This is a genomic window from Candidatus Hydrogenedentota bacterium, assembly GCA_016791475.1.
Classification (GTDB): domain Bacteria; phylum Hydrogenedentota; class Hydrogenedentia; order Hydrogenedentales; family JAEUWI01; genus JAEUWI01.
The window spans coordinates 1-57,671 of the sequence record JAEUWI010000030.1; the positions used below are offsets into that span (position 1 = coordinate 1).

Genomic DNA, 57,671 nt, shown 5'->3' on the forward strand with positions numbered 1-57,671 from the left:
TCTTATGGGTCTTATGGGTCTTATGGGTCTTATGGGTCTTATGGGTCTTATGGGTCTTTTGGGTCTTTTGGGTCTTTTGGGTCTTTTGGGTCTTTTGGGTCTTTTGGGTCTTTTGGGTCTTACAGGGCTCTGGCGTCTTGGCTCATATGACCCATACGACTCATAAGACCCATTCTTCGCAAGTCGCTTTCCACCTAATCCACAAACATAAACTCGTTCGACATCAACAGCACCTGGGCGTATTTTCCCCAGGGTTCGATAGGCGGCGGGGGTGGTCCCTGGAAGCCCAGGCGAGAACGCCATTCGGTCTCCCGTCCCGCGCTGGTCTTTCCATCGGCGGGAGCGAGCACGTGAATACGGGGGTGCCAGGTGAACGAATCAAAACTCTGATTGGCCCCGCAGTCAACGACCAGGTCAATCGTGTCGCCAGCCTTTACCGACAACCCGTCAAAGGTACTTGCCGTACTGCTGTTGTGTGCGCTGCCGCGCCAAAGCACCTGGCCGCTTGAAGTTACTGCGGAGGCAAAAACGCCATCGCCCTCTGCGGAGCCGTGTTTCAGGTCGCCGTCCATGGCGATCGTTGCATCGTAGGGCGCGGTCCAGCGCCGCACCACCGCGAAACCCGCCGGACCGGGGTGACCGCCGTGGGAATTCAACGAGGCCCAGTCCGTTGCAGGATCGGGTAGCGTGGGGCCGCCCTGCCAGGCGGTGCCCGTGAAGTGGGGCATGGCCGTGAAGGATTCCAGTGCGCCGGTGGCCGGGTTTACCGCGCCATAGCCATACTGCCAGCGAGGATGGGAGAACGCGTCGGGGGAAGCCGTCTCCTGGTGCTCAACGAAGCGTTTGCCCAGCGCGATTTCGTCGGGCGCGGGATCGCGTTGGAAGACGGCTTGATAGAGCGCGGCGATGCGATCTTCGGCGCTCGTCTTTTGCGCGACCGAGTCGCGTGCGGCAAGCTTCTCGGCCTGTTCCACGAGGAAGGGGCTGTTCATCAGGAAGAGGGCCTGCTGGGGCACGGTCGTGTTCACGCGCATGGGCGTGTGAATGTCCGGGCTCGCAAAGTCGAAGGTGCGGAAGACCGCCGGAAGATTCTGGCGTTCCACCTGACCATAGATTGTGCGGCGCGTGGAGAAGGGGGGTTCCACGATGGATACCCCTTCGCCGCCCATGGTCGTGTCCAGTCGGCCCGCGGCCAGGAGCACCCCATCGCGCATGGACTCGAAGTCGAGGCGCTGCCGATTCTGCCGCCAGAGCAGCCGGTTCTCCGGATCGGCGGCCGCACCGTCGGGCCGGGCGAGGCTCTGCTGCTGGTACACCGCCGAGCGCATGATCATCCGGTGCAGGTTTTTCACGGACCAGTTGCCGGCCATGAATTCGCTAGCGAGATAGTCGAGGAGTTCGGGATGGGTGGGCAGATCGCTGCGCGCGCCGAAATCACTCGGCGTACCCACCAGCGGGCGGCCGAAGTGGTGCATCCAGACCCGGTTCACCATCACCCGCGCGGTGAGCGGGTTTTCGTGGGTTGCAATCGCGTTGGCCAGTTCGAGACGGCCACTGCCGTTGGTGTAGGGCTGCGACGCGGGGGTTGAGAGTACGTCGAGGAATTTCCTCGGCACATCATCGCCCTTGCTGCCGGGTTGGCCACGGCGAAACACATAGGGGTTGAACAACTCGCCGTCCACCAGCGCCATGGCCCGGTTCGGCCGGCCGGGGTGAGTATTCTTTACCCGCGTGATGGCATTGTCTTTGTCGCGCATCTGCCCCTGGATAGGCACTTCACTCAAATTCCAGACGTCGCCCCGGGGAATGTTGGCGGGGCTGTCCTTGCCAAAAAGAACTTGCCGCACCGCTTCCTGGTTCACATCGGGAAGCGCCTGGGGCATATCGCCGGCACGTTCCGGGTTATTCAGGGCTATTTGTTGACGGGAAGCCAGCAGGTCCGCCCAGTCCTTCGATGCGTCGCGGAGCGCATCCACGTAGCGCTGGGTCACCTCGTCCATCGACTTCGGCGCATCGCCTTCAAAGCGTTTGGCGATGCGCGGGTTCACCTCGGTGCCGTTCAGCGACTTGCCCGCTATCTGCGCGGCCAGTTCGGTGCTTCTTGCCGCAAATTCGGCCTCGGGCAGCGCGCGGTAGGCGAACCAGGGGCCGAGTATGGGATGGGGTTGCGCCGAGAGGGCCTTCAGATGATCACGCCAGCGCGTCACAAGTTGCCACTTCACTTTGAGGTCGGCGGCCAGCACCCGCAGTGTCGGGTCATCCATGTCCCAGGCCTTGTGTGCCGCCGTGAGGTAGGTGCCGATTTGATCGCGGCAATGCGTCAGCAGGTCGCCCTGGATCTGATCCACCAGCGCCTCCTTTTCCGCCTGCTTGCGGTTGAACTCGGCGAGAAACTCCTGATACTTCGGGTCGTCCGGATTGGGCTCTTCAATGAGTGGCAGCTCTGCGGGCTCCGTGGAACTGCGGAAGATGCCGTAGAGACCGTAATAGTCCGCCGCGGAAATGGCGTCGTACTTGTGGTCGTGGCACCGCGCGCAGGAAACCGTTAGGCCCTGCATGCCCCGCATGACCACGTCGATGCGGTCATCGGTGATGTCGTGAATATTGCCGACGAAGCGGCGCCCGAGCGAGAGATAGCCCAGCGCGGCCAGGGGGCGCTTGTCGTCACCCAGGTCCATCAGGTCCGCCGCGAGTTGCTGCTTGAGGAAGGTGTTGTAGGGCAGGTCTTCATTGAAGGCCCGAACGACATAGTCGCGGTAGGTGTGGGAAAAGCCGAAACTCCGCTCTTCCTGAAATACATAGCCCTTCGAGTCGGCGTAGCGCGCCACGTCCAGCCAGTGTCGGCCCCAGCGTTCGCCATAGCGCGGCGACGCAAGCAATTGCTCGATTACCTTGTCGAAGGCCTCGGGACTTTCATCGGCTTCGAAGGCCCGTACTTCGTCCATGGTGGGGGCCAGGCCCGTCAGGTCCATGTAGGCCCGTCGGATCAGCGTGCGCTTGTCCGCTCGGGCCGATGGGGTGATCTGCTTCCCCTCGATTTGTGCCAGGATGAACTGGTCAATGGGGGTCTTCGCCCATTCTTTCGTGGTTACTTCCGGCGCGGCGGGCAGTGCAACCGGCTGGAAGGACCAGTGGGACGCCTTCGCGGCCGCGACCCGATCCGCCCAGGCGGTCTCCTTGTTTGCCGCCACAATTTCTTCGCCGCCGGGCCAGGGACTGCCCATGCTGACCCATTCCGTGATGGCGTCGATCTGTTCCTGGGGCAGCTTCGCGTCCGGGGGCATTTTCAACTGGGTATCATACTTGATGACCTGAAGGATGCGGCTGTTCGGGGCCTGATCCCCCTCAAGCAGCACCGGACCGCCCTCGCCACCCGCCAGCATGGCCGAGCGCGCGTCGAGGCGCACCCCCGCCTTTTGTGTCTCGGGGCCGTGGCACTTAAAACAACGGTCCGCCAACACGGGGCGGACCTTGGTCTCAAAGAACTCGATGGCCTCGGGCGATGGTTCCGCCGCGCGCGTACTCAGGGAGCACGTGAGGGTGGCCACCGCAGCCACGAATCGGGCAAATTGTGTGGAATGGATAGTCGTCGGGCGGTACTTCAAGATGCTGCTCCTGCGTTATCCCATATATCATCCCCGATTGTTGGGAAAAGTTTCAATGCTAAACAACGATCTCGGGCGAAAAATTCGCAAAAATACCAATAAAAGTGCGCAAGACACCGGTGTCAGGGGGGGTTGCTGCGATTGGGGGGCTTTGGGTGACCGAAGCCCCGGGCAGGAGCTCCGGGTGGGGAATGGGTCTTATGGGTCTTATGGGTCTTATGAGTCCTTTGGGTCCTTTGGGTCCTTTGGGTCTTATGAGTCCTTTGAGTCCTTTGGGTCCTTTGGGTCCTTTGGGTCCTTGGGGTCCTTGGGATCCTTCGGGTCCATAATGCAGTCACTCTTCCCATCTCCAGCCTCCATTTGCCTTCCGGCACGGCCATCCGTATAGTGGCAGGGCCCTTTGGCGGGTGGCGATTACGCACGCCGGGCATTTCTCAAACACGCGGGCGCTCCGATGAGGGATGCGCTGACAGAAGGAGAGTTACCCATGAAAGTCGGGATGAATCTGTTGCTCTGGACCGGCGGCGCCGATGAGAGTCATCTGCCCCTGCTTGAACAGATTAAAGGCTGGGGCTTCGATGGCGTGGAGTTTCCCATGTTTTCGGCCGATGGATCCCCCTGGGCTAAACTGGCCGCCAAGTGCGACGAACTGGGTCTGGGCCGTACGGCGGTGACCGTTCTACCCGGCGGCACGAACCTCATCGGTGAAGACGAGGCCGAGCGCAAAGCGGCCGTCGCCCATCTCAAGTCCTGCATTGACGCCTGCGTGGTGCTCGGTGCGGAAGCCCTCTGCGGCCCGCTGTATAGCCCGGTGGGCCGGCTGATCGGCCGTGGTCCGGTGCCGGACGAGATGGACAGGGCGATTCAGGGCTTCCGCGAAGTGGGCGCGTATGCCACCGAAAAGGGTATCAAGCTGGCCATCGAGCCCTTGAACCGCTTTGAGACCTATTTCCTCAACACCCAGTCGGATTCCGCCAATCTTGTGCGCGCCGTGGGCATTGAAGCGGTGGGCGAAATGTTCGACACCTTCCACGCGAACATCGAAGAGAAGGATTTTGCCGAGGCGATTCGCGCGGGCGGCAACTGCATCAATCACGTGCATATCTCCGCCAATGACCGCGCAACGCCGGGCGACGACCACATTGATTACGACACCTGCTTCGCCGCCCTGAAGGAAATCGGGTACGACGGCTGGATGGTGATCGAGGCCTTCGGTTCCTGGATCCCGGATCTTGCCGGCGCCACCTGCATATGGCGTGTCATGGCGCCGAGCGAAGAATACCTGGCCACAAACGGTCTCAAGATGATCCGCGAGAAGTGGGGGGCGTAACGGCACGGACTCGCGCCCGTCCCTTGAATAGAAATCGCCGCGCTCCAGCCATCTGGAGCGCGGCGATTAAGTTTTACAGTGTTTCGCACCCTGGGTCAGCCGCCCGGGGCACGGGGAAACTACCCGACCCGAGTTACGGATTGGTACCGTATTCGGGCCGTCCGACGCACCGCTGTGGAATCAGCGGTTACTCGTGCCCGTTCGCGCTCGTCGCGAGTTCGAACGCTTCGGCACGAAAGGACTTCAGGGAGACAGCAATCTCAGGCGCTCTAAAGCGCTCGCCGGGTGTATGGAACCGTTCGCAATGCTGCACGGTAATATCACCCAGATCGAGCATCTCCTGCATATACGCCAATACATCCCGGGGGTCGGTATTGCCGCAGGTAAAGATATCCAAGGCGAGGAGGCCTTCGTCCGAATACGCATGCGCGGAACAATGGCTCTCGTCCAACAGGACCATGGCGGTGAAGCCAGGTGCGGAATTGTGCCCAAAATGGTAGCGAACCTGGGAGATGACGGTCGCACCGGCGCGTTCCGCGGCCGTTGCCATCGCCTTCAGTACAGCTTTGTCGTCGCCACAGACTTCCCGGGGCACATTCACGCAATCGATGAGAAGGTGTCTTCCTTTAGCCAACGTATAAATCCTCCTTTCGAATACCGCAACACTGCGGTAAATCGCAAGAGTTAGCCGGGTTTCTAGTCACGGCAACCTAGGGTAAAAAATGGCAAGAACACACTTACGGCCTTGTCATTTAATAAGCGTGGTGCAGGACCCAAGCCTGCGGGACGAAATCGACGGCTGGCGCGGCGCCCGGAAGGGACCGGCCTGCCCGGAGCGGTACAGGAGGAAGTTCCGCCTGCAAAAAGTCCGGGGAACCATCCATTATATTCAATTGGTCACCCCCCTGGCAACCTTGTGGGGGCTGATTTTTCACCAGCGGAATTTCAGGGATCTCATTACACACCGGGGGCCGAGAATATTCACCCCGTCCCACCACGACCTTCTCCCACGCCATTGCCCCATATGCGGAAAGGCCGTCAGCGGTGGGAAGGCGGGCTTCCCGAAACGACGGCCCGTTCGGACCCCGGTATCCGGCACGGTGTGCCGGCGCGGCCCCAGCGGGGCAACCGGGAGTGATATCGAGGCTATAAGAAGCTAGGCGTTCCATTCAGGGTTCCGTAGACGTTGCTTTTTCGGCTGAAGCGCACCGCGCAGGCACAGCGCTATAGAGAGCGTGCGGCGCTGGTGGGGAGAGGGCAAGCAGCCAGACGTATGACGGTCCAGCAGGCTTAGCAGCACTTCCCGCGTCAGCCGGGACGTGCGATTGGTAATTCGTCGTCCTTCAGCGTTCATCTTCGGTCTCCTGAATGATCGGTTGTGATCGCGCATACATTACATGGAGAGGAAAAGCAATAACAAGTTTCAAGATATGTTTTTTTTGGGGACTCCCCCGGCCCTCCCCACCCCTCGAAATCGGGCGGAACGGCGTGAATCGCACCGCTGTGGGGGCTGGCCGCACCACGCGATCGAAAACCTGTTATAGTTAGGACAAATGGCGAAAAATTCCACGGTTGACCGTACCTGTCGCGCCGGGTTGGAAGGTGAAACGCGTCTTGGAAGCTCTCTATCTCAAACTGTACGCCTGGGGCGAAAGTCCTTGGATTTCCGTCGCGCCCCTTTCGTGGATCGCGCTGTTCGCCTGCCTCATTTCGGGGGCCATCATCGGGCTGGAGCGACAGTGGCAGGGAAAGCCTATCGGCATTCGTACGAGCGTGCTCATTGTTCTGGGCACCTATGTTTTCGTCGATATCGGCTTTGTCACCAATAACCCCAACACCGATCCCACCCGTATCATCGGGCAGGTGATCACCGGGATCGGCTTTCTCGGCGCCGGGGTCATGCTTACCCGCGATGGTATGGTGGTGGGGGCCACTTCCGCCGCGAGTATCTGGGTGCTCGCCGCTATCGGCGTGGTCATTGCCGCGGGCTCCCCCTTCCTCGGGGTGAAACTCGCCATGATCGCCGTGGCCATCCTGGTGGGGATTAACGCCCTGGAAGTGCGCTGCGAATGGCTGCAACGGGGTATGCACCGACGAACCGCTTCCCCGCCAGCCGAAGGCGGGACGGAGTCCAGGCCGGATCCCGAGCGCAGAACTGGGAATTAACCGGGATAACAGGCGGTAATCATTACCGTTGCGCGAACAAATTGGTTCCTCCGTGTGATGAAAATCCATCGTATCCTGTATAATCCTGTAGACTGACGATAAAACACTACCGCAAGTGGCGTCTATACTGGCTGGGCTCAGCAGGGAAACTCGTAATGCACGTGCACACTTATTTTCGACGGTTTTCATTTTTTCTTACTTTGGCCGTGGTGGCATCCATCGCCCTCACCAGTTGCCCGCCCCCGACCCCCGAGGAGGAAAGTCTCAAGGTTCTCCTCGCCACAGGAATGCCCGTTGCCGGAAAATCACTTCCCAAGGGCCTTGTCCCTGTGGATGACGCGGCCATCCTGAGTCTCGAAGCCCGGATTCAGGCCATTCGCATCCTTTCGCTGGATGGTACGGAAACCGAGTCCACCAGCGTGCTCTCCAGCGCGAAGACGGTGGATCTCCTCGACTTGACCGACGTGGCGGCGTTGCTCTCCGATACGACCGTGCCCGCCGGGTCCTATAGCGGTGTGGAACTCGTGATTTCGGAAGCGAGCATGGTGCTGGTGAACAATCCGCTGGAGACCATCGCGCTGGCGCTTGCCGATGGCGGAACCTACACCCTGGATTTTGATTTTGAGATTGCGCCGGAGAGTGCGGGCCTGCTCTTCCTCGAGCTGGGCGGCCTGAATGTGCTTGAGGGCGAGGGGGGCAACTTTACACTTTCACCGGCATTGTCCGCCGGCCTGGCAACGGCTGTGTTAAACGCACAAATCGCCGGTTCAATTGAAAGTATCGACAACGCGGCGGAGACTTTTGTGCTCGCGGCGGGCGCGGCCCGATATACGGTCGATTATACAGAGGCCGATATCTTCGTGCCGGGTGACTATGGAACGCCGAGTGGAACCCCCGCCGTATTGTCGGCGGGCACCGACGTGGCGGTCGTGGGAACAGCGGGAGCAAATAGTTCCATCGCCCCTCACACGATTGTGGTGGTTGATCTACCCGGGACGCCGGAAGACGATGAAGGTGATCTGATTACGGTATGCCTCTTAGCCGACGACCCAACGCCCACCGCCCAGACCATCCAAGTCAGCCGCAACCGGCTGGACCAGATTATCGCACTCGGTGGCTTTGAAGGCCCTTGCGACGGGGGCGATCCCTTTACCCTGACTTATGCGGCGGGTCCCGGCGGTACGGTTGAAGGGCTCAGTCCCCAGAGTGTGGCGCCCGGCGCCGATGGTTCCGCCGTGACGGCCGTGCCGCTGGATGGTTTCGCCTTCGTCAACTGGAGCGATGGCAGTACCCTCAATCCCCGCCGCGACCGGGCTGTGGGCGCGGATATTACGGTGACCGCCAACTTTGCCGAGCTCTTCGCGCTGAGCTATACGGCGGGCGCGGGCGGCACGATTGCGGGCAACGCCAGCCAGCTCGTGCCCGAAGGGGGCAGCGGCTCGCCGGTGACGGCGGTTCGCGACGACAGCTTTGTGTTTGACGGTTGGAGCGACGGGCGCACGGACAATCCGCGCACCGATATCAACATAGCGGCGGACCTGGCGGTTACGGCCAACTTCCTGGAAGTTTTCCAGCTCACCTACACCGCCGGTACCGGTGGAACCGTGGAAGGCGTGACCCAGCAGTCGGTTATTGACGGTAATGATGGAACGGCGGTTACGGCGATCCCCGGCGAGGGCTTCATCTTCATCGGCTGGAGCGACGGCGTCGAGGAGAATACCCGCACCGACCTCAATGTGGATGGCGATGTGACGGTAACGGCAAATTTCCTGGCCCAGTACACCCTGACCTACGTGGCCGGAGCCAACGGAACGATCACGGGCGCGACCTCCCAGATTGTGAACGACGGTGAGGACGGCACGGCGGTGACGGCGGTGCCGAACGCAACCTTCGGCTTCGCGGGCTGGAGCGACGGTCGGGCGGACAATCCCAGGACGGATGTCGATGTGGACGGGGACGTCACCGTGACCGCGAACTTCGCCACGGCGATCACGCTGAGTTATGCGGCGGATACCCACGGCACCTTGACGGGCGCCACGGAGCAAGTCATCGGCAGCGGCGGTACGGGTACGGCGGTTACCGCAGTGCCCAATGAAGGCTATGGTTTCGACCAGTGGAGCGACGGCCGAACGGACAATCCCCGCGTGGATACCGGCGCGACGAGCGATCTGAGTGTGACGGCGGAGTTTGTGCCCGCCTTCACCCTGACGTATCTGGCAAGCGAGGGCGGCACCCTTACCGGCGCGACGACCCAGATAGTGAATACGGGCGGGTCGGGTACGGCCGTGACGGCGGCGCCGAACGCCAGTTTTGTTTTTGATAAGTGGAGCGACAATACGAAGCAGAATCCCCGGACCGACGTCAATGTGGTCAGTGATGTGACGGTGACCGCCCAGTTTGTGGAGTTGTTCACGTTGACCTATACGGCGGGCAGCAACGGGAGCCTGACCGGCCCCGCGAGCCAGACCATCCGCGACGGTGCGGACGGGCGCACGGTTACGGCGGTGCCCGCCAACGGCTTCGGATTTGACGGCTGGAGCGACGGCGTCCTGGACAATCCCCGGACCGATCTGGATGTCAGTGGCGACATTTCCGTGACGGCCAACTTCTCCGCGACCTTGACGGTGACCTATGAAGCGGGCGAGAACGGGGATATTTCCGGTGTGTCCATTCAAGATGTCGAGGTGGGCGCGAGCACCACGGCGGTTACGGCGGTGCCGAATGAGGGCTACCTGTTCTCGCAATGGAGCGACGGCAGCACCGACAATCCGCGCACCGACACCGACGTTATCGCCACGAAGTCCTTCACCGCGTCCTTCTTCGAGGATGTGGTCATGCTCCCCGTGCCCGCGGGCACCTTCACGATGGGTCCCCGGGAAGACGGGGATGACGCGCTCTTCGATCTGCAGGACGAACTGCCGCGCCGGGAGGTGACGCTCGACGCGTATGAGATAGGCAAGTTTGAGGTGAACAATGCCCAGTTCGCCGAGTTCATGAACTTTATGCACCATCCCTCGCGCGATCTGCTCAAGCGGCCCAACGGCTCATCGTGGCAAGGTTTTCCGGAGAACGTGTGGTTTTTCGACAGCGCCCTGCCCCGGGTGGTTTTTGCCTTCGCCCTTACCGAAGATGGCATCGACTACGACCAGAACACCAATTCCTTCGTGACCAAAGTGCTGGAGGGTGTCCCGGCCGGTACCTTCTACGACAAGGCGACCCATCCGGTGACGGAACCGACCTGGTACGGGGCGGTACTGTTTGCCAACTGGCTTTCCGAGCGTTCCGGCCTCGAACCGGTCTACGACACGGACACGTGGACCGGCGACTTCACGAAAAACGGCTACCGCCTCCCGTCGGAGGCGGAGTGGGAGCGCGCGGCCGCGTGGGACGGGGAGAAGCACTGGATCTACCCGATTACGAGCGACGAACTGACCACGCGCGATCGGGTGAATTTCCATGTGGACAGCTTCCGGCCGAATCCCGACTACGGCAGCACAAGCTTCATCAATCCGCTGGGCATTATCCAGGACGCGAAAGAGTCCTATACTTCGCCGGTGGGCTGGTTCAACGGCATCAATATCAGCCCCAACGGCAACATCCAGACGGTGGACAGCCCCAGCCCCGTCGGGGCCTACGATATGGCCGGCAATGTGGTTGAGTGGTGCGACGACTGGTATTCCGCGACCTACTACAGTGAAAACGTCACGGACAATCCCCGGGGCCCGGAAGTGGGCACCGACAAAGTAGCCCGCGGCGGCGCCTGGGCCCGACTGGTGAAAAAAGAGAACCAGCGCTCGGCGCGTCGCTTCCGATACGACCCGAATCACTCCGACGGCATCAACGGCTTCCGCCTGGCGCGCTAACGCCCGTGCGGCTTTCCCGAATCTTCGCAACGCCCCGCCCGGCAGTCGCCGCGGCGGGGCCCTTAACAGCCGTGGCGCGGGGCGGTTTCGTACTCGGGTTGACTCACGCGGCGATCCGCGCCGCTGGTGTTTTGAAATCGTATACCGAAACCTTTACAATCCCGCCCACTGTGCAGATGCGGTGATACCTGTCGGAATCTGGAGTTTTCGGGATCCTCTTGCGGTCCACGCCCAGTCGGGGTTTGAGTCTGATTGCGTGCCGGAATTCCGGGGAACAGCGTTGGTTATGGGAGACCTTTCCCCGAGGCGGCCGTTATCCGCGTCCATGGTATTACACAGGGTCCCCCGGGGCCGTTGAATTCGATAGCGTCCATTACGCGACCCTTGTAGTCGGGTCAACCTTTATGGGAGATCCGGTACAGCCCCCGACGGATCTGAATATGCGAACAACTACGAGCCACACGGAAAAAGCGGAAAACCTGGGACCATGCTGTTTAACTCGATAGATTTTCTGCTGTTTCTTCCGCTCGTCGTCGGAGCGTATTATCTCATTCCCCACCGTTTCCGGTGGATTCTTCTCCTCGTTGCCAGCTATTACTTCTACATGTGCTGGAAGGCGGAGTTTATTATTCTCATTGTGCTTTCCACGCTGGTGGATTATGTTGCGGCCCTGGGCATGGAGAAAACCGCCAGCAGTCGGCTGCGCAAGATGTGGCTGGGATTCAGCCTCACCTCCAATCTGGGTATGCTCTTTACCTTCAAGTACCTGAATTTCTTCAGCGCGAGCTTTCAGGAGGTATTCAATACCTTCAACATCGCCTATCATTTCCCCACCTACAATCTGCTCTTGCCGGCGGGTATATCCTTCTATACCTTTCAAACCCTGAGCTACACCATCGACGTCTACAGAGGGCACAAGAAAGCGGAGCACCACTTCGGAATCTTTGCGCTGTATGTCTGCTTCTTTCCCCAGTTGGTGGCCGGCCCCATTGAGCGCGCGGTCAGCTTTCTACCCCAGTTTCACGAGAAGCACGCGCTCGACATCCAGCGGATCGTGGACGGATTGCGCATGGTCCTTTGGGGGCTTTTCAAGAAGATCGTCATTGCGGACCGCCTGTCCATCTATGTGAATACGGTCTACAACAATCCCCACCATTTCGATTCCGCGCCCACGTTTATCATGGCGACCTATTTCTTCGCCTTCCAGATTTACTGCGACTTCTCGGCCTATTCTGACATCGCCATTGGTTCCGCGCGCATGCTCGGTTTTGACCTGATGGAAAACTTCCGAAAGCCCTACGAGTCCAAGTCCATCTCCGAATTCTGGTCGCGCTGGCACATATCCCTTTCCACCTGGTTTCGCGACTACCTGTACATTCCCCTCGGCGGGAACCGGGTCGGAAAAATCTACTACTACCGGAATCTGTTCGTTATCTTCCTGGTGAGCGGACTCTGGCACGGGGCCAACTGGACCTTTGTGATCTGGGGCGCGCTTCACGGTTTCTTCCTCGTCTTCGCACTGATGAGCAAGTCCTTGCGCGAGTCTATTGCCGAGAAGACGGGACTGAAAAAGCACAAGGGCCTGCACGGCGCGCTCCAGGTATTCATTTGCTTCCACCTCGTCTGCCTGGGCTGGATCTTCTTTCGCGCGAACAATGTCTCCGACGCCTTCCATGTGGTCGGCGCCATTCTGAGCCCCAATTGGTTCTCCCTGGATATTTCCAACGCCAGCCATTTCTTCTATGGCATCTGGGGCATTGCTTCGCTTCTGGCCGTGGAACGGCTCCAGGGCAATCGGACCCTGGTCGAAAGTTTCAACCGGTGGCCCACCTGGTTCCGCTGGAGTATTTACTCGTACTGCATCCTACTCATTTTGACGATCGGCGTGATTGATGGCGGACAATTCATCTACTTCCAATTCTAGCGTCAAGCGCTTCGCCCTGCGCGCGCTGCTTGCCGTCCTCCTGGTCGCCCTCATCGATCAGGGGCTCGGCCTTGTCCTGGGAACGCTCTACGACAGAACCCGGGAAGGCGATTTTGGCGGGTGCATCAATCTGACGCTGGAGCAGCGCAATGATGTGGTCGTCTTTGGCTCTTCCCGCGCCAAGCACCACTACATTCCCGACGTGCTGGAAAAATCCACCGGCCGGAGCTTTTTCAACGCCGGCATCGACGCGCAGAATCTCCTGTGCCACTACGGAATCGCCCAGCTTGTGTTGAGTGAATACACGCCGAAGGCCTTCATCCTGGATTTGAACCCGGAGGACCTGCGGGAAGCCGGCGGAACGGCCAGTCTGGACAAGCTCTCGGTGCTGCTGCCTTACTACAAGCGCGGAAATCCCGCGCTCAACGCGCTGTTGCTGGAGCGCAGCAAGTTCGAGCGCGTGCGGCTCCTCTCCGCAGCCTACCCTTATAATTCCATGCTGATGCCGCTCCTCAAGTACACCCTCAAGCCTGATTCCGCCGGCACCATCAAGAGCCGGGGCTTCCTGCCCTACTTCGGATCCGATGTGCTGGAGATTGTGCGGATCGAAGAGGAGAACGCACCGGCGGCCGCCGCGACCACGGCGCCGGCCATCGATCCCTTCCAGGTGCAGACGCTGCGCAAGTTCGCCGAGTCGGCCCGCGAGAAAGGCGTCAAATTTATCGTGTGCCTGGGTCCGCTGTGGGAGAAAAAGGGGCAGGACTTGGCCGACCACACCGCCCTGCTGGAGGCCTACCTGGCGCTGCTGGAGGAGTTGGAGGTGCCCGTGGTTCGCGTGGACAGCGGCACGAACGACATCTTCCTGAAGCCGGAACTGTACAAGGACCGGATCCATATCAACAAGGAGGGTGCGAGCGCCTTTTCCGAGATTCTCGGCGAACAGTTGCGGCCTCACCTCGCCGATTGATTCGGGGCGAAGGGGCCCCCGCTCCTTTAGCAAAGAGCGTATTGAATGACGTTGAAGCCCCGCCCCCGGCACATGCCCGGGGCGGGGCTTCGGTTGTTCCACAGGAAGGAGAAATCGTTTCCCTGTCAGGCGTGGCCTCGTTGGACCACGCTATCTATATGAATCAGGAGCCAGTCTCCTGAGTGAAGACCTCAACTTACTTTCACCTCGATCTGGCGGGGCTTGGTTTCTTCGGGTTTCGGCAGTTTCACGGTCAGTACGCCGTTCTCGAACGTAGCCTCTACTCTGGCACCGTCCACGCCGCCATTGATTCGGAAGCTCCGCTCGAAAGTGCCCTCGGCGCGCTCGTAGCGGCGATAGCCTTTCTCCTCGTGGCGCTCTTCACGCTTACGGCTGCCCTTCAGCGTAATCCGGTCGTCGACGATACTGACCGTGATGTCTTCTTTCTTCATGCCCGGCAGGTCGGCGACCAGCGTGTAGGCATCGTCGGATTCGTGGATATCCACAGGCGGCAGCCACGTCGTGCCCGGCTGCTGCTCCGACGTCGAGCCGGTATTGAACATGCGCTCCAACTGCTGCTCCAGTTCGCCAAATCCGGCCCAGGGGAAGACGTTCGTCCGTTTGATGGGTACTAGCAGGCTCATGGTGATTCTCCTTATGTTGTTACCACGCTGCGGTGGCGTTACTTGTTGACTGACACCTTGGTGAAGGCCAAACCCGTGCCAATCCGGCCTGTTGATGTTGTTAGTGTCTCTAAGGTGTTTTTTATGAGCTATTTATGAGTATCGGGCGGGGCGGATCAGACCCATGTACCAATCGCTTGAACCGTCCCAGAGTCGAGCGGGGTGCTTTGTTTTGCATCACTTGGGTTCGCAGGGACAGGTCCGTGGGGCGCCCGGCGGGAGGGCTTTTTACGTCGGCAGTAGTTAATTGACAAGTACTGGCGGCTGTGCTACACTCCAAGAACCATATTGTTTTACGGGAACGTGTTTGTTTACAGGCACTAACAACAATGGATGTGGAGGGAGCGTTTTGGCTACCAAACACCTGATTATGCGAAGTGGGATTGCCGTGCTGCTGGTAGGGGTGATGCTGTTCCAGGTGTCGCCCGTTTCGGCGCAGTTGTACAATCCGGAACTCGACCTTCCCAAGCCGACCGGGGTTGAAAAATCCCTGACCAAGCTGGGGCGCGGCGTCTCCAACGTCCTCTTCGGCTGGGCCGAAATCCCGGTTACCTTCGACAAGAAGTATAAGGAAGGCAAGCCGCTGGCCTACCTCCTTGGCGTCGTTCCGGTGCTGGGCGGTGCCCGCGCGGTCATGCGCACGAGCACGGGCGTGTTCGAGATGGTGAGCTTTCCCTTCACCGACAAAGCCGTGAACTACGACGCGGTCCTCGAGCCCGAATACATTTTCTAATCCCGCGAACAGGTTCTGTCGCCAGTGCTTGAGGGCAATCTGGCGGACGTGCCAGGCTTCGAAACGTCGCGGCATGCCCGAGGTGTGCCCGTTGGAAAGTGAATCCGCATCGTGATTACGTGGAAAAAGCAGGGCGAGGCGCTCGTGGGCAGTCTTGCGCTGAAGCAAGGTGGCAAGGGCAGCATCATCGTGGTCGGTCCCGCCAGTAATCCCAACGGTGCGACGCTGGTCACGCCGGGCGAGGATCCCAAGAAGCCTCACACCTCCCTGCTGCCTGCAGGCTGCGAATTTCTCACGCCAGGCCAGTATCTTGAAATCCTCTGCATGCAGGAACGGGGATTTGGCACGCGTTCCTTTCCCGCGCTGACAGGGCTTGATTGATGGCACCCGACAACGCCTACGATATTGAAACCCTTCTGGATGAGGTCGTCACCCTCCCGAGTCTTCCCGATTCGGTGGCCAAGCTGACCGAGATGCTCAACGATCCCACCTGCGACATGAAGTCCGTCGCCCATGTGATCTCCTCGGATCCGGCTATCGCCCTGAAGACGCTCCGCCTGGTGAATTCCGCCTACTACGGGCTGGGCCAGGAAGTGACGAGTGTGGAGCACGCCACGGTGCTGCTTGGGGCCAAGGTGCTCAAAAATCTCGCCATGACCGCCACGGCGTTCGACTGCATGAAGTCGAGTGCGACGCACTTCCTCCAACATTCCGTGGCCTGCGGCATTGCCATGAAGTCCATCGTGCTTTCTGGCTGTGTCAAAGGCTTTGTCGGTTCGGAAGACGAGGCCTTCACCTATGGCCTTATTCACGATATCGGCAAAGTCATCCTCGAAGAATACCTGCCCGATGAGTGCGCCGAGATTGAGACGATTGTGCGCGAAGAGCGCATCGCCTGGTATGAAGCGGAACGGCGTGTCATCGGTGTGGACCATGCCGAACTGGGGGCCATGCTTGCCCAGAAATGGAAATTAACGCCGGCGGTGATCAACGCCATCCGCGGCCACCATGACTTGAACGCCTGCGATCCGCAGCACAAAGTGCTGGCAGCCTGCCTTTCCATTGCCAACCAGATGTGCAACCTCAGCGGCTATTACTCTCATCCGGACAATCGCACCGAGGTCGTGCCGGAAACCTATGAAGTGGCCGAGATCGATTGCGCGAAACTGGCCAAGGTTTCCGAGCAGTATTTCAACATGCGGGCTTCCATCGACGAGCTGTTAAACCTCGCGAAATGACGCGCCCCTGCGGGCATGTCCCTTTCTGCCGCAGACCAGTTTGCCGGGCCCGCCCCGGCCATATCCGGTGATCAAGGCCCATGTGGTTGACCCAGCTAACCTGCCGCCGCTTCCGCTGCCTGGACGAACTATCCTTCGCACCCGAGCCCGGCCTGAACATCATTCACGGCGACAACGCTCAGGGAAAGACCTCCCTGCTGGAGGCCCTGCTCTACGTTTGTACCGCGCGAAGCCACCGCACGCTCAACGAGCGCGAACTCGCGCGCCACGGCGAAGAGGGCTTCTCCATCACCGCAATAGCCCGGCGCAGCGATCGCGAGGTGCACCTCGAAGCGCATTACTGGCAGAAAGCCAAGCGCTTCAAGATCAACGGCGTGCCCCAGACCCGCGTCAGCGATATCCTCGGCCGCATCAACACGGTCTTCTTTTCACCGGAAGATGTGGCCCTCGTCAAGGGCAGCGGGTCCATGCGCCGCCGGTTTCTGGACATGGAAATTTCCCAGATTAATCCCCGCTACCTGGGCGCCCTTCAGCGCTATCGCCAGGCCCTCAAACAGCGCAACAGCCTCCTCAAGCAGCACCGACCCGATCCGGCCCTCCTCGAAATCTGGGACGCCCAGCTCGCGCCCGCGGGGCAGATCCTCATGGACGAGCGCGCGGCCTTCATCGCCGATCTCTCCGTGCAGGCCGCCGGGGCCTACCAGCGCATCGCCACCGCCGAGACCCTCACCCTTACCTACACGCCCGACCTGGAGCGTGCCGAAGATTTCGAGGCCATTCTCCGCGATACCCGAGAACACGACATCCGCCGCAAGCAGACCCTTCGCGGGCCCCACCGCGACGATATCGAAATCCTCATCGAAGGGCGACCTGCCCGTGTTTATGGATCCCAGGGCCAGCAGAAGTCCGCCGCACTTGCCCTCAAGCTCGCCGAGATCGAACTCGTCAACGCGAAAACAGGTGAGTACCCCGTTCTCATGCTCGACGAAGTCCTCGCGGAACTCGATGCCCACCGGGCTCAGGCTCTGTTCGAATCGTTGCAGGATAAGGTACAATGTCTCGTGACTACTACCGAGCGCGAACTGACCGACAAGATCGGCGGGCGGCCTTACCGCCGCTACCAGATGGTCGAGGGACGGCTCGAGGCAGAGTAGCGCAGCGAGCGGACGGCAACGGGCAAAGAGGGACAAAAACCATGGCCATATCCTGCAGGCGACTTCAACCAGGGGACATCGCGCCACTTCGCGCACTCTTGAACGTGTTTCGTGTGGCCTTCGGCGAACCGGATTCCGAGCGCCAGTATGAGCCCGACGATGCCTACATCAACACCCTCCTGGGCGACGCCACCTGTGTGGTGCTGGTCGCCTGCAATGATCACGACGAAGTGGTCGGGGGACTCGTGGCTTATGAGCTCAGGAAGTTCGAGCGACCGCGCAGCGAGTTCTATCTCTACGATCTCGCCGTAGACGAACGCTACCGACGCCAGGGCATCGCCACGGAACTCATTGAGCGCCTGGGGTGGATCGGCGCGGCGGCGGGGGGCTACGTAATCTTCGTCCAGGCCGATACCGTCGATGCACCCGCCGTGGCCCTCTACACGAAACTCTGCGCCAGCGTCGAAGCCGACGTGGTACATTTCGATATTGCCATCCGCAACCGGTGAGGGCGATAGGCCCGGGCCAGAGCCCCTGTCCACGCTCCAGAGAAATAGCGTACAATGGACGGCTGTCACCAGCGGAGTGGAACAGGAATCCCGGCGGCCAGATGATGACCGCCACACGACACGAGGCCGAATTGAAGCGCACCAAACCCGAAGGCGTGGGTGATATCCTCGCCAAACTTAAGAAGACTACCGATCTGGGCAAGCACCTGGAGCACGCCGAGATATGGGAACACTGGCCCGAGATTGTCGGCGAGACCGTGGCCAAACACACGCGCCCGCAGGGCATCAAAGAGCTCCAGCTCAGGATAGAAGCCGACAGCGCCGTGTGGATGCACAAGCTCAACTACCGCAAATGGCAGATCATGAAAAAGATCAACCGCATCGCCGGAAAAGAGCTCGTGTCGGATATGTACATCGTGCTCGTGCCCGACGGGGAAGAGATGGGGGAGTAGGGGGCGGTCCCGAGTATTCAGAAGATATTTTTCAAATTGTGAGTGTATATTGCAGAGCAGGAGAATACCAGTGCCCCTCTACGAAATGACCGCTGACACCTTTCGTCCGATAGCTCAGGCTTCGTTTGCCGATCTCAGGATACGAGAGCGGGGAGATCTCCAACGTTTGCTTCGCACTCAGATCGAGGTGCTTGGGGATGACCTCTATGTGCTCACGGAAGAATTTGGCGACTGGGAGGATAGTCGACGTAGAATTGACCTGCTCGCCATAGATCGTCAGGCCAATCTGGTCGTGCTCGAGTTGAAGCGAACCAATGACGGCGGACATATGGACCTGCAGGCTATCCGCTACGCGAGCATGGTGTCCGCCATGACTTTTGAACGGGCGGCTCAGATCCATGGAGAGTTCCTGACTCGTATTGGAGAAGTCGCAGTCGAAGCGCGCGAGCGTATGTTGGCCTTTTTGGGATGGGATGATCCGGACGAGGAGAATTTTGCACCCGATGTTCGGATATTGCTGGTGTCAGAGGACTTTGGGAAGGAACTGACAACAGCGGTACTCTGGCTCCGGGAACGCGATATTGACATCCGTTGCGTGCGCCTTAGGCCCTATCTGGATGGGGAATCAAGATTAATCGATGTCCAGCAAATCATACCCCTTCCCGAGGCGCAAGAGTATCAAGTGCAACTCCGCGAGAAGGAGCAAGCCGGGCGCAAGGTGCGGGTAGAGAAGAGCAACGAGTTCAGCCGATTCTGGGCGGGCCTACTGGTGCTCGCGCGGGAGCGCCAGACGCGCCACGCGCATCTGAAGCCGGGGACGCAACACTGGATTGGTACCACGTCGGGTATTCGTGGTCTAGTGTTCAACTATATCATTGTGCGTGGCTACGGGGCCGTCGAGCTATACATTGATCGGGGTGATGGCGACGAGAACAAATTGATATTCGACCGGCTTCACATGCTGAAGCCGGAGATCGAGGGGCGTTTCGGAACGCAGCTTTCGTGGGAAAGGTTGGACGCGCGGCGGGGTTGCCGGATTAAGTACAGCCTTGATTTGGGAGGCTATCGGATTCCCGAGGTGGAGTGGACTGCATTGCAGTCAGCCATGATCGAGGCGATGGCGCGGCTGGAGGCGGCATTGAAGCCTGCCTTGGATTCACTCGACCTGTAGTGTGATAGCGATTTACTCGTTCCCAAGCTCCGCTTGGGAATGCCGTCCCCGGAGCTCTGCTCCGCTGCGATTGTGGCGTTGAATTGTGCGTTGAACAATGCACGTGATCGTCGGATACGTCACCGCCACTGGCGAAGCGGAGCTTCGAGACCTGCATTCCCAAGCGGAGCTTGGGAACGAGAGAAGGCGAGAATTACTTCGGTGCCGTATGGTGCAGCGATCTCGTCTTGCTCCGCGTCGCGATTCCAGCATCCACTGGGACATGCCGCCGCGTTGAGATGCTCTTTGCTTCTCGGGGTGATGGGTGGGGACTGGGATTCCCTGGCCGTTTGGGGTTCGCATGCGGCGGTACGTCCCCCTCAGGTTGATTCATCCCGACGGGCTCCCGGATACTACGGCGCAAGGTGGGGCGGGTGTATGCCGCGCCATGAGACGTCAAGGCTATGAAGAGGGGTATCGGGATCGATGAGTAGTGATTATAAACCCACGTCGCGCAGGCCGATTGCAGGGTTTTTCCGTAGCATGGCGGGCGGTTCGGTTCGTTGGTGCGTCCGTTGGGATGTGCACCCGAACACGATTTCCTATCTAGTTTCTGTGTCGAATAGCCGTTTCTGGCGCATCCTTCGGAGTTTTTCTCATTCCTAGTTCAGTGTAGCTCTTCTGGATGGCGTCCATAATGCTGCATTTCGTCATCGAACGTCGATTTCCGACGCCTCGGGACGCATCCCTCCGTCGCCCCGCGTTAACCATTCAAAATCGAAGCCGATTTTCTATGTCTCTGCGAGCAGAACGAGGTTGTGGCAGAACACCGCACAGCCCACGCTCGACGCAAAATTCTTATAACCCTTAAAAAGGCATCGATTCAGCTTGAAGGCGCGTTTTAACACGGATATCGTCCCTTCGACACCGGCGCGGAAGGCTTGGCCTGCCTTGAACTCTTCACCGTGCTCTCGCTCTTCCTCTTTCTTGGTCCGCCGGCCCTTCTTGCAGATGGATACGGTCGTGATCTTCTTCTCAAGCCCTTTCAGTTGTTCGACACTCGCATAGAATCCTTTGTCGGCAGCAAGCGTGTCGGGTAGCTTGCCGAACAAGGAGCGATGGGCCTCGAGCGTCGCCTCCAAGAGGTCTTTGTCCTCCTCGCGCTCCGGCATCACTTTGTAGTGGGTGATGAACTTCTCGCCCGTCTGAGCGATCAACACCTTATGACCAAACTCGACCGGCTTCCCGGCCTTGCCCCGCTTCAAGAGTTCGGTGTGCTCCTCAAAGAGGCTGTAGACCTTCTCGTTCGAAGGAACAATCTCGCCATCGAATATGCGGCGCTGGGCCTGGTCGACGATTCGCTCGGCGACGGGGGTGTACAGGACAAGTTCCGACACCTCAAGGATTGCGTGCGCGAATAGCTTTTGAACTTCGTTGCTGATCCCGGCAATCCACGCCACCCGCTCTATGAGGAGTCGATAAGTGCGTTTCACCTGTCGCTGCGTTGCCTTGCTGCGGCTCTTGGCGTTGCGGGCGATGTAGAAGGCGAGTTTCTTGACCTTTTTGTCGTGGTAGCGGTGCGTAAGGCCCAATTTCGGGCACGCCTTTTGAAGGCGGCGCAGCGTACGGCACAGAACCCGGAAACTGTCCCACAAGAGCGAAGAATCGGTGGGGTAGTGAATATTGGACTCATACGCCGTCGAGTCCGTGCGCAACTTCTCGCCACTGATCCACGCCTTCTTCTTCGCGTGCCGCGCCAACGACTGGTTCACCGCATGCCAGGTTTCCCCTGACAACGCGGCAAAAGCCTTGCCCACAAAGGAAAAATCCATCATCGGCTTCGCGAAACCCAGCCCCACGAAGCTGCGTAGGAAATCACTATTCTCGATCCGAACCACCACGTCCCGGTAACTGTCCTGCTCCACAAACATCACCACCAGGCATCGTAGAATCTCTTCAGAAGTATAACCGCTGCAACGGCCCTTTTCAGAAGTCGAGAGCCATCGGCAGAAATCCGAATGCACCAAATCAAGCACCGCCGGGTTCGCCAGCAACAGCGCATTGATGGACCCGTACTTCTTGCGGTACGACGCCACCACTTTCGTCGGGCTTGACGGAAGCTCAAAATCCAGGTAAATTTGACGCACAGTCTTCATTCGCATGGCCTGCTCCTTTCTGTGATTGCCGTCACAGATGTTTTGTCCAAAGGGAGTAGGCCATTCGTTTATCATTTTGTCAATTCAGCTTTCCGCCACAGAAACTAGTTAACGCCGTTGATCGCGAGACCGGGCACTACGACCGCTTCCGGGCCAAAATCGAGGGGTCACTTGATACGGTGAACGAATACCGGAACGTGTTGATATCGGGGGTGGTGACAGGGAAGATTGATGTACGTGAGGCGAAGCACTACTAGGGGATTGATGAAATGGATACGAAAGCACAAGGCGCTTGGATAATTCATCACGCTGGCAAGCTCGAAGAGTACGGCACCAGTGCAGGAATGGATAACTTGCGGAAAGCCGGAAATTGCGGAGTGCTGCTCTCGGCCCTCTCAGCAAGCGACGAACAAAATCAGCTGAGTAACGAAAAGGTGCGGACGCTCGCAGAGGTTGCTGGCCTTGACCTTACGTATCAACTCCCCGCCTTATTAGAAACACTCAAAGACCATGCGTTGATCGATTTGGGACAAAACTCCATCGAGGTGCTTGGGCTGACAACTCGGACTGTTCTAGAGCACACCGGTAACATTTTCAACCATTTGGATCCTAAACCCATTGAAATCGCCTCCCTTGATGCCGCGGAACTCTGTTCACAAGCCCCACGAACCGATGTCGAGTTGGGCAAGTATCTGAGCAATCAGTACCACCTTGCGAGAAAGGATGTTAATCAGTTAATAGAGACGGTCGAAACATACAAGCTTTGCGACATGGAGCCTCTGGATAGTTTAAATAAGCTCTACTTCAACGGCGCATTGTTTCGCGGTGATCACGTAAAGAAGGCGAAAGCCGTTTTGGATTCATTGACGGCAGTCGATCGAACAAACGTTCAGAGTGTCGATCAACTATTGACTGCCGAAGGGTGTATCGAGAAGAAGATTGCTGTGCAGACGCTCGGAGTTAAGCTTTTCAAGAAGTTGCAGTCAATCGGCATGTATGACGTAAATACCGTCAGCAACAACAGAGAGACTGTCGAATACATTACGCGGCCATCGGCCTTCAATAAGTTTGGACGTAGCGACATCTCTGATGCGTTCGATCTGGCCAAGGCATTCGTAGCTTCGCTCGAATACGGGATGAGTCGTAGTGCGTCCGGTCGCGGGCGGATCGTCTTTTTGAAGCAGCTTATGGAAAAGCTCATTGCGGGTAGTGCAATAGGACCATGCACGGCGATCGGTCAAGATTATAGAGTGTTGGAGCTTCGTGGTGTGGTCCAAGTTATCCCGACACGGGGCCAAATGTTTTCAATGCGGCTCCTAAAACGAGATATTGGAAAGTTAGCTCTTCAGGTCCTTCAATCAGGAGATGCCAGCGATCAGTCCCTCACGGTGCTCCCTGGATCGCCGTTGAATGCGTATAGTGGCCCCGAATACAATCGCGTCCAAGCTCGCAAACAGGCTCATGCTGAAAAAATAGATGTCCGTCAAGCGCTTGAAACCCTCCGAACCACGAGCCTTTAAGGAGTAAATGGCGATGGGAGATAAAGGAAATCTCAAAGGTGCGAGGGCCGAAGAGGCGATCCGCAATGTTTTTTTGCATGCGGGTTACTATGTTGTGCGAGCACTGCCCTACAAATTTAAAGATCGTGATGTAACGGATATCGACCTTTGGCTCTATGGCAAGAGTGGGTTGTTCCGAGAGCGTGTCAATGTCGATATTAAGAACAAGAAGACTCCGCAGGCTATAGAGCGATTCTTCTGGGCATTGGGGGTGATGCACGTGCTCCGATTGGATAGATGTATCGTCGTAACGACGGAGAGCAATCCAGCTGTTGTTGAGTTTGGCAGACGCAGCAATGTAGCTGTTATCGATGGTCAGTACCTGCACGATGCCCAAGCCATGCCAGATGCGAGTCGCCTGTCGGAGGAGCAGTTGTTCTCAGCTTTGCAACCGATTGGTGCTGAGGAGCTGGGCAAGGAACTCCTTGGGAGGTATCACTCGGCCAAGGCTCGTCTTCTGACACATATGACGTTTGATGGGTGCAATCTACATATTGTTGATATCAGGAAATGCTTTGAGGAACTAATCGCCTATCCGGGAGTTCAAGATGCGATTCGTCGAGTGCTCTATGCCACCTTAAGCTATTTGGCGGTAACAGTGGACTTCCTTGCCGTGAAGATGGAATTCACGGACTTCGAGCGACGGCAGCACACCATTGAGACAGGGTTTCGTTATGGGACTGCCGGACGCAATCGTCTCGATGAGTTTGGCAAAGTGCTAGACTTGTGTAAAAGGCCGGATAGGCCAGAAGATTCCAATGTGATATCTCAGATCGTCAAGAGTTTAAAAGTTGAGGCGGGCAATCTGCGCGCCGATATTATTGCGGAGTTTATGACGAAGCAGCTTGCTGGATACGGATTGTTCAAATTAGCAGTACAACTGGAATCGCAAGCATTTGCTATAAGCTGTTCGCCTATTGTAGAGCTCCCGACCGAGTTGAAATCGTTTGTTCTGGTACTTGCCGACTTCTTTGGAATTGAACGCACAAAGGTGTTAGCGTGTTAGGTGATATCACAGACGTGAGTGAAGGAGCGCAATAATGCCGAACCCGCACACCGAAAATACTCTCGAATCCGCTTTTACATCTAGCTTAAAGCCCGCAGGCAAGTGACCACCCGAGTTGCCATAGAGCCCGCGCTCTTTCGCTGGGCGATAGCGCGTTCGCGGAAACCCGACACGGCATTGTCCGAGAAGTTTCCGAAGCTCGACACGTGGCTGTCGGGAGAGTCAGCACCTACTTTGAAGCAGTTGGAGGATTTTTCCCAGGCGACCCACGCGCCGTTGGGCTATTTATTTCTGCCCGAACCGCCGGAGGAGCGGTTGCCTATCCCTGATTTCCGGACGCTTTCCGGGACGGCGGTGCGCAGCCCGAGTGCCGACCTGCTGGATACGCTGTACACCATGCAACAGCGGCAGTAGTGGCTTCGGGAGACCTTGGTGGAGGCGGACGGAGAGCCGTTGGGTATTGTAGGGTCGGAGCGGTTTTCGGACCTTCCCTAGGCGGTGGAGGCGGCGATGCGGGAGGCCTTGGGCCTCAAGCGCGGCTGGGCGCGCGAGGTGACCACGTGGAAGGACGCGATCAGCGCGTTGCACCATGCCATTCAGGACTTGGGCGTGATGGCGGTGATCAATGGCGTGGTGGGCAACAACACGCACCGGAAACTGGACGTGGCGGAGTTCCGGGGCTTTGCGTTGTGCGATGCCTATGCGCCACTGATCTTCGTCAACGGCGCGGACACGAAGTCGGCCCAGAACGTCACGCTGGCCCACGATTTGGTCCATGTGTAGATCGGGCGCGGCGGCGACAGTGGCCTAGATCCAAGCTAGTCCACCGGCTCAGCCGGTGTGCATTCATCAGGTTCCGCAGTCCCTTCGGGACTAAATCCTTAAAAATAAACTCTTTCTGTGCTCGAGTGAATCGGCTCCTTTTAGGGGCCTTCCTCATACCACCGGTTCTATCAGTGGTTACTGATTTCACCACAAGTTTTTTTACTCGGCGACTTCCCGAGAGAGCATTATATTAATAGATGGCTGCCTCGATGATTTTCTTTTCTTCGGTAGTGATGGGCCTGAATTTCATGCTATCCACGTACTGCCACAAGTCATCGCGGGCCGGAAGCTTATGGAGTTCACGTAGTTGACTAAGGTGCCACGTTAACTCTAACTGGCTTGCTTCATTTGACGCAACTTTCTGGTCCACTTTGCTCGCTATATCGAATGCAGCATCCAAGTATTTAACTAACTGGTCCCACGACAAGGAAATATATTCTCCTAGCTCAATTCCGATATCTGGAATGTCCCGAAGTACTTTGGGGGTAACAACTCCTCCATTGTGAGCCGCTGCGCAACGTAGCTTGAAAGCATCGGTCCATTCGGTTCTTTGCTGGTCAAGCGAAATTCCGAGGAGAATCTCTACATACTTCAGCATATCCGGAATCGTCGAGCTTCGCAGAACTGGACTACCCAATGCTTTTCCTACAGCGTTTAATTCATATGGTCCGTTGCAATGACCGAGGTTTCCAATATGTATCGTCACCGCTTCTTCGAGATAGGACTCAAGCGACGCGGCTGCCATGACAAGCATGTTGAGACGAAACGCGTTTTCTCTACCTTCAAGTTGATCCCACATTTCGGAGACGGTTTCAGCAAACCTTTTTAGAGCAAATGGTGGCGGCACGTGGCTGGAAACGAGAGCGTCGGGAGCGGCTTGATCTAGTGACAGTCGTAGGTTGTGAGTTGCGAGCTGATGAAACCAGTAGTTTCCACTCAGAGCCGCATGTTTAGCGCGGTACCGTCGGAACGACAGTGTGGGCCACCATTTGTTGTTAGATGCGGCAATATTCATCAGCATGTCTCCACTAGAAGTGGACCCTATAGATTGGACACTGGATCGGGTTTCCTAAGTGTATCCTGTTTGGGATTAAGCTGAAGCCCATATTTGGGAGTTCAAGCCGTGGTATTAGAAATTATGTGGAGATATCTTTTCAAGGGATTGGTGTTTCCTCCTCTGGTTGTGGAACTCCATCCACGCGCGAATCCGTTGGCGCATGGGGCAAGTTCTCGTAGGCGTTCAGGTAAAACTCCTCATGCTTGAAGCTGCGCCACAGGCGTTCGATGAACACATTGTCAACCCAACGTCCTTTACCATCCATGCTGATTTGTATGTCAGCGTCTTTGAGCACTTGAGTGAATGAATCACTAGTAAACTGACATCCCGGGTCGTTATTGAAAATCTCCGGGTTGCCGAAGTGGTGGAGGGCTTTCCGCCGATTTAACAAGGCGTGACGGTCCCGCGTATTGTGGGGACGGTCGCCCGTTGGTGTTGATTCGGCGTGTGTGGGATAGTCGGCCCTCGTGCGGCTGGCCTTGTGCGCAGGACGGTCCCGTCGAGAGCTACCCCCGATACAAGCTCCGCCCAATCCCCATGGCCTCGCGGCAGGATTCTACCGTGTCGAGGGCGACGGGGATTACTTTCTTCGCGTTCTCGCGGAGGAAGTCCTGGATGAAGTCGTCGTTGTTGGCGGGGTCGTTGAATTTGCTGACGTGTTCGGCGACGGCTTTCTTGAGGTTGCGGTAGAACTTGCCGCCGTCGCGGTATTGCTGGAGGAAGTCGAGGTAGACTTCTTCGGGCACCACGAGGTTGAGGAGGCGGTAGAGGACGCTGAGGCCGCCGGGGAGCTTGGGGATGACGAGCTCGCCAAGTAAATGACACCAGAGCAGTTGTCCGAAGCACAATCACAAACTTCGCCGAATGGTCCCCCTAAAGGCGTGACGTCTGAGTAGAATGCGTCGACACCCCGGCCTGACCCGAGGGGACTGTCCGGTGCCGGAAGTACGCCTGACGACCCCACCGCGACGGAAGCCGTAGCGCCAACCCAGCCTGGCGACGCGACTGTAGGACTGTCCCCCGATTTTGAAATCGCGGGACGGTCCCGAACGCCAGGTTGGCGTCCTTTCGTCGGAGGGTGCCTGCCAGGTGGGAGCCGCGCGGCGTTCTCGCAGGGCCTCTGCGTTCGGGACGGTCCCGTCGGAGTCCTCATCGCTCAATCAGGCCAACGCACGCTTGATTGTCCCATCCCGAGAGAAGATACTCTTATCCAGGGCGTTGCCACCATCGACCCTGGCCGCCCGGTGGGAGGATGCCCGTCATGCGCGTTCTGAATTTTGCTTCACTGATGCTGATGGCCGTACTGTTGTCGGCGCCCGTTCTGGCGGAGGACGTGGTTGCCGCCGGGGAGGGGCTGGACATCGCTTCTTTCCAGGATCCGCCGCTGCGTGCCCGGCCCCGGGCCTACTGGGACTGGATCAATGGCGCGGTCACGCTGGATCAGCTCACGCGCGATCTGGAGGAAATGAAGGACAAGGGCATGGGCGGCGGCCAGATGTGGGACACGGGCGCTCACCGCAATCCGAATGGTTTTGTGCCGCCGGGCCCGCCTTTCCTCGGGCCGGAGTCCGTGGCCGCGATGCACCATTCGCTGAAAGAGGCGAAGCGCCTGGGGCTGGAGTTTGGCCTGCTGACGTCGAGCGGCTGGAACGCCGGGGGCCCCTGGGCCACGCCGGAGTTTGCGGGCAAGAATGCCTATGTCACCACCGTGATGGTGGAAGGCCCCGGCGCGGTTCAAGTGACCCTGCCCATGCCGCCCCTGCCGGAGCATTGCCCGGTGAATGATCAGGGGAAGCCAATTTACTCGCGCGAAATCGCGGTGCTGGCGGTGCCGGATAACGAAGCGAAGGCGATTCCTGATCGGGATTCCGTTATCGTGCTGTCCGACCGGGTGAAGGATGGTGTGCTGGCGTGGGATGCGCCCGCGGGCCGCTGGCAGGTGCTGCGCTTCGTCTGCCTGAACAACGGGCAGCAACTCATCGTGCCCAGTCCGAATTCGAAGGGTCCGCTGATCGACTTCCTCGATCCCGCCGCCACGCGGATGCATTTCCAATATATTCTCGATAAGCTCGGCATCACACCGGAGGATTCCAATGCGTTCGGCCTCGCCTTTCTCGCGGTGGAGAGCATGGAGCTGGCCGAGGGCATCCAGTGGACCGACGGTTTCGCGGCGGATTTCGAGCATTGGGCGGGTTACGACGTTACGCCCTGGCTGCCCATTCTGGCGGGCTGGACCATCGGTGACAAAGATCAAAGCGATCGCTTTCTCTACGACTACCACAAGGCCGTCAGCGAGCAACTGATCTTCAGCCACTACATCACCGGCAATGAACTTCTGGAGCCCTACGGCATCGCGCTGAGCGGCGAAGCGGGCGGCCCCGGACCGCCCATCTGGAATTCCTGTCCGGTGGATGCCCTGAAGGCCCTGGGTAATGTGGACATACCCCAGGGCGAATTCTGGATCCGCCACCGCAACATGTTCCTCATCAAGGAAATTGCCAGCGCGGCCCACATCTACGGGAAGCCCTACGTGGACGCGGAGAGCTTCACCACCTGGCGGCGCTGGAAGGACGGCCCAGGTGTTTTGAAATATGCCCTTGATCGCGCCTTCTGCGAAGGACTGAACCGCATCACCTACCATGGTTTTTCCCACACGCCGCCGGAGGCGGGTTTCCCCGGTCGGGCCTACCACGCGGGCGTGGACATCAACCCCAACGTGACGTGGTGGCCCATGGCCCGCCCCTTCATGGACTACATGGCCCGCTGCAGCTACATGCTCCAGCAGGGGCGCTTTGTGGCGGATGTCTGCTACTACTATGGCGACCAGGCGCCCAACTTCTGGCCCGCCTACCACGACGTGCCCGAGAAGCCGCTCCTGCCGGGGCTGAGCAAGGGCTATGACTACGACGTGGTGAATTCCGACGTCATCCTGAACCGCATGTCCGTCCGCGATGGCCGTATTGTGCTGCCGGACGGCATGAGCTATCGCGTGCTCGTGCTGCCGGAGCAGGCCCACATGCCGCTGGAGGTGCTCAAGAAGATCGCGGCCCTGATCAAAGACGGGGGCACGGTGATCGGTCCACGGCCCACCACCGTGCCGGGCCTCAAGGATTTCGAGGCGCGGACGAAGGACCTGGAAACCCTCGCCGCGGAGGTGTGGGGCCCCTGCGATGGTCGCACGGTGAAGGAGCACGCCTTTGGCGCGGGGCGCCTCTACTGGGGCTCGACGCCGACCGAAGTACTCCAAGAGCTTGGCGTGGTCGAAGACTTTGCCTATACCGCCGGGGGCGACGATCCCGGTCTCGATTTCATCCACCGCGTCGCGGGCGACAAAGATCTCTACTTCGTGCGCAACCCCACGCATAAGTGGGCGAAGGCCGAGGGGCATTTTCGCGTCGTGGGGAAGACGCCCTACGCGTGGGACCCTGCCGATGGCCGAGTCTGGCCGCTACATGAAGGCATCGCGGAAAAGGACCGCAGCACCCTGCCCTTGCGCCTGCCGCCGGGTGGCTCCATCTTCATCGTGTTCGAGCCCGCCGCCGCGCCCTGGACCCCGGCCCGACTCGAGGAGTCGCCACAGACGAATCCCGCCGCCACCATCCTGGCGGCTGAGACGGGCAGTGCCGAAGTTCTCGCCTGGGCCAATGGAGACTATGCCCTGCACTACGGCGGCTCCGATCAGAAGACCATGCGCACAACCGTAGCGACGCTGCCCGAGCCACGTACCGTGGATGGCCCTTGGACGATTCGCTTCCCGGAAAACTGGGGCGCGCCGGCCCAGGCCGAATTTGAATCACTCCATTCCTGGACGGATGACGGGAACGAAGGGATCAAGTACTTCTCCGGCATTGCCACGTACCACAAGGTGATCGAAGTGCGCGAAGACCAACTCGCGCCCCGCCGCCGCCTCTACCTCGACCTCGGCGAAGTGCGCGACGTCGCCCGCGTGCGGCTCAACGGTAAAGACCTGGGCATCCTCTGGAAAGCGCCCTTCCAGGTCGAGATTACGTCGGCCGCCGTCACTGGACAGAATACGCTGGAGATCGACGTAGCCAACATGTGGATTAACCGCCTCACCGGGGATCTCACCCTCCCGCCGGAACAGCGCTTCACCCGCACCAACGAAACACCCCGCGAGAAAGACATCGGCGGCGACGAACCCTGGCACGTCGAACCCGCCGGCCTCCTCGGCCCGGTACGGATCGTGGCGGCGGATGAAGTAACGCTGCGGGGGTAGGGTGAGGTTGCGCGATTGAAGCGTGACTGAGTAATTGCATCACAACTCGCCACCGCGAAAGGGTCGCGCAAGGCTGGGAGCGCAGGCGTCCCCGCCTGCAACGTACCGAGGGTGCGATCAATTGATTTCGGAGAGCGCCAGATTGACTTGAGGCACTTTGGGTCATGGGCTTTTATGCGCCTCTGGCGCATGGTGCAGGCGGGGACGCCTGCGCTCCCAGCCTTGCGCATGCTGCTTGCGGTACCGAGTCGTGGCGTGAATTCAGGAATTGCGAAAAGGGGAGCTGTAAAGCTCCCCCTCCATACTTGCGATGGCTTTTCACTACCAAAATCGCTGAGTTACCCCCGATACAGACTCCGCCCAATTCCCATGGCTTCGCGGCAGGCTTCCACCGTGTCCAGCGCCACCGGGGTGACCTTCTTCGCGTTCTCGCGGAGGAAGTCCATGATGAAATCGTCGTTGTTGGCGGGGTCGTTGAATTTTTCGATGATGGGCGCGTTGAATTTGCTGACGTGTTCGGCGACGGCCTTCTTGAGGTTCCCGTAGAACTTGCCGCCGTCGCGGTATTGCTGGAGGAAATCGAGGTAGACTTCTTCGGGGGCGACGAGGTTGAGCAGGCGGTAGAGGACGCTGAGGCCGCCGGGAAGCTGGGGGATGACGCGCTCGGGGTCGTTGCTGTCGGTGTCGAGGGGTAGGGGATCGGTGGAGGTGACGACGCCTTTGATCTTGGTGAGGACGGTCTTGGGATCGTCGAGCAGGTCGAGGGTGTTGTTGTCGCTCTTGCCCATTTTGGCGGAGCCGTCGAGTCCGGGGAGGCGGAGGGCTTCGCGGCCCACGGCGCGGGGGCGGTGGAGGGCTTCGCAGTCGAAGCGGTGGTTGAATTTTTCCGCGATGTCGCAGGCCATCTCCACGTGCTGGCGCTGGTCATCGCCCACGGGGACGACATCGGCCTTCACGATGAGGATGTCCGCCGCCATGAGTACGGGGTAGCCCAGGAGACCGTAGGAGAGGGGGTTGCCGTCTACTTTGGGGTCGTCCTGTATCTTCGCCATCTTGTCTTTATAGGTCGTGCCGCGCTCGAGGTGGCCGATGTTGGTGATCATGCCCAGCAGCAGCGAGAGCTCGGCGGTGCAGGGGAGGTCGCTCTGTCGGTAGACGATGGACTTGGCCGGATCGAGGCCGCAAGCCACATAGGTGCGGAGCATGTTCAGGGTGTGGCGGTAGACCTCGGTCTTCTCGGTGATCGTCGTCAGCGCGTGGTAGTCGGCGATGAAGTAGAAGCAGGTGGCGTCTGTCTGCTGGAGGCGCAGAAAGTGGTGGATGGCGCCGAAGTAATTGCCGTAGTGCAGGCGGCCCGTGGGGCGGATGCCGGAGAGGATGACTTCTTTGCGAGCGGACATGGATGGGGCCTTGCGATGTTTGGGATAGTTTTGGGTATCAGAGGGCACAAGGATAGCGTATGGAATGGACAATTGACAATGGACAATGGACAATTGACAACGAGGATTGGAATGGGTCAGTGGGCCCGTTTGATGTATGAAGCAAATAGTTCTGATCGGTCCGATCCGTCTGATCGGTCCGATTGGTTCATTTCATTCGTCACCGAAGAAGATCTTGCGCTTGTCTTCGTCGGGGTGTTCCTTGTAGAGGAGGGCGACGTGGCCGATCATACCGGCGATGTGGCTGCCGGTGCGGCGTTCGATTTCTTCGGCCAAAGTTCGCTTCTCGTCTTTGAACTCGTTGAAGCGGATCTTGACGAGTTCGTGCGACTCCAGGGCCTGGGTTACGGCGCGGACGAGCATGTCGGTGACGCCCTGTTTGCCGATGATGACGACGGGGTCGAGGTGGTGGCCGACTTTACGGAGGTATTTGCGCTGCGCGCTGGTGAGTTCGCTCATGGTAACTTTCGGTGGCGCGCACGGAAGGAGCGCGGCGTGGTTTTGGGGGACAGGGGGCTATTTTAGCGCAAAGGAGGGGGCGGGAGGTAGTCTGGGGTCTGTCCGCCGCGGCGGATGGAGTCTGGAGTCTGGAGGGGATGGGTCTTATGGGTCTTATGGGTCTTATGGGTCTTATGGGTCTTATGGGTCTTATGGGTCTTATGGGTCTTATGGGGCGGAGCCACGGCCCGAAGCCTACAGCCTACAGCCTACAGCCTACAGCCTACAGCCTACAGCCTCGCTTTTGCGCTCCCGCATCCCATTCCCCTATACTACTGGCCCTTCCTTTTCTGACCCACAGGAACCTTTTGATGCAGTGTGCCATGCGCTATACCGTTGAATCACGGGACCCGAATTGTGCCGCGCGGACGGGGCGGCTTTCGCTGCCTCATGGGGATGTGGAAACGCCGATCTTTATGCCCGTGGGGACCCAGGCCACGGTTAAGGCGTTGTCGCAGGCGGACTTGCGGGAGATTGGCGCTCAGATTATTCTGGGGAATGCCTATCACCTCTACTTGCGGCCCGGCACGGAGACGCTGGAAATGGCGGGGGGGATCCATGGCTTCATGAACTGGGATCGGCCCGTGTTGACCGATTCCGGGGGCTTTCAGGTCTTCAGTTTAAGTGCGTTGAACAAGATCACGCCCGAGGGGGTTCATTTTCAGAGCCATCTGGACGGGTCGCGCCACTTCTTCACGCCCGAGAAGGCCATCGACAACCAGATCAGCATCGGCGCGGACATTATGATGTGTTTTGACGACTGCACGGCATTTCCCGTGACCCGGGAAAAGGCGGAGAAGTCGATGCGCATGACTCACGAATGGGCGATCCAGTGCAAGGCCCGGTGGGAAGAGCGCGAGGCTGCGCAGCAGGCGCTGTTTGGCATCGTGCAGGGTAGCGTGTTTGAAGATCTGCGCCGCGAAAGCGCTCAAGGCCTGGTGTCGCTGGATTTTCCGGGCTATGCCATCGGCGGCGTGAGCGTGGGGGAGAGCAAGGAGGAGATGATCCAGGCCGTGGAGTGGGCCGCACCCCACCTGCCCGAGGAGAAGCCCCGCTATCTGATGGGTGTGGGGCCGCCCGAGGACATCCTCAATGCGATTGAGCGGGGCGTGGACATGTTTGATTGCGTGATGCCGACACGGAACGCGCGCAATGGTAGTCTATTCACCAGCACGGGCAAACTGAATATCAAGAATGCCCGCTACGCCCGGGATTTCAGCCCGCCGGACGAGGCCTGCGGATGTATGGTATGCCGCACGTATACGCGTGCATATCTGCACCATCTATACCGTGCGAAAGAGATTTTGTCGTTGCGGCTGAATACTTTACACAACCTTTCCTTTATGCTACAATTGGCCGATTCTGCGCGCAAGGCTATCCGGGACGGCAGATTTCTGGAATTCAAGCGCACGTTTCTTCAATCCTATTCCACCTGAAAGCGTTCTAGTATCATGAATTTCGTTAGCAGTATCGAAGCCCTGAACTTCCTGATTGCCCAGGCGGGCACGGCCGTTCCGGCGGCGGCTCCGGCGGGCGCCGAGGGTGCGGCGGCCTCCCCCACGGGCGGGCTCTTCCAGATGATGCCCCTTATGGTGGGCGTTATCCTGATCATGTATTTCCTGACGATTCGGCCCCAGCAGAAGCGGGACAAGGAACGTCAGAATATGCTTAATGCCCTGAAAAAGGGCGATGAAGTTGTCACCACCGGGGGGATTTGCGGTAAGGTGGTGGGCATTTCCGAGGCGGACGTGGTCCTGAAGGTCGACGACAACGTGACCATCAAGTTCGTCCGCAATTCCATCGCTTACGTCGCCAAGGTCGACGGGGACGGCGACAAGTAGCGCTTCCCCTTGAGGCGCCATACCCTGAGTCAATCTCTCTGTTTCAAAGAGTGGTAGTGGAGTTATCCCATGAAAAAACATACGATTCGCACCATTGTGATCTGGGCGTCAATCGTCCTGTCCCTGGTCGCCATCTATCCGACCGTCGGGTGGATGCTGACGTCGCCCGAAAGGCGCGAAGAGAAGCTGGCGCAGTGGAAACAGGAAGACGAAGCGCGCGCGATTGAGAAGCACGGCTACTTCGCCAATGTCGGCTTCAAGGTGAAGCGTTGGGCGGAGTGTGATCGCAACCGGGTGATCAATCTGGGCCTGGACCTCCAGGGCGGCATCCAGATGGTGCTGAGCTTCGATTACAAAGAGCTTTCCGAAGAGAAGCTGTCGGCGCTGCGCGAAGATCTGGGCACGAATTCGGATGAAGAGATCGAGACGATGGCGCAGGAGGTCGTGTACCAGCAGCTCGTCAACCGCATCGAGAAATTTGAAGCCAAAGAGCCGATCATCCAGAAGATGGGCACCAACCAGATTCAGGTGCAGCTTCCCGGCGAGAAAGACACGGACCGCGCCATCAAGCTGATGACCCAGGCGGCTGTGCTGAATTTCCACATCGTGGCCGGCCAGGATGAATCGGTCCAGGTATTCACGGCGATTAAGCAGCGGTACCCCGACAAATTTGCGAGCTTCTTCCAGCGTCCCGCACCGGGTGAGCCCATCTGGGTGAAGCCGGAGAATCTTCCGAATGTAAAGGCCTGGGTTGATCAGCTCAACGCCGACACCTCCATCGTTCCGGAAGACAAAATGCTGTCCTTTGGCCGCACGCCGAAGCTTGGCGATCCCCAGCGCGTCGACCTCTACCTGCTGGACAAGAAGCCCATCGCCACGGGCGACGGCCTGAAGTCGGCGACTTCCATGCCCGATCCGCAGAATCCGTCCCAATGGGCGATTTCCTTTACCTTTGACAACGCCGGTGCGGCGGTCTTCGGCAAGGCGACGGAGGAGAACATTGGTCGCCCGATGGCCATCGTGCTGGACGATCTGGTGGTTTCGGCACCCACGATTAACGGCCGCATCGATTTCAACGGCCAGATTACCGGCCGCTTCGACGCGGATGAAGCCCGCGACCTGGCCATTGCCCTGAACTCCGGTTCGATGGTGGTCAAGGTGCGCGTGGACTCCACCGACGTGGTGACGGCGAGCCTGGGTTCCGATTCCGTCAAGATGGGCGTGACCTCGGCACTCTGGGGCCTGTTCATGACGGCGATTTTCGTCGTGGCCTACTACATGTTCCCCGGCTTTATCGCGCTTATCGCGCTGATTCTGAACGGCCTGTTTATCCTGGCGGCCATGGCCTACTTTGGCATGACGCTGACCCTGCCCGGTATCGCGGGTCTGATATTGAGTATCGGTATGGCGGTGGACTCGAACGTGCTCGTGTTTGAGCGCATGCGCGAAGAACTCCGGCTGGGCCACTCGGTCCTGTCGGCCATCGACACCGGTTTCAAGAAGGCCGCAGTGGCCATCCTGGACTCGAACCTGACGACATTTATCGCGGCCATTGTGCTCTTCCAGTTCGGCACCGGTCCCATCGAAGGTTTCGCAATCACCTTGAGTATCGGTGTTATCGGCACGCTGTTGACCGGCCTGGTCGCGGGTCGTGCGTTGTTTGACTTCTTCTACGAACGCCGCATTGTGAAGTCGGCGCGCATGATGAACGCCATCCCGCCGGACACGAAGATCCCCTTCATGAAATTCCGGAATGCCTGCGTTATCGGCAGCGGTCTTCTGGTGGTGGCGAGTCTGGTCCTCTTCGGCGTCAAGCTGAATCAGGGCACGATGCTGGGCGTGGATTTCATGCAGGGCACGAACGTCCGAATCAATATGCATGAGGACGCGTCCGTTGACGTGGCCAAGGTGCGTGAGGCGCTGAGTAACGGCGGCTTCAACAGCCCCACCGTGCAGCAGCTCATGGAAGACGGCGAGCTGGTCAACAAGTTCCAGATTCGTGTCGGCAACATCGACCCGAAGGATATCCCCGAAGGCACCGTGACGGTTGCGCAGCAGCTTCGCACCGCTCTGGATCCGCTGGTTGGCGGAGACGATGCCAAACTGGAGTTTGAATCGGTGAAGACGGTTGGTCCGGCGGTGGGCGCACAGCTCCGCAGCGACGCCGTCTGGGCGATTATCTGGTCGCTGGTCTTCATCAGCATGTATATCGGCTACCGCTTCCAGCTCAAGTACGCCCTGGGTGCCTTCGTGGCGCTGGTCCACGACGTGGCCCTCACACTCGGCGTCTTTGCCATCGCCGATGTGCCGATCAGCCTGGCGGTCGTCGCGGCTATCCTGACGGTAATCGGTTATTCGCTGAACGATACCATCGTGGTGTTCGACCGAATCCGGGAAGACGTGGAGAAATTCAAGGGCCGGGGCATGAAGCTTCCGGACATTATCGACATCGCCATCAACGTGACCCTGAGCCGCACGCTACTCACGTCGGTTACGACGCTCTTCGTGGTCATCATGCTCTTTGTCTTTGGCGGCGACGACATTAAAGACTTCGCGCTGGCCATGTTGATTGGTATCGTCGTCGGCACGTATTCGTCCATCTTCATCGCGAGCCCGGTGGTCATTTACTGGGAGCAGATCTTCGGTCGCGGTCCGGCGGCGGACACGGCGAAGGTGGAAGACAGCGGTCGCCGCTACATCTCCAAGAAGAAGCGCGCGAAGAAGGCCGACCCGGAAGGTGAAGCCACGGCGTAAGGCGCTGGACGTTTAGAAACTAATTATCCGCCCGGATTGGCATGGCCAGTCCGGGCGTTGCTTTGGGGACTGCTTGGGACAAGGTAAAGAGTCGGGTGTTTGCGGTCCAGGCGGAGGCTGTACCCATTCGGAAACGTGGGAAGATGCCGTGGGAAAGTGTGGTTGGGTCTTGCGGGGGACAGCCACGAATGGCATTTACTTAAGGCCTGTCTGCGTCAAAAAGGGGACCATGGGTGCCACCCTCAGGCAGAGGAGCGCAGCGGGGGAGCCTGTGGGTGAAAAGACGCCACCTTAGGGACTGACGCACCCGCGTTATCGGTGATGATCTTCGTGATCCACAACGTATTAGTTGTTCCAACTGCGAGTCCGTGACGTCGCGGGGTGTGGCTGTCCCGTCGCTCGCGGAGGTAAACCCGGTTTACCGCGTCACATCGACCAGACGACATGTTGCCAGTTGAGTTGTCTATGGTGGCGACGAACCCACTCCCCGCACGACGGGACAGCCACACCCAGAAAATGCACGACGCCTTGTCGTCGTGGGCTTTGGGTCGCAGTGCAAGACGATCCGGGCGCGACACGGTGGGTGCGTCAGTCCCTGCGGACCGCTGGTTTCTTCCTCGAACCCCCGCCACCGGCGGTCGCGACTTGTGGGCGAAAAGACTAGGATTTTTCAAGGAGAATTGCGCCACATGGTCAAGTCCCAACACCCACAAACTCCATCGCTAAGCGATTACGTTTGAGGGTGGCACCCCAGGTTACCTATTGGAGCATCGAGTTAATGCCCCTGAGTCAGTGCCATTCGGGTCAGTCCTGCCTGTTGGCACGTCGGCAGTCCCCTACTGATTCCCGCGCAGCACCCAGCCAGCAAAGAAGGCCAGCGCGCCGTACACAATGAGGAAGGCGGCCCAGGCGATGCCGATACCGTGTCTCCGGAAGAAATTGCTGATGCGCATGTAGATCATGCGGAGCGGAGCGGGGCTGATATTGACGACGACGACGGTAATATTGTCCTTGCCGCCATACTCGTTGGCCTTGGAGACCAGGCGGTGGGCGATTTCGGCCGCCGAGCCGTTGCGCTGGAACTCCCGCTTGATTTCGTCGTCCTTGACCATGTTGACGAGGCCGTCGGTACACATGAGGAGCATGTCGCCGGGCACGATGTGCCAGCGGTAGGTGTCCACAGTGACTTCTTCGTGGGTGCCCACACAACGGGTTACGATGTTCTTGCGGCGGTCGGTTTCGGCCTCGGATTTCGACATGAGACCCATTTTTACTTGTTCGTCCACCCAGGAGTGGTCTTCGGTCTGGGCGAGGATCTCGCCGTCGCGAATGTGATAGCAACGAGAGTCGCCCACATTGCCAATGTAGATCTTTTTGGGCGTGATGATGGCGGTCAGGAGTGTGGTACCCATGGGGCGGCGGGTGCGCACGAGATCTTTGTTGGTCTGGAAGATACTCTCGTTCGCTTTTTCGATGGCCGCGCGTACTTTGGGCAGAGGACCTTCGTTCTGCTCATTGCCGTCATCGCCGTTCTGGGAAGCGCGGGGGGGCTTTTCCTTGATCAGCTCGCCGACGATCTTGACCGCCAGTTTACTTGCGATCTCGCCTCCGGTGTGCCCGCCGAGTCCATCGGCAACGCAAACCAACGCGCCTTCCTTGAAGAGGTTCAGATTCTTGGCGCCTTCACGAACGATCACATAGGAATCTTCGTTGTTCTTTTTTCGGCGCCCTACATCGCTAAGTGCCGCTATATCTAAACGCATGTAATCCTCCAACCTCGCGCTTTAGAATAACAGATTTTCCGGAAGGACGGCAAGCGCCTGTCTTAATTTCGGCACCTCCGGGCTGGTCCGTGGAAAGCTCATTTTTCTTCGATTGGTCCGGCGTCCGGTGCATTGACGTGGCAGGCGGCGCGATGGCCCGGTGCGAGCGCCACCAGCCGCTGGTTCATGGTCCGGCAGGCGGGTTGGGCCTCGGGGCAGCGGGGATGAAAGTGGCACCCGGAGGGCGGATTGATCGGATTGGGTACATCCCCCTGGAGGATGATGCGTTGGGACTTACGATCGGTTGCGATCTCGGGCACGGCGGAAAGCAGCGCCTTGGTATAGGGATGGACCGGGCGTCGGAACAATTCGTCCGCCGGGGCTATCTCCACGATGCGTCCCAGATACATGACCGCGACGGCATCGCTGATATGGCGGATGACGCTCAGGTCATGGCCGATGAAGAGGTACGTCAGGCCGAGTTTCTGCTGGAGGTCCTTGAGGAGGTTCAGGATTTGCGCCTGTACGGAGACGTCGAGGGCGGATACGGGTTCGTCGGCCACGATGAGCTCCGGCTCCACGGCCAGGGCCCGGGCGATGCCGATGCGCTGGCGCTGTCCGCCGCTGAACTCATGGGGGTAGCGATCGGCAGCCTGGGGCGGCAGGCCGACCAGCGAGAGCAGCTCGTAGCACCGGTCGCGCCGGGTGCCGCTGTCGCCGATGTTGTGGGCCTTCATGGCCTCGGCCAGCATGGAGTAGATGGTCATCCGGGGGTTCAGCGAGCCATAGGGGTCCTGAAACACGATCTGGATTCGCTTGCGCAAATCCCGGAGCTCTTTCGGGCCGAGCGTGGCGAGGTCGATGCCGTCGAAGAGGATCTTTCCGCCCGTGGGTTCAATCAGGCGGAGGATGGAGCGGCCCGCCGTCGTTTTCCCGCTCCCGCTCTCCCCCACGAGGCTCAGGGTGGTGCCCCGGGGGATGGAGAAGCTGATGCCGTCCACGGCCCGCACGGCGCCCGCAGTTCGGGCGAAGACGCCCTTCTTCACCGGGAAGTGCTTCACCAGATTTTCGATGGTCAGGAGGGATTCACTCATGCCTGCACCTCCGCCGCTTCGGGCAGTTTTCCACCCTCGGTCCGATCCAGATTCCAGCAGGCGGCGAAATGGGTTTCACCGGCGGTCTCGAGCACGGGCTCCGCCTCGCGGCAGCGCGCCGAGGCGAGGGGACAGCGGTTGTTAAAGCGACAGCCGGGTGGGAAGGCCGTGGCCGCGGGCACATTGCCCTGGATCACGTGGAGCCGTTCGCGAACTCGGTCGTGCTTGGGCAGAGCGGCGAAGAGCCCCAGGGTGTAGGGGTGGCGCGGGTTGCGGAAGAGTTCCCGCACGGGAGCCTGTTCCACCACCTTGCCGGCATACATGACGACGACGTCGTGGGCGTTTTCCGCGACCACGCCGAGGTCGTGGGTGATGAGAAGAATGGACATGCCCCGCTCGTCCTGGAGCTTGCGCATGAGGTCGAGGATCTGGGCCTGGATAGTCACGTCGAGGGCCGTGGTGGGTTCGTCGGCGATGAGGACCTTGGGGTCGCAGGCGAGGGCCATGGCGATCATGCAGCGCTGGAGCATACCGCCCGACATCTGGTGGGGGTAGTCGTGCACCCGCTTTTCTGGCGCGGGAATACCCACCTGGGTGAGGAGGCGCACCGTTTCGTCGAGAGCGTCCTTCTTGTTCATGCCCCGATGCAACTGGAGGACGGCACCGATCTGGTGCCCCACGCGGAACACGGGGTTCATGGAGGTCATGGGCTCCTGAAAGATCATGGAGATGTCGTCCCCGCGAATCTTCCGGAGATCGTCCTTGGGCAGGGCGAGGAGGTTATGCCCGTCAAAGAGGATTTCGCCACCGGCGTTGTGACCGGCCGGTTCGGGCACCAGTCCCATGATGGAGAGGGCCGTGACGCTCTTTCCACAGCCGCTCTCACCCACGACGGCGAGGGTTTTGCCCCGGTGCAGGTCGAAGGAGACGTCATCCACCGAACGGGCCAGGCCCTGATCGGTCTTGAAGTAGGTCTTCAGGTTTTTGAGCTGAAGTATGGGCTGGGCGGTGTTGGTCATGGGCAAGATCGATCATGACAGCGAAGCGGTGATCGTTCCGGGAGTTCAGGGGGTGTTGCAGGGACGGCAGAGACGACAGGGACTGCAGAAATGTGAATCATGGTATCGACCTCATACGTCCCTGCTGTCTCTGTAGTCCCTGATAATGTCGCTCGAACAATCGGTAAGATGATCAACGAACACGTTTCCAAAGTTCGCGTTTGGCGTCGTCCCAATCGAGAACACACTCCTCACCCGCAGCCAACCTTGATTCCGTTTCTTCCAGTGCGGGTCGATGCCAATCGGGCGATTCCACCTCGCTGCCAGCTCGCGAAAGATCCACCCATAGCGCTTCCATTAATTGGAGCTTTTCTGCACGAGACATCTGAGCAATTTGGTCTTCTGTGACGTTCATAACTTTAACTCCTCTACCGCCAGCATACCATAAGGGCCTATTGCCGCAACCTCGGGTCCATGGCGTCGCGGAGGGCTTCGCCGACGAGATTGAATGCGGTAACCGTTACGAAGATCGCGAGACCGGGAAAGATGACCAGCCAGTAGGCGAAGTCCACGTAGTCTTTTGATTGTTTGAGGATTTCGCCCCAGCTTGCGGTGGGCGGGGGCACGCCGAAGCCGAGGAAGCTGAGGGCGGATTCGGTTAGGATGGCTCCGGCGACGCCGAAGGTTGCCGTGACGAGCACGGGGGCGAGGGCATTGGGCAGGAGGTGGCGGAACATGATGCGTGTGTCGCGCAGGCCGGTGGCGCGGGCGGCCGTGGTGAAGTCGGCGTTGCGGAGTTTCAGGAACTCGCCGCGGACGAGCCGGGCCACGTCGGGCCAGCCGGTCAGGCCCAGCGCGATCATGATGTTGTAGATGCTCGGGTTCAGGAAGGCGATGAGGGACAGGATAAGGATAAGGGTGGGGAAGCAGAGCACGATCTCAATGATCCGCAGCACGACCGCGTCCACTTTGCCCCCGTAGTAGCCCGCCAGGGCGCCCGCGATGATACCGATCACGGTGGCGATGCCCATGGCGACAAAGCCCACGGTCATGGAGATGCGCGTGCCCCAGATGAGCCGACTGAGCACATCGCGCCCGCGGTCGTCGGTTCCGAGCCAGTGCTTTCCGGAAGGGGCTTCCAGGCGGTTGTACAGATGGGAACGCTCCGGCGCGAAAGGGATCAGGGGGCGAATGGCCCGGTCATCGGGGCCGGGCTCCCAGCCGTCGAAATTGAAGGACACGAGATCGCCGTACTCGATGACGTTCGGAAAGAAGTAGGTTTTGCCCTGGGTTGAAAGGTAAATGGGAACCTCGCCGGCGAGGAAGGGGGCGATGATGCCGATGAAGGCCAGCAGGGCCAGCACGGCCAGGGAGACGAGGCCGAGGGGGCGTTTCTTGAACTGGATCCAGACCAGGCGCCAGTAGCCCTGACTCTGATGCTCGTAGGCGGCCAGGGGGGCGGCCTCCGGCTCGCCGCCCGACGATTTGATTGGCTCTCCGATGTGGTTCGTTCCCATGATGGCCTAGCTGAACTTTATCTTCGGATCGACCAGCGCGTAGAGGATGTCGGAGACTATGAGCCCCAACAGCGTGAGTAGCGCGGTGATCGACAGGATGCCCATGATCAGGGGATAGTCCCGGGAGAGGATGGCCTCGAAGGCGAGCCGGCCCATGCCCGGAATGGAAAAGATACTTTCGATGATGACGCTGCCCCCGATAAGGCTGGGGATGAGGCCGCCGAGCAGGGTCACGATGGGGATGAGCGAATTGCGCAGCGCATAGCGATAGATGACGGTGCGTTCGCTGAAGCCATAGGCCCGGGCGGTGCGGACGTAGTCCTGGCGAATGGTCTCGATGAGTCCGGCGCGGGCATAGCGGGAGAGTCCGGCGAGTCCGTTGTAGGAGAGACACAAGACGGGGAGTATCAGGTGCCAGGCGCGGTCGCGCAGCCAGGCGAATGCGCCGAGAGAATTGGCATCATAGGAACTTACGCCTGCGGCGGGGAACCAGTTGAAGTGGGCGCCGCCGCAGAAGTAATACATGAGCAGCATGGCCACCCAGAAACTGGGCAGGCTATAGAGAATGAAGAGGCCCAGGGTGAGGGCGGTGTCGCCCCGGGTATGCTGGTGGGTGGCGGAATAAACCCCGATGGGTATGGCGATGAGATAGATAGCCAGAATGGAGATCAGATTGAGCTGGAGCGTTACCGGTATAGTTTCCGCGATCTTGGTGAGCACGGGCCGGTTGTCTTTGTAGGAGGTTCCGAAATCGAAGGTGGCCAGTTTGCCCAGCCACATGACATAGCGCACGGGCAGGGGCTTGTCCAGGCCGTAGAGCTTTTTGGTCTGCTCGATGGCTTCCTGCGTGATGGCGCTGCCGCCCGACCCGCCCGCCTGATGCAGCCGCATATAGATGGGACTGCCGGGGGCCATTTGGACGATCATGAAGGTGATCAGGCTGATCCCGAGAAAGGTGGGGATGATGAGCAGAAATCTTCGTATCAGGTAGTTGCGCACGAGAGGCAGTCCAGCCAGCCGTATCCGGCGTTATTTGTACCGCTGCTGGTCGAGGGGCACCCACCAGTCGCGCATGTCGAAGCCGAGGGCATAGGGCGTCACGCCCTGGAAGCGATTGGAGATGGCCACTTTGCGCTGGGAATTGAACAGGAAGGTGTAGGGCTGCTCCTCATGGAGTATGGCGTGGAAACGCCGGTACATGGCGTCGCGCTTTTCGTCGTCGAACTCGAGCCGGGCTTCCTCAATGATCTTGTCGGCTTCGGGATTGGCGAAGTTGACGTAGTTGGATCCGTTGGTAATCTGGGAGGAATGCCAGATTTGATAGGGGTCGCCTTTCATGGGGCTGACCCAGGCCATGCTGCAGGCGTCGAAAGAGCGCTTGTTCACGCTTTCCAGGAAGGAGGCCCACTCGAGGGGGCGGAGGGTGACATCGATACCCGCCTTGGTGAGTTCTTCCTTGTACACCGTGGCCAACTGCTCATACTCCGGTGAGCCCGAGGGGTAGATCCACTCGTATTTGAAGGGAACGCCGTCCTTGTCGCGGATACCGTCCTTGTCGGAATCCACCCAGCCGGCTTGATCCAGCAGCGCTTTTGCTGCGGCGGGATCAAAGGGCCAGGGGGCGATGGTCTTGTCGTAGCTCGGCGAGTCGGGGAAGGCCTGCCCCGTGACGACCCGCACGAGGCCATGGTAGATGGTCTTGCCGATGGTGTCGCGGTCAAGCAGCATGGTCATGGCCTGGCGCGCGCGCTTGTCGCTGAAGAAGGGCTTGGTGGCGTTCCATCCGATCCAGCCGAAAGACGAGCCATAGCCGTCCACGGGGGAATAAAGGGTGTATTTCTGGTACTGGCTGGTGATGTCGGGCTGGCTGGCCTGACGCACCCACTGTTCCGGCGTCAGGCGCATCTCGTCCACTTCGCCTCGGCGCAGGAGCTGAAAGGCGGCGTTGTTGTCGGTGATGAACTTGTAGTGAATCTGGTTGACCAGGGGCTTCTTTGGTCCCCAGTAGTCGCTGCGCTTCGCGATGACGAGCTGCTGGCCGGTATCCCACTTTTCGAAGCGGTAAGGTCCGCTGCCGACGGGGGCGCGGTTGGCGGGGTGCTCGTTGAAATTCCCCTCTCCGTAGATGTGCTTTGGCAGGATCTGTAAAGAGCCCAGCACGTCGAGATGGAGGAAGTAGGGCTGTTTGGCCTTGAACTGGACAGTGTACTCATCCAGTGCGATGGCCGACTCAAAATCGACCAGGTAGGAGCGCTTGTCCGCCGTGAGGTTGGCGGTGTTCATGATGGACTCGTAGGTAAAGAGGACGTCCTGGGCCGTAAGGGGCTTGCCGTCGGAAAAGGTCACGTCCTTGCGGAGATAAAAGGTGTAGGTGAGTTTGTCTTCCGAGATTTCCCAGCGCTCGGCGATCCAGGGCTCTTCGGCCTGGGTTTCCCGGTTGGACACGAGCATGGTCTCGAAGATATTGCCGCCATAACCATCGGTAATCCGCTGAGTGTAGGAATCGCTGATTTCCAGACTGGGGTTCAAGGTGGCCGGTTCAGCCTCCAGGAGAATGACGATCCAGTCCCCTTCGACCGGGGCGCCTTCGGCCTTGGGTGGGGCGCCCTGGACGGTGCCGAAGGGGGTGTTGAGCACCTCGGGCGCGTTGGAAGCCCCGGACGAGTCGCCGCCTCCACCGCCGCATCCCGTGAGGAGGGCTGAAAGCGCGGTGAGTGCGGTCAAACACGTTCCTAAGGGCTTCAATGTCGGCATGAAATCACTCCGTAAGGAAAAGACTCGTCTGTACCAAGATTCAGCGTCGCCGCCAATTTGTGTCATGGTATCACAACGACGCGATGGTGGAAAAACCCGGACGGATGCATCGGCGGTGAGTGATCGTGTATGGTTGCGGGGCGCGGTGCCGCGCGAAGGTTGGTTGGCCGCAGGGGAAATGCTCGTGACCGTAAGGCTTGGCATCATCGGTGTACCGGAGGACCCCGGGGGGATCCTTGCGCGGTGCGCCCTGTTGGGCGCGGCGCCGGTTTTTCTGGTGGAGGGCGATGAGGTTTCGAATCTTCCTCCAGGCTGCGAGGTGGTTTCTCTGGGGGAGCGGGGTATCGAGGCACTCCGGGATGAGGCCGGGTCCAGCGCGCTATCCGGGCTCTGGACGGCATGTTCCGAAGGAACCTCGCGGCTTTCGGAAGTGGCGAGGGCCCTCGAACTGCCCCAGCTTCCGTGCATGGATGATGCGCGCCAAAGCGCAATTCCAATAGACGGGGCCATGGTCTATCCCATCGCTTCGCTGGCGCATCTGTGCGAAGAGGATCTTCAGGCCCTGCCGATTCCGGCCTGGGTGCGGGCGGCCTGCACTCGGGGAGACAGCTCCTGCATGCGCCTGGACCATCCCAACGATCTTTCCCTGGCCTCCGCCAAGTTGCGGCGGCGCAATCTGGAAGGACCCATTCGAATCCAACCGGCGATCGACGGCGCGGTCTATCGTGTGCTCGCCTTCAAGACCTTGGAAAGGCTTGCGGTTGCCTGTGTCGTTTCGGAGGAGACCACCAGCTCGGTCTATCGCGTGCCGCTAAGCGTGGTCGTGCCCGCCGAGGGCCGCGCGACATTGGCGGAGGACGTGGAGGCTTTGGCGGTCGCGGTGAACGGACACCTCCCGGAAGGCTGGGGCTATGTCGAATTGGAGGTCGTGGATACGAATCGGGGGCTGCGTCTGATCGACGTGCAATGCCCGGCCCGTCTCGATACGCACCGCTGTGAACTGGTGCGGCTGTCTCTGGGCATCGACCTGTGTCTGGCTTCCATGGCCTGCGCGTTGGGGCGGATTCCCGCACTGTCACCGACGCGCCATGCCGTGGCCGCCATGACCTGGCTGTTGACCCGGAGTGGCGTGGTGACTGGATTTCAAGGGGTGGAAGAGGCGCGGCTAATGGACGGGGTTGTTGAGGTGCGTATCACGGCGGTGGAGGGGGACATCCTCAGTCACGTGGTGGACATCCCTTCACGGGAGCGGGGAGGCTTCATCATGGCCGTCGGGAATTCGGGTGCCCAGGCCCGGGAGCGCCTTGAGGCGGCCCGCGCGCGGGTCTGGATTAATACGTCGCCCGCGCTGCTTTGAAGAAAAGGATCGGACCAATCAGACGGATCGGACCGATCTGATTGATCGGTCCGATCCGCCGGGTCGGCCCGAATAATTAGCCCTGAATCTTCCGCACCCGCTCGGTGACGTCGCTCAGGAAATTGCTGAGGTAGCCTTGCACGAGCGCGAGGGGGTCGAGGTCGCGGTCTTCGATGAGGGGGGTGAGGTCCATGGCGAAGGTGATACCTGTCGATTGGTCCACGCCGTGGGACTGGTGGTAGGTGGCGTGGGCGCGACGTCGGCCCATGCTGGCCAGGTCATAGCGCTTGCCACCCGCAATCTGGGAGTCGAAGACGCCGACCAGGGCCATTTGGAGGTTTTCGCGCGTGGAGACGTCCATGGCAATTTTATCGGTGTCCACCATCCAGTCGAGATCACGCCAGACCTCGCATCCATAGACTTTCTTCGGCAGGGCTTCCTGGGAAACGCGGCGCAGGGCGGCGATGGTCTTCAGGGTGACCCCGATGTGGGTGTCGTGCTTGTCCGCCAGGTTGTGGGTATAGATGATGTCCGGCTTCGTGGCTTCGATGATGGCGGCGAGGTCGTTGATGGGGCCCTGGTCCGCCGCGTCTTTTACGCGGCCGCTGGGGAAATCGAGGAGGAACTGGGCGGCGAATTCACCCACAAAGGCGGCTTTTTTCTGTTCCTTGTTGCGCACCTGAATCATATCTTCGTCGCTGTAATTGCCGTAAATGCCGCTGCGGGGCGTGCCGCCGCCATTGGTGACGACCACGCCGGTGTACCACTGGTCGGGCTGCTGGTAGCAGGTTACGATGCCTTCGCTGGCCATGATTTCCAGGTCGTCCTGATGGGCGCCGATGGCAAGGTGGGTGGTGCGGGCCAGGGCTTCGGATTCTTCGACGCCATCGGGGATATAGAGTTCGGCGGTGTCCAGGGTGAGCTTCATGGGAGGAAAATTAACCTTTCAGTTCGATTAATGGTGTAAATGCACCGGAATTTTAACCACGAATGCACACGAATTTTCACGAATAAGAAACCGTGGCCCTCGTGATAATGCATAGAGCACTTTGCGTGTTCCACAACCGGAAAAAAGAAGTTCCGGGCTACGGAAATACACGGAACGTTACGGAAAGCAGAAGGGCTGGAGTCAGTAGTCAGACAGAGCCAAACGGTCGATTGATTACATTCAACAGCGTAATAGCGGAGCACTTATTGGTGTGTATTCGTGTCCATTCGTGGTTCAATTTCTTAATAAATGGCTCTTGTTATAGTGCCGGCAGACTGGCGGCGGCGATGGACTGGCCCACGCGGCGGCTCTTTTCATCGGGCAACTGGATATTGATGTGGGCCAGCTCGGGGAACTCGGCGGCCAGGACGGCTTTTGCGCCGTCGAGGAGCAAGTCGCCGCCTTTGCCGGAAGTGCAGCGCCCGAGGATGAGCACATGCTTCAGGTCGTAGAAACGGGCGTAGTGGGCGATGCCGTAGCCGAGATAGATGCCCATGGACTCCCAGATTTTCGTAGCGCCCTCATGACCGGCTTCAAGCTTTTCCTGTACGAATTTCAGCTTCTCAGCGTCGGTCACGCCTTCGGGCAACTCGATGCCCGCGGCCGGGGCGAGGCGGAATACGCACTGCTGTGAGAAATAGCGGGCGCCCACGCCAATGTCGCCCGACCACTCGTCATCGGATGCGCCGGGATTATAGTCGACCGGGGCAAAGGCCAACTCGTTGAGCCAGCTCGTGATGTTGCCGTCCATGGTGACATAGCCCCCGGCCTCGCTGGAGCCCAGAGCGATGCCCAGGACGCCATTGTCTTCCAGGGACATGGAACCGGCGAGGGCGGTGACTTCACCGTCGTTTACGATTTCCAGGGGCACGCCGAGTTCTTCGCCGATGCGGACGAACATGTTGCGCACTTCGTCAAAACGGTCTTCCGGAATGCCTCGGAATAGGGAAGCGATCATCGCGCGATTGTTTATGAATACGCCGGCCGAGCTGCCGCCGATGGCGTCCACGCGGGGCATCTTGCTGGCGGCGGTTTTCAGCGCGGCCATGACCTCATTGTAGTGGTAGGTCGGGTCGGTCTGCTTGCGCGGTTCCCAGACCACTTCCTCGGAGAAGATGGCTTCGCCGTCCACGACGGCCGAGACTTTGCGGTCCGATGCGCCGAGATCGAAGCCGATGCGGCAACCGTCGAGGTGACGGCCCAGGGGCTGGGTGGATTCGTTTTCCGCGGGCACTTCCTCGGGCTTGCAGCCCCGAATCTGGAAGGTCTGTTCATAGACGCTCTTGCCCATGAAGCCGAAGTCGAATGCGCGGGTGCCGCCGGGGCGATATACGCCTGCGAGATAGGCCGCCACATAGCCGGGGCCGCCCACATGGACGCGGAACGCGCCCTTCTGCCACAGAAGGAATTTCAGGATTCGTTCAATGTAGAAGCAACTCGCGTCGGCCAGATCGTGACCATCGGGAAACACTCTTGTTTCGAAGCGCGCGATGGCGCCGCCATTTCGTTCGAGTCCCAGAATGAGGGGCACGCCCCGTCCGGAGTCCGCCACGGCCTTGTCAAAGGTCTGGTTCGCCAGGACGGCGGGGCGAAAGTCGGGTTCAAGTGGGGGAACAAAGGTTGGGGGCGTGAGCATCCACGAGTAGTTCATTGGGTCAGACTTTCTTCTTCCGGGTGTTGAGTTATCGCGGCGCGCCGCAGGGGGTACTATAGCATAGGGAAGAGCGGGGATTTAAGAGGAAGTCTGAAGAATGGGTCTTATGGGTCTTATGGGTCTTATGGGTCCTATGGGTCATATGGGTCTTATGAGTCAGTATGACTCCATTTCCAGAGACCCATACGACCCATACGACGCACAAGAGCGATTTCATCCATCATCCTTCAGCCTTCAGGCCATCTGTGATAGAATGCGCAACATGAAGTACTACTTAACACGAGAGACCTCTATATGAAGGGACGCAGTTTCGACACCTTCGAGTTGACCCCGGGGAACCGGGAGGCTTTTGATGTCTGCCGGCGGGTGGCCATGCTGGAGGAAATGGGGCCATCCCTGGTGCTCTTACTGGGGCCGGAGGGCAGCGGCAAGAGCCATCTGCTCTGGGCGGTGGCCAAGCAGGTGCGTTTGAGCGCGATACCGGTGGGCCTGGCGTTGGTGACACCGGGGGACTTCCCGGATAAGGTGAAGGCGCTGGTGGAGGACCCGCGACCGCTGCAGGGGCGCCGCGCCATGCTGCTGGTGGACAATCTGGAGGGTTTCGATGCCGAAGCCCGGCGACTCGAAGCCGTGATCGAAGCCTTCTTGAACCACCAGCATCCGGTACTGGTGGCGAGCAATGTTCAACCGAACCGGCTGCAGAAGCTCAGCGGTCCGCTTCGCGCGCGGTTGGCGCGGTCGCGTTCGGTTATCCTGGAAGCGCGCACGGCGGGTGCGGCGCCGTGGCAGGCTGCCGAGCAGGCGATAGCGCTGGAAGAGGCGAATCAGGCGCTGCAGTGGGAAAAGAACTCGCTCCAGACCCGTTTCGACACCCTGCAACAGGAGCGGGACGGCCTGCTTCAGCGCATAGGATTCCTGCTGCAGGAAAAGGAGATGCTCCAGCAGTACAACGAATCGCTCCAGCGTGAGCGCGCGGCGTTTCAGGAGCAGTGCCAGGCCCTGTTGCCGGAGCGGGACTGGCTGAAGCAGAAGACGGAGTCGCTGGAGCGTGAGCGGTCGGCCTATCAGGAGGCGATTACGGCGGCCAACAAGGCGGCGGCGGAGAAGGCGCTGGAGTTTAAGGCGCTGCAATCCCGGCTGGAGGCGTCCATTGGCGACGCGGACTATGCGCTGGCGAATCAGGTGCGGATCCAGGCGGCCCTGAGTGTTGCCAAGGCGGATCTTGAAGGTCAGGAGGCGCTGCGCGTCACATTACAGGAGCGGGAGAAGGCCCTTGCCAAGGCGGAGATGTCCGTGGGGCAGGCCCTGACCCGGATCGAGCAGATGCGCCAGGCCTATGCGCAGTGGCGCGAAGAAATCATGTCGGACATCGCGGCAATGGCGGGTGAGCTGGCTGCGGAGCGAAAGGCGCCTCCGGCCCATGAGCCTCCGTTGTTGCGTGCGCTGGCGGAGGCCGGCGCCGATCACGAGCAGGTGCGCGCCGCGCTTACGGCGACCCGGGAACGGCTCAAGGCCATCGAGTTCGAGTGGGAGAAGACCCGGCGTGTGCTGGCGATTCAGACCGCCGAGATGGATGCCCTGCGCTATGCGGCGGCGAGTCAGGTGGCGTCGGCCAATATCCAGGCGGGCGAAATGGAGCACCGGATTGACACGCTGGAAACGGCCATTTCCCAGGTGGACGCGGCGGCGGTGGTGGCCTCCGATGCCTTGCCGGAAACGGGCGCGGGCATTGCCACCCTGCGGGCGGCCCTGGGCCATCTTCAGGAAGAGTTGCGCGCCCTACGCGAAGCGCGTGCGGCGCACGATGGTGAGCGCCAGCGCGCCCACGATGAGATGTCCCTCTTCGACTCGGAGTACTTTGAAGCCCTGCCCTCGGATTTTCAGGGGCACCGCAGCCCCATGCTTCCCGGCCTGGATGCCGAATTGATGACCGCTTTTGAAGGGGCGAGAACGCCCAGGTCCGCCGCATCCGCGCACGATGCGGTTCCGGAAGATGTCGCATGAGTGGTTCCAAAAGCGGCGAATTCACCATGCGTATACTCGATTTGTTCCAGATAATTCATCCGCTGGATCGCATTCCCCGCGCGGGCTATGTGCTTCGCGGCGTACCGGAGCCGGAGTCCGTGGCGGCCCACAGTCACTTCGTCGCCCTGCTCGCCCTGCTCTTCGTGGAGCAGTTTCCGGGAGTCTACAACCGGGACCGTCTGCTGGCCATGGCGCTGGTTCACGATCTGGCGGAGTCACGGCTCATGGATATCCCCATGCCCTATGCGGACGCCTATTTAAAAGAGGCCAAGCAGAAGGCGGAGCAGGCCATCACGGACGATCTTCTCGGTGGCCTGCCCGGCGATCTTGCGGCGCTTCATGCGGAATTCGACGCCGCCATCACGCCCGAAGCGCGGCTGCTGCGCGGCCTGGACAAGGCCCAGATGATGATCAAGGTCGGGTGCTACGAGCGCGAGCACCGGGGCTGCCTGGACGAGTTCTGGGCAAACCCGAAGAACTTTGCGGACTTCGGGATCGCGGCGGTATCGGAATTGTTCGACGCGATATGCGCGCGCGCGGGGAAAGTGCGGCCGAGGTAGTGACGATCTTCCACGTCGGCGGGCTGAGCCTTTGACTCAATGGAGCCGATTGAGGGCGGCAAGAAAGAGAGTCTAACCACGAATGGATCTGGAGCAGCCGTTGGGCTCAACCAAATTCTTCACCACGAAGGCCACGAAGGCCACGAAGAGAAGAGAGGGAAGGAAGCGTTCTGCAACTGTGATTCCCCCTGCAATGAAGGCAAGACCATAGTGAACTCGGATCTCAGCTATCTTTGCGCCTTCGCGCCTTTGCGTGCAATAGATCAGGAAGAATGCGTGCCAAGGTTGACTGAACGACCGCCGAAGTCCTGCAAAGCCCCAATCTCCTTTCTCTTCGTGCTCCTCTTATCCGTGAGTATCCGTGCAATCCGTGGTAAGAAACAAAAGGTTTTTGACCACGGATTGCACGGAGGTGTACGGATGATAAAGACGTGGGTGTGTTATTGCGCCGCCGGGTCCAGCGAGTAGCCCCGTTGCGCGCGAGCGCTTTTGACCACGAGTTGGTCTCCCCGCTGCCGCACCTGAATTCCACCGTGGTAGTCCGTGCGGTAGAGGGCGATGTGCCTTTCCGTATAGCGGGGAACGACCTCCCGGCCCATGGCTTCTCGGCGGGCGCTGGCCCGGGTTGAGACCACGGCGATGGTGGGCGATACGGCATCGAGAAAGGTCGCGCTGCTGGAGGTGTGGGAGCCGTGGTGGGGCACTTTCAAGACGTCCACGGGCTGCAAGCGGGGAAGGAGTTCGCGTTCCGCTTCCACCTCGATATCGCCCGACAGAAGGGCGCTTAGACCGGGCCATTCAATCTGGAGTACCACGGACTGGTTGTTCACGCCTCGGAGGTTGGAGTCGAGGGTTGGGTGAATCACGGACACCGTTGCGCCCGCAGCCGCGATTGACTCCGAGGTCCGTACGCGGCGGACGGGCACATCCTGTTCTGCGCAGGCTTCCAGCAAGGCGAGCTCCAGGACGTTCGTGGATGATTTGGGCCAGAGGATAACCTCGCCGATGTCGATCTGCCGCATGACACTGATCGCGCCTCCGATGTGATCGCGATCCGCGTGGGTGATGACCATGTAGTCAATCTGGTCGATTCCATGGGCCAGGAGCCAGGTCGTGACCACGCGCTTGCCCATGTCCAGGTAATCACTCTTGTCGCCCGCATCCACCAGAAGCGTGGTGCCGCCGGGCGTCCGGATAAAGGCTGAATCGCCATGGCCCACATCGAGGAAGTCCAGGGTGGCCGGGGGAAAGAGGGGGCGCCAAAGAAGCCAGGCGAGGAGGGCCGCCGTCAGGGAGAACCGGGTCCAGTGCCGCGCGCGTTCGGGCTCGAAGAGAAGTCTGGCCAGCCCCACCGCTGCGGCCACGTAGAGCAGTCCGGCGATGAGGGTCGGGCTGGTCACGGTGATGAAGGCGAGAGGCAGTTGGGCGAAGTAAACGGCGATCCACTCGATCAGATAGATCAGCGGGGCGGCGGCGTGACCGAAGAGGCTCGCCACGGCGGTAGAGAAGGGGGCGAGCAAAAGGACCAGCATGCAGAGCCAAAGCACACCGGTCAGCAGCGGTATGACCATGAGATTGCACACCGAGCCCAAGACGGGAACGAGGTGAAAGAAGTGGGCCGCCAGGGGAAGGGGCAGTATGGATACGCCCAGGGTCGTGGCCACATTCTGCCGAAAGATGAGGGGAACCTGGGTGAGGCGATGGGCGATGGCTTCGCTGAAGACGAGGATTGAGGCCAGGCTGCCAAAGGAGAGGATGAAGGCGGTATCCCAGAGCAGTCCGGGGTTTGCGCCGAGGAAGAGGAGGGCCGCGATGCTCAGGGCGGTCGGTGCGTCGGGCTCGCGTTCCAGAAATTCCGCCCAGAGATAGAGGCCGATCATGATGGCGGCGCGAAGAATCGGCGGCCGCGCGCCGGTCATCAGCGCGAACAGGACGACAGCCAGCAGGACCATGGCGTTGCGCTGCTTACGGTTTCTGATTATGCCCCGGAGCGCCCAGTGGAGGGAGAGATACACGATGCCCACGTGGACACCGGAGACCGAAAGAATATGGGCGGTGCCTGTTTCGAGATAAGGGCGATAGGCTTCCTCGCTGTAGGTGGCCCGATCCCCGAGCCACACGGCGCGAAGGAATACCTGGATGTCCGCGGGGGCGGTGCGGGCGAATACGTCGGCCTGCCAGTGGCGCAGGCGCGAGGCCCAGTATCCGATGCTCCACACGGGCCGCGAGAGCCACTGGATGGTATCACCACGGGTGCGCAGGGCACTGTGGTAACCCAGGGTACGATAATAGTCTTCCGCGCCGCCGATCCCCAGGTTGACCTCGCCGAGTACGGGGTCCAGTTTCCCCTGGACACGAATTCGTTCCCCGGTGTGGAGGGGCCGGCGCGGGTCCGACCATCGGACGATAACACCGCCCCGGGCCTCCAGTTGCATGCCACCCACTTCCACCCTGTCCGCGTGAAGACGGACCGGCGCATAGTCCAGATCGGCGGTGTAGATCGGGGCATCCATCACGGTGCCTTCAATGCGGTAGATGGAGTCCGGATGTTGGCGATTGTGGCGGCTCAGGGAATCGCCGTGGCGCATGGGGCGCTGATTGATTTCCAGGGCGACCCCCGCCAGGAGAAATACGAGGGCGATGGGAACACCGTCGCGATAGGGAAGCGGCCTGGGGAGGAACCAGATCGCCACCAGGGTGACCAGCATTCCACCGATCCACCACGCCGCGTGGTGGTCGGCGCCACTGGCCCAGATGCCCGCCGTGAACGCCGACGCGGCCCACACAAGCGGGCGGTTCACCCGTGCTGCCCTTGCACAAAACCCTCCTGAATCCGCAGCGCCCCACTAATCGGCTACGCGCCGATACCGAGGAATCCCAGCAGGTTAATCAGCACGGTGAAGAAATTGTATACCTCGGCTTCCGAATTGTCCTGCGGCACCTGACCAGCGAGGATGAAGGAGCGAAAGAAGTCAAAAACGGTTAGGAGTGCATCGACGATAGGCATGATTGGATCTTTCTTTGGAAGGGCCGGAGTGAGGCATTGCCCTGCACCATGTTAAATGGCGCGGGATTATCAGTCAAGCTCGCGGGGAGCGGCCACAGCACGAGACCTGAAAAATTTCATGTAAAGCGATGCCTTTTGATTGCAAATAATTGCAAATACTGCGTTCTGGTGTTTTTTTATGATTTTTGATGAATATTTCCGTGGTATAATCGTCCAATCGAGACAATGACACTGGATACCGCACATCAGAGGCATGAAACCGGATGCTACATGAGGCATGAGACCATGGCGGAGCATGAAATACTGACTTTGGAAGAAGTAGCCGATTACCTGCGGGTTTCGGAACGTACCGTTTATGAGTGGGCGAACAAGGGAGAAATCCCCTGCGGAAAACTTGGCACCACGTGGCGCTTCAAACGGTCTGAGGTGGAAAAGTGGGTCGACAGCAAGCTGACCCGCCCCGCAAAGGCACTTCGCACGGATTCTGTTGCCCTGCGGGACGTGCTGAGTCCGGATCGGGTTCGGTTGTTGAACTGCACGCGCAAGGACGAGGCCCTGAACATCCTGGCGGACGCGCTGGTGACCGCACCGCAGGTCAAAGATGCCAACGAGTTGCGCCGGGAGGTTTTTGAGCGGGAAGCGCTCATGAGCACCGGCATAGGGTTTGGGATTGGCGTGCCGCATGTGCGTCTGCCCTCGGTCAGCGACTTGGTTATCGCGGTCGGCGTGAACCGCAAGGAGCTGGCGGACTATGTTTCGCTGGACGAGCGACCGGTGCAGATAATTTTTATGGTGGCGGCGCGGGACAACCAGCACGCCCATTATCTGAAGACGCTGGCGGCGATCAGCTCGCTGATGAAATTGCCGGGAGTGCGCGAGTCGCTGCTTGCGGCCCCGGATGCCGCCACTGTGTACGAACTGCTTACCAACCGCACTTGAGCATTTGAGAGTCCGAATGTCAAAGCATACCGAACTTCAGCGCTATCCGAACAGCGCCACGGCCTATCTCGTGAAGGGGCGGCTCGCCCAGGATGGCATCGAGTCCTGGGTGCGCCGGGGGAGTCGCTACCAGGCGATGGGTGGCTCCGGGTATGTGGTCAGTGTGCTCCCGGAACAACTGGCGCGGGCGCGGAAGATTATCGACAGCACCAACGCGAAGGTCGATCTGGACGAGTATGTGGATCCGAACAACAAGGCCTTTCGGCGTTGTCCCCAGTGCCGCTCCGTGATGGTGCAGCGCCAGCCGCTGGAGGGCGCCCGGCGTGCGCTGGTCTATGGGACGCTGGGGCTTGGGTTGCTTCTGGTGATCAAATCATATCGGTGTGATAAGTGCGGGCACCGCTGGGAAGCGCGGTAGCGAGATTAGCTCTCGTGAATGGTGGCAATCAATTCCCCATACCCTTCTCGAAAGGTGGGGTATTTGAAAGAATAGCCACTTGCGCGCAGGAGGGCGTTGCGGTAGCGGCGGTTCCCCCCACGTTCCGAAGGGCGCGCCTCCTCCGGGCTTTCTTTCATCATGGGCGGTTCGGGCATGTCCAGTTGCTTCGCAATCCATCGGAGCAAGTCATTGCGGGTTCGTGGTTCATCGTCCGTGGCCAGATAGAGGGGGGCCGGGTTTGGCAGGACCATCAAGTGGGCCAGGCAACCGGCGCAATCGTCGCGGTGGATGTGGTTCAGGTAGCGGTCCGGTCCGGGCTCGAGGCGTGCGCTTCCATTGGCTACGCTGTCGATCAGCCGTGTTCGCTCCGGCCCGTAGATGCCGCTGAAGCGCACGACCGTCCCGGGGATACGGGCATCGCGCACTTCCCGTTCACCTTCGAGGAGGATACGGGCTGAAAAGCGATCCGAAGGCGTGGGGCTGGATTCATCAAGCCACGTGCCGTCGTCCTGGCTGTATACGCCCGTGCTGGAGGTGTAGAAGATACGCTTCAGGTCGGACTGTCGGTAGAGCGCGGCCAGGAGATTTCGCAGACCCGAGACGTAGGCGGCGCTGTAGGCCGATTCGGAGTAACCGCTGGCGCTTGACGTGTAGAAGACGTAATCGAGGGATTTGGGGATTACGGCCAGGGAGCCGGGGATGGCGAGATCCGCCGTGACCGGTTCGATGCCCGACGGCAACTGGGCCGTGTTGCGACGCAGTCCGAAGACGGTGTGCCCCTGCTCGGCGAGCTGACGGGCCAGCTCGGCGCCGACGTAGCCGCAACCGGCGATAAGGATTCGCATTGGGGGCTCCCTTCGGTTTTCGGTGGGTCTTTTGGGGCTGCAAATGATTCGGGCGGCCCGCTAATTGGGCCGCCCGTGAGAGATCGTCTTGAAATCAGCCGTTCCTGGCCTGGAATTCCTTCATGAAGGCCACAAGGGCGTCCACGCTTTCCTGGGTGAGGGCGTTGTAAATGGAGGCCCTGAAGCCGCCCACGGAGCGGTGGCCGGGCAGGCCGTCGAGGCCCTGGGCCTCGGCTTCCTTCGTGAAGGCGCCGTCGAGGTTCTTGTCCTTCAGCACGAAGGTCACGTTCATGAGCGAGCGGCTCGATTCCTGGGCGTGGCCAATGTAGAAGCCGCCGCTGCCGTCGATGGCGTCGTACAGGGTTTTCGCCTTCTTGCGGTTGATGGCCTCCATCTTCTCCAGCCCGCCGATGTCGTTGCGGAGGTATTCCGTGACCTTGGCCACCATGTAGATGCCGAAGGCGGGCGGCGTGTTGTACAACGAATCGTTCTCCGCCATGACTTTGTAGTCGAGCAGCGAAGGCAGGTTGGCCGGCACGCGATCCAGGAGATCTTCGCGCAGAATGACGGCGACCACGCCCGAGG

46 protein-coding genes and 1 pseudogene (1 of these 47 running past the window's edge) are annotated in these 57,671 nt (G+C 59.8%); 25 read left to right on the forward strand and 22 right to left on the reverse strand.

What is annotated here, in order from left to right:
* Positions 1–194: 194 nt before the first annotated feature.
* Positions 195–3,605 (reverse strand): PSD1 domain-containing protein, encoded by a 3,411-nt coding sequence (locus JNK74_16230; protein MBL7647731.1) that lies wholly within the window; start codon positions 3,603–3,605, stop codon positions 195–197.
* A 487-nt stretch (positions 3,606–4,092) separates the two neighbouring features.
* Here JNK74_16230 and JNK74_16235 point away from each other — a divergent pair, with 487 nt between their 5' ends.
* Entirely contained in the window at positions 4,093–4,935 is an 843-nt protein-coding gene (locus tag JNK74_16235) for a sugar phosphate isomerase/epimerase (protein MBL7647732.1), read from the forward strand.
* A 187-nt stretch (positions 4,936–5,122) separates the two neighbouring features.
* Here the strand turns inward: JNK74_16235 and speD are convergent, their stop codons facing one another.
* Positions 5,123–5,569 (reverse strand): adenosylmethionine decarboxylase, encoded by a 447-nt coding sequence (gene speD / locus JNK74_16240; GenBank protein ID MBL7647733.1) that lies wholly within the window; start codon positions 5,567–5,569, stop codon positions 5,123–5,125.
* 1,028 nt (positions 5,570–6,597) lie between these two features.
* Here speD and JNK74_16245 point away from each other — a divergent pair.
* The 4 genes from JNK74_16245 (at position 6,598) to JNK74_16260 (ending at position 13,855) form a co-directional block, all read left to right on the forward strand.
* On the forward strand, positions 6,598–7,101 hold the full coding sequence (locus JNK74_16245; GenBank protein ID MBL7647734.1) for an MgtC/SapB family protein: 504 nt from the start codon (positions 6,598–6,600) through the stop codon (positions 7,099–7,101).
* 155 nt (positions 7,102–7,256) lie between these two features.
* Positions 7,257–10,964, forward strand: coding sequence for an SUMF1/EgtB/PvdO family nonheme iron enzyme (locus JNK74_16250; GenBank protein ID MBL7647735.1), 3,708 nt, complete (start codon positions 7,257–7,259; stop codon positions 10,962–10,964).
* 487 nt (positions 10,965–11,451) lie between these two features.
* Positions 11,452–12,888 carry an MBOAT family protein gene (locus JNK74_16255; protein ID MBL7647736.1) on the forward strand — a complete coding sequence of 479 codons (1,437 nt, stop codon included), beginning with the start codon at positions 11,452–11,454 and terminating at the stop codon, positions 12,886–12,888.
* The gene (locus JNK74_16260; GenBank protein ID MBL7647737.1) at positions 12,857–13,855 is read left to right on the forward strand and encodes a hypothetical protein; all 999 of its coding nucleotides are present in this window, start codon (positions 12,857–12,859) and stop codon (positions 13,853–13,855) included. Before JNK74_16255 ends, JNK74_16260 begins: the two co-directional genes overlap by 32 nt.
* A gap of 191 nt (positions 13,856–14,046) precedes the next feature.
* Here the strand turns inward: JNK74_16260 and JNK74_16265 are convergent, their stop codons facing one another.
* Complete coding sequence (locus tag JNK74_16265; GenBank protein MBL7647738.1) at positions 14,047–14,499, reverse strand: Hsp20/alpha crystallin family protein; 453 nt, start codon at positions 14,497–14,499, stop codon at positions 14,047–14,049.
* A 388-nt stretch (positions 14,500–14,887) separates the two neighbouring features.
* Here JNK74_16265 and JNK74_16270 point away from each other — a divergent pair, with 388 nt between their 5' ends.
* From JNK74_16270 to JNK74_16300, 7 genes are all read left to right on the forward strand, one after another.
* Positions 14,888–15,271 carry an exosortase system-associated protein, TIGR04073 family gene (locus JNK74_16270; protein ID MBL7647739.1) on the forward strand — a complete coding sequence of 128 codons (384 nt, stop codon included), beginning with the start codon at positions 14,888–14,890 and terminating at the stop codon, positions 15,269–15,271.
* A gap of 111 nt (positions 15,272–15,382) precedes the next feature.
* Positions 15,383–15,652, forward strand: coding sequence for a hypothetical protein (locus JNK74_16275; protein MBL7647740.1), 270 nt, complete (start codon positions 15,383–15,385; stop codon positions 15,650–15,652).
* Entirely contained in the window at positions 15,652–16,509 is an 858-nt protein-coding gene (locus JNK74_16280; protein ID MBL7647741.1) for an HDOD domain-containing protein, read from the forward strand. The genes JNK74_16275 and JNK74_16280 overlap by 1 nt, the downstream gene beginning before the upstream one ends.
* An 80-nt stretch (positions 16,510–16,589) precedes the next feature.
* Positions 16,590–17,663, forward strand: coding sequence for a DNA replication/repair protein RecF (gene recF / locus JNK74_16285; GenBank protein MBL7647742.1), 1,074 nt, complete (start codon positions 16,590–16,592; stop codon positions 17,661–17,663).
* Between the two features lie 41 nt (positions 17,664–17,704).
* Complete coding sequence (locus JNK74_16290; GenBank protein MBL7647743.1) at positions 17,705–18,172, forward strand: GNAT family N-acetyltransferase; 468 nt, start codon at positions 17,705–17,707, stop codon at positions 18,170–18,172.
* Positions 18,173–18,273: 101 nt separating this feature from the next.
* The gene (locus JNK74_16295) at positions 18,274–18,624 is read left to right on the forward strand and encodes a DUF721 domain-containing protein (protein ID MBL7647744.1); all 351 of its coding nucleotides are present in this window, start codon (positions 18,274–18,276) and stop codon (positions 18,622–18,624) included.
* Positions 18,625–18,694: 70 nt separating this feature from the next.
* Positions 18,695–19,795: a DUF4268 domain-containing protein gene (locus JNK74_16300; protein MBL7647745.1), complete on the forward strand. Its 1,101-nt coding sequence runs from the start codon at positions 18,695–18,697 to the stop codon at positions 19,793–19,795.
* A 770-nt stretch (positions 19,796–20,565) separates the two neighbouring features.
* On the opposite strand, the gene JNK74_16305 is transcribed toward JNK74_16300, so the two are convergent.
* A complete protein-coding gene (locus tag JNK74_16305) occupies positions 20,566–22,005 on the reverse strand; it encodes an ISNCY family transposase (GenBank protein ID MBL7647746.1) in 1,440 nt (479 codons plus the stop codon).
* Between the two features lie 194 nt (positions 22,006–22,199).
* Between JNK74_16305 and JNK74_16310 the strand changes: the two genes are divergently transcribed.
* The 4 genes from JNK74_16310 to JNK74_16325 all read left to right on the forward strand — a co-directional run bounded on the left by JNK74_16310 (position 22,200) and on the right by JNK74_16325 (position 25,278).
* Positions 22,200–23,450 (forward strand): hypothetical protein, encoded by a 1,251-nt coding sequence (locus tag JNK74_16310; GenBank protein MBL7647747.1) that lies wholly within the window; start codon positions 22,200–22,202, stop codon positions 23,448–23,450.
* 13 nt (positions 23,451–23,463) lie between these two features.
* Positions 23,464–24,495 carry a hypothetical protein gene (locus JNK74_16315; GenBank protein MBL7647748.1) on the forward strand — a complete coding sequence of 344 codons (1,032 nt, stop codon included), beginning with the start codon at positions 23,464–23,466 and terminating at the stop codon, positions 24,493–24,495.
* Between the two features lie 177 nt (positions 24,496–24,672).
* Positions 24,673–24,909 (forward strand): hypothetical protein, encoded by a 237-nt coding sequence (locus tag JNK74_16320; GenBank protein MBL7647749.1) that lies wholly within the window; start codon positions 24,673–24,675, stop codon positions 24,907–24,909.
* A 96-nt stretch (positions 24,910–25,005) separates the two neighbouring features.
* Positions 25,006–25,278, forward strand: coding sequence for a hypothetical protein (locus JNK74_16325; protein MBL7647750.1), 273 nt, complete (start codon positions 25,006–25,008; stop codon positions 25,276–25,278).
* Between the two features lie 232 nt (positions 25,279–25,510).
* On the opposite strand, the gene JNK74_16330 is transcribed toward JNK74_16325, so the two are convergent.
* The 3 genes from JNK74_16330 to JNK74_16340 all read right to left on the reverse strand — a co-directional run bounded on the left by JNK74_16330 (position 25,511) and on the right by JNK74_16340 (position 27,225).
* Complete coding sequence (locus JNK74_16330) at positions 25,511–26,335, reverse strand: hypothetical protein (GenBank protein ID MBL7647751.1); 825 nt, start codon at positions 26,333–26,335, stop codon at positions 25,511–25,513.
* A 139-nt stretch (positions 26,336–26,474) separates the two neighbouring features.
* The gene (locus JNK74_16335; GenBank protein MBL7647752.1) at positions 26,475–26,768 is read right to left on the reverse strand and encodes a hypothetical protein; all 294 of its coding nucleotides are present in this window, start codon (positions 26,766–26,768) and stop codon (positions 26,475–26,477) included.
* A 115-nt stretch (positions 26,769–26,883) separates the two neighbouring features.
* Positions 26,884–27,225, reverse strand: a complete 342-nt coding sequence (locus JNK74_16340; protein ID MBL7647753.1) for a hypothetical protein — start codon at positions 27,223–27,225, stop codon at positions 26,884–26,886.
* 413 nt (positions 27,226–27,638) lie between these two features.
* Here JNK74_16340 and JNK74_16345 point away from each other — a divergent pair, with 413 nt between their 5' ends.
* The gene (locus JNK74_16345; GenBank protein MBL7647754.1) at positions 27,639–30,614 is read left to right on the forward strand and encodes a hypothetical protein; all 2,976 of its coding nucleotides are present in this window, start codon (positions 27,639–27,641) and stop codon (positions 30,612–30,614) included.
* 338 nt (positions 30,615–30,952) lie between these two features.
* Here JNK74_16345 and trpS read toward each other — a convergent pair whose 3' ends face one another.
* Both trpS and JNK74_16355 read right to left on the reverse strand, forming a co-directional pair.
* Positions 30,953–32,014 carry a tryptophan--tRNA ligase gene (trpS, locus tag JNK74_16350; protein MBL7647755.1) on the reverse strand — a complete coding sequence of 354 codons (1,062 nt, stop codon included), beginning with the start codon at positions 32,012–32,014 and terminating at the stop codon, positions 30,953–30,955.
* Positions 32,015–32,206: 192 nt separating this feature from the next.
* Complete coding sequence (locus JNK74_16355) at positions 32,207–32,512, reverse strand: YhbY family RNA-binding protein (protein ID MBL7647756.1); 306 nt, start codon at positions 32,510–32,512, stop codon at positions 32,207–32,209.
* A 362-nt stretch (positions 32,513–32,874) separates the two neighbouring features.
* Between JNK74_16355 and tgt the strand changes: the two genes are divergently transcribed.
* From tgt to secD, 3 genes and pseudogenes are all read left to right on the forward strand, one after another.
* A complete protein-coding gene (tgt, locus tag JNK74_16360) occupies positions 32,875–33,987 on the forward strand; it encodes a tRNA guanosine(34) transglycosylase Tgt (GenBank protein ID MBL7647757.1) in 1,113 nt (370 codons plus the stop codon).
* Positions 33,988–34,002: 15 nt separating this feature from the next.
* Positions 34,003–34,405 (forward strand): annotated as a pseudogene (gene yajC, locus JNK74_16365) (preprotein translocase subunit YajC).
* 56 nt (positions 34,406–34,461) lie between these two features.
* Positions 34,462–37,146 (forward strand): protein translocase subunit SecD, encoded by a 2,685-nt coding sequence (gene secD, locus JNK74_16370; protein MBL7647758.1) that lies wholly within the window; start codon positions 34,462–34,464, stop codon positions 37,144–37,146.
* An 836-nt stretch (positions 37,147–37,982) separates the two neighbouring features.
* Here the strand turns inward: secD and JNK74_16375 are convergent.
* The 7 genes from JNK74_16375 to JNK74_16405 all read right to left on the reverse strand — a co-directional run bounded on the left by JNK74_16375 (position 37,983) and on the right by JNK74_16405 (position 45,242).
* The gene (locus JNK74_16375) at positions 37,983–38,909 is read right to left on the reverse strand and encodes a Stp1/IreP family PP2C-type Ser/Thr phosphatase (GenBank protein MBL7647759.1); all 927 of its coding nucleotides are present in this window, start codon (positions 38,907–38,909) and stop codon (positions 37,983–37,985) included.
* A gap of 98 nt (positions 38,910–39,007) precedes the next feature.
* Positions 39,008–40,003 (reverse strand): dipeptide ABC transporter ATP-binding protein, encoded by a 996-nt coding sequence (locus JNK74_16380; protein ID MBL7647760.1) that lies wholly within the window; start codon positions 40,001–40,003, stop codon positions 39,008–39,010.
* Positions 40,000–41,022, reverse strand: a complete 1,023-nt coding sequence (locus JNK74_16385; protein MBL7647761.1) for an ABC transporter ATP-binding protein — start codon at positions 41,020–41,022, stop codon at positions 40,000–40,002. Before JNK74_16385 ends, JNK74_16380 begins: the two co-directional genes overlap by 4 nt.
* Before the next feature lie 172 nt (positions 41,023–41,194).
* Positions 41,195–41,416 (reverse strand): addiction module protein, encoded by a 222-nt coding sequence (locus JNK74_16390; protein ID MBL7647762.1) that lies wholly within the window; start codon positions 41,414–41,416, stop codon positions 41,195–41,197.
* Between the two features lie 37 nt (positions 41,417–41,453).
* On the reverse strand, positions 41,454–42,518 hold the full coding sequence (locus JNK74_16395) for an ABC transporter permease (GenBank protein ID MBL7647763.1): 1,065 nt from the start codon (positions 42,516–42,518) through the stop codon (positions 41,454–41,456).
* A gap of 6 nt (positions 42,519–42,524) precedes the next feature.
* A complete protein-coding gene (locus JNK74_16400) occupies positions 42,525–43,517 on the reverse strand; it encodes an ABC transporter permease (GenBank protein ID MBL7647764.1) in 993 nt (330 codons plus the stop codon).
* Between the two features lie 30 nt (positions 43,518–43,547).
* The gene (locus JNK74_16405) at positions 43,548–45,242 is read right to left on the reverse strand and encodes a peptide-binding protein (protein ID MBL7647765.1); all 1,695 of its coding nucleotides are present in this window, start codon (positions 45,240–45,242) and stop codon (positions 43,548–43,550) included.
* A 214-nt stretch (positions 45,243–45,456) separates the two neighbouring features.
* Here JNK74_16405 and JNK74_16410 point away from each other — a divergent pair, with 214 nt between their 5' ends.
* Positions 45,457–46,629 (forward strand): hypothetical protein, encoded by a 1,173-nt coding sequence (locus JNK74_16410; GenBank protein ID MBL7647766.1) that lies wholly within the window; start codon positions 45,457–45,459, stop codon positions 46,627–46,629.
* A 76-nt stretch (positions 46,630–46,705) separates the two neighbouring features.
* Here the strand turns inward: JNK74_16410 and JNK74_16415 are convergent, their stop codons facing one another.
* Both JNK74_16415 and JNK74_16420 read right to left on the reverse strand, forming a co-directional pair.
* On the reverse strand, positions 46,706–47,557 hold the full coding sequence (locus JNK74_16415) for a PIG-L family deacetylase (protein MBL7647767.1): 852 nt from the start codon (positions 47,555–47,557) through the stop codon (positions 46,706–46,708).
* A gap of 319 nt (positions 47,558–47,876) precedes the next feature.
* The gene (locus JNK74_16420) at positions 47,877–49,268 is read right to left on the reverse strand and encodes an ROK family protein (GenBank protein ID MBL7647768.1); all 1,392 of its coding nucleotides are present in this window, start codon (positions 49,266–49,268) and stop codon (positions 47,877–47,879) included.
* Positions 49,269–49,565: 297 nt separating this feature from the next.
* Between JNK74_16420 and JNK74_16425 the strand changes: the two genes are divergently transcribed.
* Positions 49,566–51,275, forward strand: a complete 1,710-nt coding sequence (locus JNK74_16425) for a hypothetical protein (protein ID MBL7647769.1) — start codon at positions 49,566–49,568, stop codon at positions 51,273–51,275.
* Positions 51,272–51,856, forward strand: coding sequence for an HD domain-containing protein (locus JNK74_16430; protein MBL7647770.1), 585 nt, complete (start codon positions 51,272–51,274; stop codon positions 51,854–51,856). Before JNK74_16425 ends, JNK74_16430 begins: the two co-directional genes overlap by 4 nt.
* 440 nt (positions 51,857–52,296) lie before the next feature.
* On the opposite strand, the gene JNK74_16435 is transcribed toward JNK74_16430, so the two are convergent.
* Positions 52,297–54,657 (reverse strand): DNA internalization-related competence protein ComEC/Rec2, encoded by a 2,361-nt coding sequence (locus tag JNK74_16435; GenBank protein ID MBL7647771.1) that lies wholly within the window; start codon positions 54,655–54,657, stop codon positions 52,297–52,299.
* Between the two features lie 53 nt (positions 54,658–54,710).
* Positions 54,711–54,863, reverse strand: a complete 153-nt coding sequence (locus JNK74_16440) for a hypothetical protein (protein ID MBL7647772.1) — start codon at positions 54,861–54,863, stop codon at positions 54,711–54,713.
* Between the two features lie 285 nt (positions 54,864–55,148).
* Between JNK74_16440 and JNK74_16445 the strand changes: the two genes are divergently transcribed.
* Both JNK74_16445 and JNK74_16450 read left to right on the forward strand, forming a co-directional pair.
* Positions 55,149–55,802 (forward strand): PTS sugar transporter subunit IIA, encoded by a 654-nt coding sequence (locus JNK74_16445; protein ID MBL7647773.1) that lies wholly within the window; start codon positions 55,149–55,151, stop codon positions 55,800–55,802.
* 16 nt (positions 55,803–55,818) lie between these two features.
* Positions 55,819–56,220 (forward strand): hypothetical protein, encoded by a 402-nt coding sequence (locus JNK74_16450; GenBank protein ID MBL7647774.1) that lies wholly within the window; start codon positions 55,819–55,821, stop codon positions 56,218–56,220.
* Between the two features lie 5 nt (positions 56,221–56,225).
* Here the strand turns inward: JNK74_16450 and JNK74_16455 are convergent, their stop codons facing one another.
* Positions 56,226–57,086 carry an SDR family oxidoreductase gene (locus tag JNK74_16455; protein ID MBL7647775.1) on the reverse strand — a complete coding sequence of 287 codons (861 nt, stop codon included), beginning with the start codon at positions 57,084–57,086 and terminating at the stop codon, positions 56,226–56,228.
* Positions 57,087–57,180: 94 nt separating this feature from the next.
* Positions 57,181–57,671, reverse strand: partial view of a 3-phosphoserine/phosphohydroxythreonine transaminase gene (gene serC / locus JNK74_16460; GenBank protein ID MBL7647776.1) — the final stretch only. Its footprint extends 598 nt past the window's final position; only the last 491 of its 1,089 coding nucleotides appear in the window; the start codon falls outside the window, past its right edge; the stop codon is at positions 57,181–57,183.

Excerpts from the sequence above, each read along its gene's own strand:
- JNK74_16235 (MBL7647732.1), top strand. The coding sequence starts at position 4,093 with ATGAAAGTCGGGATGAATCTGTTGCTCTGGACCGGCGGCGCCGATGAG.
- JNK74_16250 (MBL7647735.1), top strand. The coding sequence starts at position 7,257 with ATGCACGTGCACACTTATTTTCGACGGTTTTCATTTTTTCTTACTTTG.
- JNK74_16255 (MBL7647736.1), top strand. The coding sequence starts at position 11,452 with ATGCTGTTTAACTCGATAGATTTTCTGCTGTTTCTTCCGCTCGTCGTC.
- JNK74_16260 (MBL7647737.1), top strand. The coding sequence starts at position 12,857 with ATGGCGGACAATTCATCTACTTCCAATTCTAGCGTCAAGCGCTTCGCC.
- JNK74_16265 (MBL7647738.1), bottom strand. The coding sequence starts at position 14,499 with ATGAGCCTGCTAGTACCCATCAAACGGACGAACGTCTTCCCCTGGGCC.
- JNK74_16280 (MBL7647741.1), top strand. The coding sequence starts at position 15,652 with ATGGCACCCGACAACGCCTACGATATTGAAACCCTTCTGGATGAGGTC.
- recF (MBL7647742.1), top strand. The coding sequence starts at position 16,590 with ATGTGGTTGACCCAGCTAACCTGCCGCCGCTTCCGCTGCCTGGACGAA.
- JNK74_16290 (MBL7647743.1), top strand. The coding sequence starts at position 17,705 with ATGGCCATATCCTGCAGGCGACTTCAACCAGGGGACATCGCGCCACTT.
- JNK74_16295 (MBL7647744.1), top strand. The coding sequence starts at position 18,274 with ATGATGACCGCCACACGACACGAGGCCGAATTGAAGCGCACCAAACCC.
- JNK74_16305 (MBL7647746.1), bottom strand. The coding sequence starts at position 22,005 with ATGATAAACGAATGGCCTACTCCCTTTGGACAAAACATCTGTGACGGC.
- JNK74_16310 (MBL7647747.1), top strand. The coding sequence starts at position 22,200 with ATGGATACGAAAGCACAAGGCGCTTGGATAATTCATCACGCTGGCAAG.
- JNK74_16315 (MBL7647748.1), top strand. The coding sequence starts at position 23,464 with ATGGGAGATAAAGGAAATCTCAAAGGTGCGAGGGCCGAAGAGGCGATC.
- JNK74_16325 (MBL7647750.1), top strand. The coding sequence starts at position 25,006 with ATGCGGGAGGCCTTGGGCCTCAAGCGCGGCTGGGCGCGCGAGGTGACC.
- JNK74_16330 (MBL7647751.1), bottom strand. The coding sequence starts at position 26,335 with ATGAATATTGCCGCATCTAACAACAAATGGTGGCCCACACTGTCGTTC.
- JNK74_16345 (MBL7647754.1), top strand. The coding sequence starts at position 27,639 with ATGCGCGTTCTGAATTTTGCTTCACTGATGCTGATGGCCGTACTGTTG.
- trpS (MBL7647755.1), bottom strand. The coding sequence starts at position 32,014 with ATGTCCGCTCGCAAAGAAGTCATCCTCTCCGGCATCCGCCCCACGGGC.
- JNK74_16355 (MBL7647756.1), bottom strand. The coding sequence starts at position 32,512 with ATGAGCGAACTCACCAGCGCGCAGCGCAAATACCTCCGTAAAGTCGGC.
- tgt (MBL7647757.1), top strand. The coding sequence starts at position 32,875 with ATGCGCTATACCGTTGAATCACGGGACCCGAATTGTGCCGCGCGGACG.
- secD (MBL7647758.1), top strand. The coding sequence starts at position 34,462 with ATGAAAAAACATACGATTCGCACCATTGTGATCTGGGCGTCAATCGTC.
- JNK74_16375 (MBL7647759.1), bottom strand. The coding sequence starts at position 38,909 with ATGCGTTTAGATATAGCGGCACTTAGCGATGTAGGGCGCCGAAAAAAG.
- JNK74_16380 (MBL7647760.1), bottom strand. The coding sequence starts at position 40,003 with ATGAGTGAATCCCTCCTGACCATCGAAAATCTGGTGAAGCACTTCCCG.
- JNK74_16385 (MBL7647761.1), bottom strand. The coding sequence starts at position 41,022 with ATGACCAACACCGCCCAGCCCATACTTCAGCTCAAAAACCTGAAGACC.
- JNK74_16390 (MBL7647762.1), bottom strand. The coding sequence starts at position 41,416 with ATGAACGTCACAGAAGACCAAATTGCTCAGATGTCTCGTGCAGAAAAG.
- JNK74_16395 (MBL7647763.1), bottom strand. The coding sequence starts at position 42,518 with ATGGGAACGAACCACATCGGAGAGCCAATCAAATCGTCGGGCGGCGAG.
- JNK74_16415 (MBL7647767.1), bottom strand. The coding sequence starts at position 47,557 with ATGAAGCTCACCCTGGACACCGCCGAACTCTATATCCCCGATGGCGTC.
- JNK74_16420 (MBL7647768.1), bottom strand. The coding sequence starts at position 49,268 with ATGAACTACTCGTGGATGCTCACGCCCCCAACCTTTGTTCCCCCACTT.
- JNK74_16425 (MBL7647769.1), top strand. The coding sequence starts at position 49,566 with ATGAAGGGACGCAGTTTCGACACCTTCGAGTTGACCCCGGGGAACCGG.
- JNK74_16430 (MBL7647770.1), top strand. The coding sequence starts at position 51,272 with ATGAGTGGTTCCAAAAGCGGCGAATTCACCATGCGTATACTCGATTTG.
- JNK74_16440 (MBL7647772.1), bottom strand. The coding sequence starts at position 54,863 with ATGCCTATCGTCGATGCACTCCTAACCGTTTTTGACTTCTTTCGCTCC.
- JNK74_16445 (MBL7647773.1), top strand. The coding sequence starts at position 55,149 with ATGGCGGAGCATGAAATACTGACTTTGGAAGAAGTAGCCGATTACCTG.
- JNK74_16450 (MBL7647774.1), top strand. The coding sequence starts at position 55,819 with ATGTCAAAGCATACCGAACTTCAGCGCTATCCGAACAGCGCCACGGCC.
- JNK74_16455 (MBL7647775.1), bottom strand. The coding sequence starts at position 57,086 with ATGCGAATCCTTATCGCCGGTTGCGGCTACGTCGGCGCCGAGCTGGCC.